Annotated in this window: 53 protein-coding genes and 1 pseudogene (1 of these 54 only partly in view); 13 read left to right on the top strand and 41 right to left on the bottom strand. The window is 70.5% G+C overall.

Annotated elements, in window-relative coordinates; all coding sequences use genetic code 11:
- Window positions 1-71 carry the beginning of a PadR family transcriptional regulator gene (locus tag Aple_RS00290; protein ID WP_155342368.1) on the bottom strand. It extends 457 nt beyond the left edge of the window, so 71 of the gene's 528 nt are visible here — the first part of the coding sequence; it begins with the start codon at window positions 69-71; its stop codon lies off the left edge, out of view.
- A gap of 246 nt (window positions 72-317) precedes the next feature.
- Here Aple_RS00290 and Aple_RS00285 point away from each other — a divergent pair, with 246 nt between their 5' ends.
- From Aple_RS00285 to Aple_RS00265, 5 genes are all read left to right on the top strand, one after another.
- A complete protein-coding gene (locus Aple_RS00285; RefSeq protein WP_155342367.1) occupies window positions 318-1,019 on the top strand; it encodes a CBS domain-containing protein in 702 nt (233 codons plus the stop codon).
- Between the two features lie 63 nt (window positions 1,020-1,082).
- Window positions 1,083-1,754, top strand: a complete 672-nt coding sequence (locus Aple_RS00280; RefSeq protein WP_155342366.1) for a CBS domain-containing protein — start codon at window positions 1,083-1,085, stop codon at window positions 1,752-1,754.
- Between the two features lie 82 nt (window positions 1,755-1,836).
- Window positions 1,837-2,583, top strand: a complete 747-nt coding sequence (locus tag Aple_RS00275; RefSeq protein WP_155342365.1) for an HAD family hydrolase — start codon at window positions 1,837-1,839, stop codon at window positions 2,581-2,583.
- Window positions 2,580-4,967, top strand: coding sequence for a glycoside hydrolase family 65 protein (locus Aple_RS00270; RefSeq protein WP_155342364.1), 2,388 nt, complete (start codon window positions 2,580-2,582; stop codon window positions 4,965-4,967). Before Aple_RS00275 ends, Aple_RS00270 begins: the two co-directional genes overlap by 4 nt.
- A 194-nt stretch (window positions 4,968-5,161) precedes the next feature.
- Window positions 5,162-5,509 carry a spore germination protein GerW family protein gene (locus tag Aple_RS00265; protein WP_155342363.1) on the top strand — a complete coding sequence of 116 codons (348 nt, stop codon included), beginning with the start codon at window positions 5,162-5,164 and terminating at the stop codon, window positions 5,507-5,509.
- 110 nt (window positions 5,510-5,619) lie between these two features.
- Here the strand turns inward: Aple_RS00265 and Aple_RS00260 are convergent, their stop codons facing one another.
- From Aple_RS00260 to Aple_RS00225, 8 genes are all read right to left on the bottom strand, one after another.
- Entirely contained in the window at window positions 5,620-6,336 is a 717-nt protein-coding gene (locus tag Aple_RS00260) for a CBS domain-containing protein (protein WP_170321202.1), read from the bottom strand.
- A 152-nt stretch (window positions 6,337-6,488) separates the two neighbouring features.
- Window positions 6,489-7,634, bottom strand: coding sequence for a site-2 protease family protein (locus Aple_RS00255; protein ID WP_155342361.1), 1,146 nt, complete (start codon window positions 7,632-7,634; stop codon window positions 6,489-6,491).
- A gap of 190 nt (window positions 7,635-7,824) precedes the next feature.
- Window positions 7,825-8,493: a CBS domain-containing protein gene (locus Aple_RS00250; RefSeq protein ID WP_155342360.1), complete on the bottom strand. Its 669-nt coding sequence runs from the start codon at window positions 8,491-8,493 to the stop codon at window positions 7,825-7,827.
- Between the two features lie 27 nt (window positions 8,494-8,520).
- Window positions 8,521-9,378, bottom strand: a complete 858-nt coding sequence (locus Aple_RS00245; protein ID WP_155342359.1) for a universal stress protein — start codon at window positions 9,376-9,378, stop codon at window positions 8,521-8,523.
- Between the two features lie 166 nt (window positions 9,379-9,544).
- The gene (locus Aple_RS00240; RefSeq protein WP_155342358.1) at window positions 9,545-11,443 is read right to left on the bottom strand and encodes a multicopper oxidase family protein; all 1,899 of its coding nucleotides are present in this window, start codon (window positions 11,441-11,443) and stop codon (window positions 9,545-9,547) included.
- Window positions 11,444-11,576: 133 nt separating this feature from the next.
- Complete coding sequence (locus Aple_RS00235) at window positions 11,577-11,801, bottom strand: PLDc N-terminal domain-containing protein (RefSeq protein ID WP_155342357.1); 225 nt, start codon at window positions 11,799-11,801, stop codon at window positions 11,577-11,579.
- 12 nt (window positions 11,802-11,813) lie between these two features.
- Complete coding sequence (locus Aple_RS00230; protein WP_155342830.1) at window positions 11,814-12,527, bottom strand: sigma-70 family RNA polymerase sigma factor; 714 nt, start codon at window positions 12,525-12,527, stop codon at window positions 11,814-11,816.
- A gap of 15 nt (window positions 12,528-12,542) precedes the next feature.
- Complete coding sequence (locus tag Aple_RS00225; protein WP_155342356.1) at window positions 12,543-13,124, bottom strand: hypothetical protein; 582 nt, start codon at window positions 13,122-13,124, stop codon at window positions 12,543-12,545.
- Window positions 13,125-13,337: 213 nt separating this feature from the next.
- Here Aple_RS00225 and Aple_RS55975 point away from each other — a divergent pair, with 213 nt between their 5' ends.
- Both Aple_RS55975 and Aple_RS00215 read left to right on the top strand, forming a co-directional pair.
- Window positions 13,338-14,714 carry a DUF4389 domain-containing protein gene (locus tag Aple_RS55975; protein WP_155342355.1) on the top strand — a complete coding sequence of 459 codons (1,377 nt, stop codon included), beginning with the start codon at window positions 13,338-13,340 and terminating at the stop codon, window positions 14,712-14,714.
- Between the two features lie 165 nt (window positions 14,715-14,879).
- Window positions 14,880-15,437 (top strand): DoxX family protein, encoded by a 558-nt coding sequence (locus Aple_RS00215; RefSeq protein ID WP_155342354.1) that lies wholly within the window; start codon window positions 14,880-14,882, stop codon window positions 15,435-15,437.
- 85 nt (window positions 15,438-15,522) lie between these two features.
- Here the strand turns inward: Aple_RS00215 and Aple_RS00210 are convergent, their stop codons facing one another.
- On the bottom strand, window positions 15,523-15,666 hold the full coding sequence (locus Aple_RS00210; RefSeq protein ID WP_155342353.1) for a hypothetical protein: 144 nt from the start codon (window positions 15,664-15,666) through the stop codon (window positions 15,523-15,525).
- 47 nt (window positions 15,667-15,713) lie between these two features.
- On the opposite strand from Aple_RS00210, the pseudogene Aple_RS54095 reads away from it, so the two are divergent.
- Window positions 15,714-15,872, top strand: a pseudogene (locus Aple_RS54095) (TetR family transcriptional regulator); the annotation flags it as partial.
- Between the two features lie 263 nt (window positions 15,873-16,135).
- On the opposite strand, the gene mgtA reads toward Aple_RS54095, so the two are convergent.
- Both mgtA and Aple_RS00195 read right to left on the bottom strand, forming a co-directional pair.
- On the bottom strand, window positions 16,136-18,805 hold the full coding sequence (mgtA, locus tag Aple_RS00200) for a magnesium-translocating P-type ATPase (RefSeq protein WP_155342351.1): 2,670 nt from the start codon (window positions 18,803-18,805) through the stop codon (window positions 16,136-16,138).
- 105 nt (window positions 18,806-18,910) lie between these two features.
- Window positions 18,911-20,080: a glycoside hydrolase family 43 protein gene (locus tag Aple_RS00195; RefSeq protein WP_218038025.1), complete on the bottom strand. Its 1,170-nt coding sequence runs from the start codon at window positions 20,078-20,080 to the stop codon at window positions 18,911-18,913.
- Window positions 20,081-20,325: 245 nt separating this feature from the next.
- Here Aple_RS00195 and Aple_RS00190 point away from each other — a divergent pair, with 245 nt between their 5' ends.
- Window positions 20,326-20,862, top strand: coding sequence for a TetR/AcrR family transcriptional regulator (locus Aple_RS00190; protein WP_155342350.1), 537 nt, complete (start codon window positions 20,326-20,328; stop codon window positions 20,860-20,862).
- Window positions 20,863-20,884: 22 nt separating this feature from the next.
- Window positions 20,885-23,035, top strand: coding sequence for an MMPL family transporter (locus Aple_RS00185; protein WP_155342349.1), 2,151 nt, complete (start codon window positions 20,885-20,887; stop codon window positions 23,033-23,035).
- 8 nt (window positions 23,036-23,043) lie between these two features.
- Here the strand turns inward: Aple_RS00185 and acnA are convergent, their stop codons facing one another.
- The 10 genes from acnA to Aple_RS00135 are packed head-to-tail and all read right to left on the bottom strand — an operon-like array spanning window position 23,044 to window position 34,548.
- The gene (gene acnA, locus Aple_RS00180) at window positions 23,044-25,662 is read right to left on the bottom strand and encodes an aconitate hydratase AcnA (protein WP_155342348.1); all 2,619 of its coding nucleotides are present in this window, start codon (window positions 25,660-25,662) and stop codon (window positions 23,044-23,046) included.
- The gene (locus Aple_RS00175) at window positions 25,659-25,964 is read right to left on the bottom strand and encodes a putative quinol monooxygenase (RefSeq protein ID WP_155342347.1); all 306 of its coding nucleotides are present in this window, start codon (window positions 25,962-25,964) and stop codon (window positions 25,659-25,661) included. Before Aple_RS00175 ends, acnA begins: the two co-directional genes overlap by 4 nt.
- Window positions 25,952-27,010, bottom strand: coding sequence for an Ldh family oxidoreductase (locus Aple_RS00170; RefSeq protein ID WP_155342346.1), 1,059 nt, complete (start codon window positions 27,008-27,010; stop codon window positions 25,952-25,954). The genes Aple_RS00175 and Aple_RS00170 overlap by 13 nt, the downstream gene beginning before the upstream one ends.
- A complete protein-coding gene (gene otnC, locus Aple_RS00165; RefSeq protein ID WP_155342345.1) occupies window positions 27,007-27,618 on the bottom strand; it encodes a 3-oxo-tetronate 4-phosphate decarboxylase in 612 nt (203 codons plus the stop codon). Before otnC ends, Aple_RS00170 begins: the two co-directional genes overlap by 4 nt.
- On the bottom strand, window positions 27,615-28,832 hold the full coding sequence (otnK, locus tag Aple_RS00160; RefSeq protein ID WP_155342344.1) for a 3-oxo-tetronate kinase: 1,218 nt from the start codon (window positions 28,830-28,832) through the stop codon (window positions 27,615-27,617). Before otnK ends, otnC begins: the two co-directional genes overlap by 4 nt.
- Window positions 28,829-29,473: an aspartate/glutamate racemase family protein gene (locus tag Aple_RS00155; protein WP_155342343.1), complete on the bottom strand. Its 645-nt coding sequence runs from the start codon at window positions 29,471-29,473 to the stop codon at window positions 28,829-28,831. Before Aple_RS00155 ends, otnK begins: the two co-directional genes overlap by 4 nt.
- Window positions 29,470-30,546 (bottom strand): isocitrate/isopropylmalate dehydrogenase family protein, encoded by a 1,077-nt coding sequence (locus Aple_RS00150; RefSeq protein ID WP_155342342.1) that lies wholly within the window; start codon window positions 30,544-30,546, stop codon window positions 29,470-29,472. The genes Aple_RS00155 and Aple_RS00150 overlap by 4 nt, the downstream gene beginning before the upstream one ends.
- An 8-nt stretch (window positions 30,547-30,554) precedes the next feature.
- The gene (locus Aple_RS00145) at window positions 30,555-31,664 is read right to left on the bottom strand and encodes an ABC transporter ATP-binding protein (RefSeq protein WP_155342341.1); all 1,110 of its coding nucleotides are present in this window, start codon (window positions 31,662-31,664) and stop codon (window positions 30,555-30,557) included.
- On the bottom strand, window positions 31,657-33,405 hold the full coding sequence (locus Aple_RS00140) for an ABC transporter permease (protein WP_155342340.1): 1,749 nt from the start codon (window positions 33,403-33,405) through the stop codon (window positions 31,657-31,659). The genes Aple_RS00145 and Aple_RS00140 overlap by 8 nt, the downstream gene beginning before the upstream one ends.
- A 21-nt stretch (window positions 33,406-33,426) precedes the next feature.
- Window positions 33,427-34,548, bottom strand: a complete 1,122-nt coding sequence (locus tag Aple_RS00135; protein ID WP_155342339.1) for an ABC transporter substrate-binding protein — start codon at window positions 34,546-34,548, stop codon at window positions 33,427-33,429.
- A 239-nt stretch (window positions 34,549-34,787) separates the two neighbouring features.
- Between Aple_RS00135 and Aple_RS00130 the strand changes: the two genes are divergently transcribed.
- Genes Aple_RS00130 through rraA form a run of 3 tightly spaced genes read left to right on the top strand, consistent with a single transcriptional unit; the run spans window position 34,788 to window position 37,124 of the window.
- On the top strand, window positions 34,788-35,486 hold the full coding sequence (locus tag Aple_RS00130) for a GntR family transcriptional regulator (protein ID WP_155342338.1): 699 nt from the start codon (window positions 34,788-34,790) through the stop codon (window positions 35,484-35,486).
- Window positions 35,479-36,636: an MFS transporter gene (locus tag Aple_RS00125; protein WP_155342337.1), complete on the top strand. Its 1,158-nt coding sequence runs from the start codon at window positions 35,479-35,481 to the stop codon at window positions 36,634-36,636. The genes Aple_RS00130 and Aple_RS00125 overlap by 8 nt, the downstream gene beginning before the upstream one ends.
- 11 nt (window positions 36,637-36,647) lie before the next feature.
- A complete protein-coding gene (rraA, locus tag Aple_RS00120; RefSeq protein ID WP_155342336.1) occupies window positions 36,648-37,124 on the top strand; it encodes a ribonuclease E activity regulator RraA in 477 nt (158 codons plus the stop codon).
- A gap of 6 nt (window positions 37,125-37,130) precedes the next feature.
- Here the strand turns inward: rraA and panD are convergent, their stop codons facing one another.
- The 19 genes from panD to Aple_RS00025 form a co-directional block, all read right to left on the bottom strand.
- A complete protein-coding gene (panD, locus tag Aple_RS00115) occupies window positions 37,131-37,553 on the bottom strand; it encodes an aspartate 1-decarboxylase (protein ID WP_155342828.1) in 423 nt (140 codons plus the stop codon).
- A gap of 131 nt (window positions 37,554-37,684) precedes the next feature.
- Complete coding sequence (locus Aple_RS00110) at window positions 37,685-38,857, bottom strand: MFS transporter (RefSeq protein ID WP_155342335.1); 1,173 nt, start codon at window positions 38,855-38,857, stop codon at window positions 37,685-37,687.
- On the bottom strand, window positions 38,857-39,816 hold the full coding sequence (locus Aple_RS00105) for an electron transfer flavoprotein subunit alpha/FixB family protein (protein WP_155342334.1): 960 nt from the start codon (window positions 39,814-39,816) through the stop codon (window positions 38,857-38,859). Before Aple_RS00105 ends, Aple_RS00110 begins: the two co-directional genes overlap by 1 nt.
- A 13-nt stretch (window positions 39,817-39,829) precedes the next feature.
- Window positions 39,830-40,609, bottom strand: coding sequence for an electron transfer flavoprotein subunit beta/FixA family protein (locus Aple_RS00100; RefSeq protein ID WP_155342333.1), 780 nt, complete (start codon window positions 40,607-40,609; stop codon window positions 39,830-39,832).
- Window positions 40,610-40,612: 3 nt separating this feature from the next.
- Window positions 40,613-41,416, bottom strand: coding sequence for an enoyl-CoA hydratase/isomerase family protein (locus Aple_RS00095; RefSeq protein WP_155342332.1), 804 nt, complete (start codon window positions 41,414-41,416; stop codon window positions 40,613-40,615).
- Window positions 41,413-42,183: an enoyl-CoA hydratase/isomerase family protein gene (locus Aple_RS00090; RefSeq protein ID WP_155342331.1), complete on the bottom strand. Its 771-nt coding sequence runs from the start codon at window positions 42,181-42,183 to the stop codon at window positions 41,413-41,415. Before Aple_RS00090 ends, Aple_RS00095 begins: the two co-directional genes overlap by 4 nt.
- Window positions 42,180-43,346 (bottom strand): acetyl-CoA acetyltransferase, encoded by a 1,167-nt coding sequence (locus Aple_RS00085; protein ID WP_155342330.1) that lies wholly within the window; start codon window positions 43,344-43,346, stop codon window positions 42,180-42,182. The genes Aple_RS00090 and Aple_RS00085 overlap by 4 nt, the downstream gene beginning before the upstream one ends.
- The gene (locus Aple_RS00080; protein WP_155342329.1) at window positions 43,343-43,711 is read right to left on the bottom strand and encodes a Zn-ribbon domain-containing OB-fold protein; all 369 of its coding nucleotides are present in this window, start codon (window positions 43,709-43,711) and stop codon (window positions 43,343-43,345) included. Before Aple_RS00080 ends, Aple_RS00085 begins: the two co-directional genes overlap by 4 nt.
- On the bottom strand, window positions 43,708-44,178 hold the full coding sequence (locus Aple_RS00075; RefSeq protein ID WP_218038024.1) for a MaoC/PaaZ C-terminal domain-containing protein: 471 nt from the start codon (window positions 44,176-44,178) through the stop codon (window positions 43,708-43,710). The genes Aple_RS00080 and Aple_RS00075 overlap by 4 nt, the downstream gene beginning before the upstream one ends.
- Window positions 44,175-44,618 carry an FAS1-like dehydratase domain-containing protein gene (locus Aple_RS00070; RefSeq protein ID WP_155342328.1) on the bottom strand — a complete coding sequence of 148 codons (444 nt, stop codon included), beginning with the start codon at window positions 44,616-44,618 and terminating at the stop codon, window positions 44,175-44,177. Before Aple_RS00070 ends, Aple_RS00075 begins: the two co-directional genes overlap by 4 nt.
- Window positions 44,611-46,707, bottom strand: coding sequence for an acetate--CoA ligase family protein (locus tag Aple_RS00065; protein ID WP_155342327.1), 2,097 nt, complete (start codon window positions 46,705-46,707; stop codon window positions 44,611-44,613). The genes Aple_RS00070 and Aple_RS00065 overlap by 8 nt, the downstream gene beginning before the upstream one ends.
- A gap of 1 nt (window position 46,708) precedes the next feature.
- The gene (locus Aple_RS00060) at window positions 46,709-47,851 is read right to left on the bottom strand and encodes a CaiB/BaiF CoA transferase family protein (RefSeq protein ID WP_155342326.1); all 1,143 of its coding nucleotides are present in this window, start codon (window positions 47,849-47,851) and stop codon (window positions 46,709-46,711) included.
- A gap of 1 nt (window position 47,852) precedes the next feature.
- Entirely contained in the window at window positions 47,853-48,593 is a 741-nt protein-coding gene (locus Aple_RS00055; RefSeq protein ID WP_218038023.1) for an SDR family NAD(P)-dependent oxidoreductase, read from the bottom strand.
- Window positions 48,594-48,613: 20 nt separating this feature from the next.
- Window positions 48,614-49,363: an ABC transporter ATP-binding protein gene (locus Aple_RS00050; RefSeq protein WP_155342324.1), complete on the bottom strand. Its 750-nt coding sequence runs from the start codon at window positions 49,361-49,363 to the stop codon at window positions 48,614-48,616.
- Entirely contained in the window at window positions 49,363-51,195 is a 1,833-nt protein-coding gene (locus tag Aple_RS00045; RefSeq protein ID WP_155342323.1) for a branched-chain amino acid ABC transporter ATP-binding protein/permease, read from the bottom strand. Before Aple_RS00045 ends, Aple_RS00050 begins: the two co-directional genes overlap by 1 nt.
- A 2-nt stretch (window positions 51,196-51,197) precedes the next feature.
- Window positions 51,198-52,064 (bottom strand): branched-chain amino acid ABC transporter permease, encoded by an 867-nt coding sequence (locus Aple_RS00040; protein WP_155342322.1) that lies wholly within the window; start codon window positions 52,062-52,064, stop codon window positions 51,198-51,200.
- A gap of 7 nt (window positions 52,065-52,071) precedes the next feature.
- On the bottom strand, window positions 52,072-53,292 hold the full coding sequence (locus Aple_RS00035) for an ABC transporter substrate-binding protein (protein ID WP_155342321.1): 1,221 nt from the start codon (window positions 53,290-53,292) through the stop codon (window positions 52,072-52,074).
- A gap of 141 nt (window positions 53,293-53,433) precedes the next feature.
- The gene (locus Aple_RS00030) at window positions 53,434-54,561 is read right to left on the bottom strand and encodes an acyl-CoA dehydrogenase family protein (protein WP_155342320.1); all 1,128 of its coding nucleotides are present in this window, start codon (window positions 54,559-54,561) and stop codon (window positions 53,434-53,436) included.
- A 2-nt stretch (window positions 54,562-54,563) separates the two neighbouring features.
- Window positions 54,564-55,613 carry an acyl-CoA dehydrogenase family protein gene (locus tag Aple_RS00025; protein ID WP_155342319.1) on the bottom strand — a complete coding sequence of 350 codons (1,050 nt, stop codon included), beginning with the start codon at window positions 55,611-55,613 and terminating at the stop codon, window positions 54,564-54,566.
- Between the last annotated feature and the right edge of the window lie 319 nt (window positions 55,614-55,932).

The raw sequence follows: 55,932 nt of genomic DNA, 5'->3' as shown, positions 1-55,932 counted from the left end.
AGCCGCGCGCGCAGCTCGTAGCCGTACGAGGGCTCCTTCGCCAGCATCGCCAGCACGACTTCCTGCTGCATTGGGCCCCCTATAACCGTTAGCCTCCATACCTAACGGTTAGCCCAATCGCTGTCAAGCCTTCGCGACTGCGAGAGAGATGGGATAAACGGGTATGAACAGCCTAAAGACGTATAGAAGTGTCACGTCGGCAGGCGTCAGGTCTCTCACCCGACCTGTTCGCCATCGTGTGCGGCGGAGGAGAAGAAGGTTCAAGGCCGGGTCCGTTTCAGGATAGGCGGGCACCATACGCGCTGAAGGAGATTGTGATGCGTGTCAAGGTTCAGGACGTCATGACCCCGGAGGCGGTGTCGGTGAACGGCGGCGTCCCGTTCAAGGATGTGGCCGAAGTCCTGATCGCTCACGGGGTGAGCGCTGTTCCCGTGGTCGACGGCGAAGGCCACGTCCTCGGCGTGGTGTCCGAGGCGGACCTGCTGGTCAGGGAGGAGTTCAAGGAGCAGTACTACGGCGAGGGCTACCAGCCGCCGCTGCGCGCCCGGCTGCGGCGGCGCCTGAGCAAAGGGGGCGCCAGGGGCGAAGAAAGGGCCCATGGCGACACTGCGGCAGGACTGATGACGGCCCCTGCGGTCACGGTTCGGTCGCACGCCTCGGTGGCGGCGGCGATGCGGCTCATGGCCGCGCACGGCGTCAAGCGACTGCCCGTGGTCGACGAGGAAGGCTGCCTGATGGGCATCGTCAGCCGCAGTGACCTGCTGAAAGTGTTCCTGCGCTCCGACGCCGACATCGCCCGGGAAGTCCGCGAGGACATCCTGGGGCATTCCCTGTGGGCCGCGACCTCCGACGTACAGGCCGCCGCGGAGCAGGGCGTGGTGACGCTGACCGGGACGATGGAACGGCGCAGCTACGCCCAGATCGCGGTCTGCATGACCGAACGGGTCAACGGCGTGGTCGGCGTGGTCGACCACATCACCTGGAAAGTGAACGACATCCCTGTCTGGAAGGGCCGCTGAACCACAGCACGGAAGCCCATATCGGCCGGCTCGTGCCGTATACGGGCGCATCAGGAGGCAAAGATGCGTCATGTCACCGTCAAGGACGTGATGACCTGGCCGGTGATCTCTGTTGTGGAGAACACCTGTTTCAAGGACATCGCCGGGATGCTCCTTACTCACGCGGTGAGCGCCCTACCGGTCCTGGATGACGACGGCCATGTCGTGGGTGTCGTCTCCGAGGCCGATCTGTTGCGCAAGGAGGAATTCCGGGAGCGGTTCCCCGGCGAGCGATACCGGCCCCCGACCCCGTCCGGCCAGGATCTCGGTACGGGCAAGGCCCGGGGCGTGGTGGCTCGGCAGCTGATGAGCACCCCCGCGGTCACCGTTGGAGAGGAGGTATCGGTGATTTCCGCCTGCCGCCTGATGCAGAGCCGTGGCGTCAAACGCCTCCCCGTCATCGACGAGCACGGCCGCCTGGCGGGCATCGTCAGCCGCTGTGACCTGATGAAGGTGTTCATCCGCTCGGACCGCGACATCCAACGTGATATTCGAGAACATGTTCTAGTGGAATCGTTGTGGATGGACACCTCGTGCGTTCAGGTCACCGTCAAGGACGGGGTGGTGACGCTGAGCGGGCGGATGCTCCTGCGGAGAGACGCCCAGATCGCGCTGTGGATGACCAGGGAGGTCAACGGCGTCGTCGACGTGGTCGACGAGCTCGCCTGGGAACGCGACGACACGTGTCGCATCTGACGCGGCAACCGTTGGAGCGGGAACCAGCGTGACGGACCACGCCGGACCTCGGCGTAACCTCACGAAGGAGGGGGTGCTGTCCGTGCCCACCATTGACTTGACCAGGATCAACACGGTCATATTCGACACCGATGGGGTCGTCACCGACACCGCGAGAATGCACGCGGCCGCTTGGAAACACGTGTTCGACACCTTCATGAAAGGCCGCTCGGAGCCGTTCGACATCCGCGCGGACTACCAGGCCTGCGTTGATGGCAGGCCGCGGCTGGACGGGGTGCGTACCTTTCTCGCCTCCCGGGGGATCACGCTGCCGGAGGGAGGACCGTCGGATACGCCGGGCGCGCCGACCGTGCACGGCCTGGGCATGGCCAAGGATCAGCTCTACATCCTGCAGGTGGAGCGGGACGGCGTGGCCGCGTTCCCGTCGACCGTGACGCTGCTGCACGAGTTGCGGCGTCGCGGATGCCGTACCGGGGTGGTGTCGGCCAGCCGGCATTGCCGGAAGGTGGTGCTGGCGGCGGGCCTGGTTCACCTGTTCGATGTGCTGGTCGACGGTAACGACATGGCTCGGCTCGGTCTGCCCGGCAAGCCCGATCCGGCGCTCTTCCTGGAAGCGGCGGCACGCCTCGGTGTTCCTCCGGGCAGGACCGCGATCGTCGAGGACGCGCTGCCCGGTGTCGAGGCGGGGCGACGCGGCGGGTTCGGTTTGATCATCGCGGTCGACCGCGCGGGGCAGGCCGCCGCCCTCGCGGAGCGCGGAGCGGACATCCTCGTCACCGACCTGGACGAGCTCGCGGTGAGCGGCCGAGTCCCGGTCGGTGCGGGGTGAACTCCTGGGAGCTCGTCTTCGACGGGTTCGACCCGGCCCAAGAGGGACTTCGTGAGGCCCTGTGCGCGCTGGGCAACGGTTACTTCGCCACCCGCGCCGCCGCGCCGGAAGCCAGAGCTGACGGCGTGCACTATCCCGGTACCTACATCGCCGGCTGTTACAACCGCCTGACCTCGACGGTCGCCGGCCTGGACGTCACCAACGAGGAACTCGTCAACGCGCCGGACTGGCTGCCGCTGGCCTTCGCCACGCCGGAATCCGACTGGTTCTCCGCGCGGGAGAGCGACCTGCTCGGCTATCGGCAGGAGCTCGACATGCGCCATGGGGTGCTTCATCGGAAGCTCCGGTTCCGCGACGGGCACGGCCGGGTCACCTCGGTCCGTCAGCGTCGCCTGGTCTCCATGTCCGACCCCCACCTCGCCGCGCTGGAGGCCACCTTCACGGCGGAGAACTGGTCGGGGCCGCTTCGCGTGAGTTCCGCCCTCGACGGGCGGGTGACGAATCGAGGTGTCAAGCGCTATCGCGACCTGCGCGGCGATCACCTGACCGATCACTCCACCGGGCAGGATGGCGATCTGACCTGGCTTCGCGCCCGCACCCGCTCCTCCGAGATCACGATCGCGCTCGCCGCCCGGGTGGAATCGGACGACGGCCGGAGCGAGTTCCTCCAGGAGGCGGAGTGGATCTCCGAGGAGCACGTCCTGGACCTCAGGCAGGGATCTCCCGCGACCGTCACCAAGACCGTCGCGCTGGCGACCTCCCGTGATCACGCCGTTGCCGACGCACGCTCGGCCGCGCTGAGATGGGTACGGCTCGCGCCCTGCTTCGACACCCTGCTGTCGCGGCACCGGCACGCCTGGGATCGGCTGTGGACGCGCGCCCGGCTCGACCTGGACGATCCCGAGGATGCCAGGAACCTCCGCCTGCACACCTTTCACGTGCTGCAGACCCTCTCGCCGCACACCACCGACCTCGACGTCGGCATGCCTGCCCGAGGCCTCCACGGGGAGGCCTACCGGGGACACGTGTTCTGGGATGAACTGTTCGTCATTCCCTGGCTGAACGTGCGGTTCCCCGAGATCTCCCGCACGCTGCTGCGCTACCGCCATCGCCGGCTGCCCGAGGCGCGGAACGCCGCGAGCGCCCTCGGCCTGCCCGGCGCGATGTTCCCCTGGCAGAGCGGCAGCGACGGGCAGGAGGAGACCCCGTTTCTGCACCTCAATCCACGCTCCGGTCATTGGCTGCCGGACAATTCCCGGCTGCAGCGACATGTCGGGCTCGCGATCGCGTACAACGTGTGGCAACACTACGCGGCCACTGGCGACGTGGAATTCCTCGCCGGCTCCGGCGCGGAGCTGCTGATCGAGATCGCCAGATTCTTCGGCGCGCTGGCGAGGTTCGAACCCGCGTCGGGCCGGTACGAGATTCGCGGCGTCATGGGCCCGGACGAGTACCACGAGGCCTATCCCGGAGCGGACTCCCCCGGCCTGGACAACAACGCCTACACCAACATCATGACCGTGTGGCTGCTGCTTCGCGCGCGGGAGACGCTTCGGCTCCTCCCCCGGCGTGAGCGCGGCGAACTGACCGTACGCCTCGCGCTCACCGAGGAGGAGCTCGACCGCTGGGAGGAGATCACGCATCGCATGCGGGTGGACTTCCACGACGGGGTGATCAGCCAGTTCACCGGTTACACCGACCTGCTCGAACTGGACTGGGACCGCTACCAGGGCGTGCGCCGGCTGGATCGGGCACTGGAAGCCGACGGCGAAAGCCCCAATCGCTACCAGGTCTCCAAACAAGCCGACGTACTGATGCTGTTCTACCTGCTCACCGCGGAAGAGTTGCGGGAGATCCTCGATCGCCTCGGTTACCCCGTCAAACCAGACATGGTCCAGCGCACCATCCGCTACTACCTTGAGCGGACATGCCACGGTTCCACGCTGAGCGCCGTCGTGCACGCCTGGGTGCTCGCCAGATCCGACCGCTCCAGATCATGGCGCTTCCGTACGGAGGCGCTGGGCAGCGACCTTAACGATGTCCAGGGAGGCACCACCGCCGAGGGCATCCATCTGGGTGCGATGGCCGGCACCCTGGACCTGATGCAGCGCTGCTACCTCGGCCTCGAGGTCCATCACGGCAGCCTGTATCTGAACCCGCTCCTGCCCGACCGGCTGGCCACCCTCTCGCTGCCGATCCGTGTTCACGGCGCCTCCCTGTCCATCGAGGTCGATCGCGGCCAGGCGCGGATCACCCGCGCCGACGACGGCCCCGCGCATCTGAGAGTCACCGTGCGGGGCCAGTCGGCCATACTCGGGCGCGGTGCGGGCCACACCTTCCCAGTCAGTAGACCGGACGTGATGTCGGGGGACGCCGAGCGGTAGAAGGTGTGCCTTCCGGCCTTCCACTGACGAGCCAACAGCCCTGGGAGCCGGAGACGGTAGGTGCGAGGCTCTACATATGGGCATCCAAGGAGTTGATATGTGGCCCCCGATGTTCGATGCCCAAACCCGCGGTCAAGACGACAAATGATCCGGTCGTGGCCGTGTGACGCAAACGTCGTAGTAGGAGGACAGACATGGATATCATGGAAATGCTCGAAAAAGCACGGGATGCCGCCACAGTCCGGCGTGCTTTCGGCGAGCCGATCACCTGCGACGGCGTGACGGTCATTCCCGCGGCCCGCGTCGGCGGGGGCGGCGGGGGCGGCAGCGGCCACGCGGAGGGCGAGCAGTCCGGCGAGGGCTCGGGCGGCGGCTTCGGGGTGGGAGCCACGCCGACCGGCGTATTCGTCATCAGGGACGGTGACGTCCGCTGGCACCCGGCGATCGACTACAACCGGATCATCCTGGGTGGTCAGGTCGTGGCCGTCGTCGCGCTTCTCACCGTACGCGCCATCGTGCGCCGACGCGCCCGGCGGTCATGACATCGGCCGCCACCACGCGTTCAAGGCCGGAGAACAACTCAGCGCCCATCCCCGTCCCCGGGGTGGGCGCTGAGCCGTCTTTGACGTACGTGAGGCGGCATCGGCGACGATCAACGACGTGGCCGCACCGGGCGAGCCGACAGCGGATCAGGCGTGGGGATGGAATCGTCCCGGGCATAGGTGAGGCGGTTGTCGACGTCCACGACACCGTCGACCGCGGCGACGATACGCCCGGTGAAGGAGATCATGCTCTTGAGTTCGATCTGACCCGTCAGGGTCACTCTGCCGTTCTCGACCTCGATCGACACGGTGGACGGGGCCTCCCACAGGACTCGGACGATCACATCGTCGATGATCTCCCTTCGGATGGTCTCGTCCGGGCGCAGGAAGACCTTCAGCAGGTCGGATCGGCTGACGATGCCCACGAGGCGGCCCGAGGAGTCGACCACCGGCAGCCGTTTGACGGACCGCTCGGCCATCAGCCGGGCGGCGGCCGGAATCGAGATGTCCGGATCCACGGTCGTGACCGGGGTGGTCATGAGCTGGACGGCCTTCTCCCCTTCGGACTTCACCCGCGCCAGCCGGTCGCGGGGGGTCTCGAAAAATGGGCGCCGGTCCTCGTAGACGGTCTTGAACTCCTCCTTGCGAAGGAGGTCCGACTCGGTGACGATGCCGATGACCTGATCTTTGGCGTCGACGACGGGTGCGCCGCTCACTCCTCGGGAGGCCAGAGCCGCCACGATGTCCCGGAAGCCGGTGTCCTCGGTGATGCTGAGCACGCCTTTGGTCATGACGTCGGCGACGGTCGGCCGATGGTGCTTTCTCATCGCTGGCTCCCCTCTTTTCATCGGTTCCATGGCCAGTGAAGGGCTTCGCCGACGACCGGAGCAGAGGCGAAGGTCCTGCGGCCGAGGGCCGTGTGGATCTCAGGGGGCAGCCGGCGGACGAACGGCCGGAGGCCCTCATGATCTTGTTCCGTTCAGGATGACTTTGTCGGCGGGCCCGAAACGCCCGGCCGGCGCAGGCCGATGAGCTGGATCATCCGGGCGAGATCGGCACCGGTCACCGTGCCCACGATCCGGCCGTCCTCGACGACCACCGCGAGCGCGTCCCCGGTCAGGGGCGGATCCAGGAGGACGCTCGCCTCCTGTTCCGGCGACAGGACTCGGCCGGGCGGGAGCCGGCGTGCGAGAGAGTCCACTCGGGTCTCGCCACGCCGGGCGGGCGGGACGTCTTGGAACGCCTGCAGCCGCAGGTAGCCGATGGGGGCGCCGGAGGTGTCGACAACGGGGAACGCCGTCTGGTGGCTTCGACTGGCCACGCTGGAGACGAAGCGATCGATGTCGATCCAGCCTGGGGCCACCGCGGGGTCGGGTGTCATGACATCCCGGACCCGCATGCCGGCCAAGGCGTCGCGCATTTGCTGCTGAAGCAGCTGGGTGTGGGCCGCAACTGCCAGGAACACTCCGATGATGATCGTCCACAGGCCGCCCGTGGCCGGCCAGAGGAGGAGTTGCGCGGCGCCGAGGGACACCAGCAGCCCGCCGAGGATCTTGCCGGCTCCGGCGGCCCGGCGATCGGCCTGGGCCCGGTCGCGCGTACGGTGCCAGATGAGCGCGTGCAGGACGCGCCCGCCGTCCAGCGGCGCGCCGGGCAGCAGGTTGAAGGCCCCGAGCAGCAGGTTCATGGTGGCCAGCCAGATCATGGCCGTCCGCGCGACGGGCACCCCCCGCAGTGGCGTGACCAGCAGAAAACCGACGGCCGAAACCGCGAAGCTGGCCAGCGGGCCCGCCACCGCGATCGCCAGTTCCGCGCGCGGCGTGCGCGCCTCGCCTTTGAGCTCGGTCACTCCGCCCAGCAGCCAGAGGGTGACCGAGGTCGCGCCCACCCCGGTGCGCCGCGCCACCAGCAGATGCGCGATCTCGTGGGCGAGCAGAGAGGCCAGGAACAGCAGCGCCGTCAGGACGGCCACGCTCCCGTAAACCAACGCGCTGTCCCCGCCGCCCGCGGCCGGCAGGACCGAGGTGCCCAAGACGGCGACCAGCAGGATGAGTATCAGCAGGACAGACCAGTGAACCCCGATGGGAACCTTGGCGATGGTGCCCAGCCGCACATTCGGTCTCATAACTCCACGCTGTGCCCCTCAACGGTCCAATGACAGAGCATCTCGGCCCTGCGATAAGGGACGTTGGTCGTAAATTCGCCGGACTGCGTGCCCGCCTCAGGGGCCGGGTCAACGGCGTGGTCGATGTGATCAGCGAACTGGCGTGGGCAACCGGCCTGACGGAGATCGTCAGGCCGGTTGGCTTTTCGGTTCAGTACGCCGGTGGGAAGACCGGATCGACGGCGGCCGCCTGAGTGTCGATCTCGGAGTCGACCGCCACGATTCCGTCCACCTGCCGGACCGCTTCCAGGAGCCTGCGCACCGCGCCGGCCGGGGCCTTTCCCCCGATGGTCACCACGCCGCCGCTGATGTCGAAGGTCAGCGCCGCCGGGTCCAGCCCGACCTCATCTCGGACGACGGCGGAGATCTCCTCGCGTAGTTCGCCGACCGGCCGCTCGAAGACGCGCAGCAGGTCGGACTGGTGCAGCGTGCCGCACACCCGGCCGGTGATCGGGTCGATGACCGGGAGCTGCTTGACGCGGTTCTCGTGCATCAGGCGCGCCGCCTCCCGTACCGGGGTGCCGGGGGTGACGACGATCGCCGGCGAGGTCATCAGCCGGTGCGCGGTCACGGCGGCCGCCTTGACCTGGGCCGCGCGCCGGGCCGCGCTCAGCGAGCCCAGACCGTGGCGGGGCGGCTCGCTCTCCTTCAGCAGCAGGTCGTCCTCCGACACCACGCCCACCGGACGGCGATCCTGGTCGATGACGGTGACGGCGCCCACCTTGAACCGCCGCATGGCGGAGACGATCTCGGCGAATTCCGCATTCTGGGAGACGGCGATCGCGACGCGCCCCATGACCTGCCTGACTTCCATGGACATCTTCAACTCCTCCTTCTCAGACCGGTCTCAGTCCCGCGGGCGGACGACGGCGACCGGGCAGTGAGCGTGGTGCAGCACGCCGCGGCTGACCGACCCGAGCACAGCCGATCCGAGGGCGCCGCGGCCGTGGGAGCCCACCACGAGCAGGTCCGCGCCGCCGGAGGCGTCGACGAGCACCTGGACCGGATGCGCGCAGTGCACGTCCTCGATCACCTTGACGTCGGGATATTGCTCCCGCCACTCCTCGAGCTGGCGGGACGCGAGGGCGTGCTGGACGGCCCGGATCTCGCCCATGTCGTAGCTGATCTCCGGCGCGAAGTCGTGCGCGGGCAGCTGCCAGGCGTGCAGGGCGCGCACCGTGGCATCGCGGAGCCGGGCCTGCTCGAAGGCGTAGGCCAGTGCCGGCCGGCAGGCGGGTGAACCGTCGAGCCCAACCACGACCTCTCCCCGCGGCGGCTCGCTCAGCCGTCGTACGACGACCACCGGGCCGGGCGCGTGACCCGCCACGTGCATGCTGACCGAGCCCACGACGGCCCCGGCGAAGCCGCCCATACCACGGGTGCCGACCACCAGCTCGGCCGCGCCGTCCGCCTGCTCGCGCAGCGCCTCGGCGGGCCTGCCCTCGACGACCTCCGTGGTGACGGCGATGTCCGGGTGGCGGGCGCGGGCCGTCTCCTCGGCCTTGTCCAGGATGCGCGCGGCGCTGCGGGCCAGCTGGTCGCCCAGGTCGGGGTTGGGGAACATGGTGATCTCGTACGGGTAGCGGTCCAGAACGAACACGATGCGCAGCGCCGCGCGGGTGCGGACCGCGTCATCAGCGGCCCACTCGACAGCCGCGAGCGAGGCGGGCGAACCGTCCACGCCAACGACGATGACATCCTTCATGGCTCCTCCTTCTTCCCCTCCATCACAGCGCGCGGCGGCCTCGCCACCCAGAGCCGAAGGTCCCCCAGGGCCGGGCCTATCGGTGGTGTCGCGGCGGAGCACCGCTCGCCAGACTCAAGCCAGGACCGGCCCGGCTCCATCGACCGGGAGCCCGGCGTCTGAGCCGTCAGGCCGGCCCGATGCGGTAGGGACGCATCATCTCGTTGTCCTCGTGCTCGAGAATGTGGCAGTGCCACACGAACAGCCCGGGGTGTTCGAACCTCGCCTTGATCGTGGTGATCCCCCCCGGGTACGCGATCACCGTGTCCTTGTACCCCGACTCCCCGCGTTCCGGGCCCCGGGCGGCGCCTTTGAACGGTTGCCGGCCGACGAGCTGGAACTGAACCTCGTGGATGTGGATGGGGTGCGCGTCCACGGTGAAGTTGTGGATCTCCCATGTCTCGGTGGCCCCCACCGGAGGGTTCTCGGTGATGGGATCGGACCACATCAAGGGCTTGCGCCCTGGGACGGTGCCGAGCAGGGTCGCCGCAGGTCCCGCTCCGGGAATGGCCGAGGACGTGTGTTCCAGCAGGCCGACCTTGCGTGTCGTCGACGCCCGGCCCAGCGGGACGAACGAGGGCAGGGTGAGCTGGGCCGGCGGAACGCTGATGTCGCGGCCCACGAGTGACCCCACCGTGAACTTCATCACCTGCCCTGTCGTCTCGGGATTCGCCGGCGGCGACTTGCCGTCGCCCTGAAACGGCCCGTCAGGGCCTTCATTGATCAGGAACAGCTCGGTGCCGGCGGGAATGCCGGTGAAGTCGACGATCACGTCCATCCGCTCGGCGGGGGCCACCAGCAGGGCAGCGAGTTCCACCGGCGCGGGCAGGAAGCCCCCGTCCGACCCGATCTGCCAGAAGGGCACCGCCGAGGCTGCCGGCCGCGTCGCCCGCGGGTTGGTGACGATCTTGAGTATCAGGACCCGGGTATTGCACCCGTTGAGAATCCGGAAGCGGAACCGGCGCGGCCGCACCGCCAGGACCGGCCAGGTCCGGCCGTTGACCACCATGGTGTCGCCGAAGAATTCCGGGTTCCAGATAGGCGACATGTCGCTGCCGGGAATGTACGGCCCGGCGAACCCGTCGAAGTACGTGCGGCTCCCCGGGTAGAACAGCGAGCCGTCGGCGGCGAACGACCGGTCCTGGATGGCCAGCGGAATCTCGTGATACGACGGACGCCCGGAGTCGCCGAGCGCGGGAGCCGGCCCCGGGAGAACACCCGGGGGAAGGTCGGCCGATCCCCCGCGCAGAAGATAGAACGCGGCCAGGCCGGCATAGACGTTGAGTCTGGTGAGTCCCAGCGTGTGATCGTGATACCACAGGGTGCTGGGCGGTTGGTCGTTGGTGTACTGGAACACCGCCGACCCCGGCTCCCACGAGATGCCCTCGCGGGCGGCGAAGCTCGCCCCGAAGGGCGCGTACTGGGAGCCCACCCGCGCGTAACCCTCCCCCAGGTTCCGCGCGGCCGGAAGGTACCACGCCTCGGGATACCCGTCGCTGTCCTGGTCGTTGCGCCCGCCGTGCAAGTGAGTGACGATCGGCACCGGCCCCCGGTAGCGCCCTGGCGTCGAGGCGAACCTCGGCCTCGAGTCCCGCCCGAAGACTCCGCCGGGCGGGTTGGCCCAGTGCAGCGTCGGGTCCACCGGCAGCAGGTGCGGCAGATAGTCCCCGTCTCCATCCATCAGCGCGTTCACCCAGGTGACCCGCACCGGACGGCCGACTCGCGCTTCGATGGTGTGACCCGGGGTCTGGAAGCCGCGCGGATGCCGCTGCGGGCCGTACCCCCACACGGTGGTCGCCGGGCTGCCAGGAGGCAGGATCTGCTGCCGAAACCGCCGCACGCCGATCACGTAGTGGTCCAGGCCGTTCGCCGTGGAGACGGGCGGCATCACCGGCGGTACCGCCAACGGAGTGACGTACTTGGGCACCGCCGCCGGATCCACCCCGCCACCCCATCCGGCACGGCCGGAGACGAGCAGGACACCCCCAGCCGTGCCGGCCTGAAGAAACTGCCGCCGCGTGATCATTTGTGTCGCGTCCCCCAGCCGCCGTATGGGAGGGACATCACCGTGGACACGCTCCCGCAGACATGGCATGCCGAATAATCACGCAATGCGGGCCGCCCAATGGTGTGTCGGACCGGCGAGCAGGACCCGCGTCTCAGTGGCGGGGGCGCCGCCGTCCCGCCGACAGGTAGGCGATCGGCCCGACAGGCTGGATGAACAGGGCCGGCCACCACAGCGCCTTCGGTCCTCGGACGGCCTCCTTGGGCCGGAACCACAGATCCACGGCCGCGGTGGCCGTGAGGGCCAGTTCGATCGAGGCCAGCACGGCGATGGCCGTCCGCTGCCGGTCCGTCAGCTGGTTCCAGGTCTGGTGGGTCATCTGCGTTCCTCCTCAGAGCATTGTGAGCAGTTCACGCGTATCCTTCCTGGCGCGCAACCGCGCCAGGGATCGGTTCTCCAGGAGCCGTACCCAGGTGCCGGGCATGCCCAGCCGGCGCCCGACCTGCCCGATGGTGTAGGTCCGGCCATCGGTCAGGCCGTATTTGAGGCTCAGCACCTGCGCCTCCCGAGCGTCCAGGTCGCCCAGCATGGCCCGCACTCCGGCCAGCAGTTCGGCGCTCTCCATGACGGCTTCGGGCTGGTGGTCGCTCGGGTCGGGCGCCTCGACGGCCGGTACGGAAATCGGCCAGGGCTCCCCGGCGAGGGCCTGCGCGATCGTTTTGCGGATCCACCATGTCGCGTACGTCGAGAATTTGGCGCCCCGCCGGTAGTCGAAGCGGTCGACGGCTTTGATCAAGCCGATGTCGCCCTCCTGGATGAGGTCCATCAGGGCCATCCCGCGATGGGTGTAGCGGCGGGCGACGGTGACCACGAGCCGGAGATTGGCCTCGATCATGCGGGTGCGGGCCTGGCGCCCTTCTCCGGCGATCGCCTGGAGCTCCGATCTGGGGACAGCCGATACGCCTGGAGGCTCGGCCAGGAGGTGCCCGGCGTAGAGCCCGGCCTCCATCCGCTTGGCGAGTTCGACCTCCTGGTCGGCGGTCAGCAGGGTGATGCGGCCGATCTGGGCCAGGTAGCCGCCGAGTTCGTCGGTGTCGGTCCACATGGTGATCCCCTGGGTTCAGGTCTGGCGGGGCCTGCGCCAGCGCGCCTCCGCCACGGTCCAGGCCGCGCTCCACTGAGCGTACCGGCCGCGATTGAGGAGGTGGCGGGCGGTTACGCAGGCGAGGAACGCCAGGAAGACCACGCCGAGTTCCAGCCCCAAGGCGGCGAACCCGGTCGCCATGATCGTCTCGGCGCGGGTGCGTGGCGGGGTGGTCACCGCGTTGCGGCCGTCGATCCACACCTGGTACGTGGCGCCGACCACCACCTGCGGGAGGGTGGTCACGCGGCCCGTCACGCGCCTTCCGTCGCCGGTCTGCCACTCCTGGGCTCCCGCGGGGGTCCGCACCAGCGTCACGACCGCCGCCGCGCGCGCTCCCGGCCCGGACAGCTCCGCCCGTAGGCCGTCGCGGTAGACGGCGGCGCTGATCAGGGTCGCCGGCCAGATCGACAGCAGTGTGAAACTGATCGCGAGCGCCACGACCAGCGCCTCCCACCGATCCGACGATCGGCGCAGCGGATTTCTGTCGGGGCGGTAGAGGCGCACCCGCCTCACGGCCCAGTCGGTCGCGGCTCCCATGACGTACCTCTCACATGTCACCTGCTTCGGTCTTCCTTCACGATCGATGCCGGCGGCGCGCCGGAGCAGTGCCGTCCGGCACGCCGAGCCGGGACCTTCGTCCTTGCTCTCACGCGGTCACCGGAACGGGTCCATCAGCGGCCGGCCCAGGGCCTTTCGCGCCTACGCGGCCCCGGCCCGCCGGTGATGCGCTGCAAGGTGGCAGGTTTCGCCGACGCCAGGAGGTTCCCGGTCATGAATCGCTATCCCGTGCACGTGGAGGGCCGGCTCGACACGCCGCTGAGTCGTGGGCTCTGGCTCGTCAAGTGGCTGCTGGCCCTGCCGCACTACCTCCTGCTCATCCCGCTGTGGTCGGCCTTCGCCCTGCTGACCGTGGTCGCCTTCGTCGCGATCCTGGTCACCGGCCGCTATCCGCGAGCCGTCTTCGACTTCAACGTCGGCGTGCTGCGCTGGACGTGGCGGGTCGCCTACTACAGCTACGGCGCCCTGGGGACCGACCGATACCCGCCGTTCACGCTCGGACCTGATCCCGGATATCCGGCGGCGTTCGACGTCGACTACCCCGAGCGCCTCTCGCGCGGGCTGGTCCTGGTCAAGTGGTGGTTGCTGGCCCTCCCGCACTACCTCCTGGTCGCGTTGTTCACCAGCGGCGCCCTGCTGATCGGTGACCGCTACGCGGGGTTCTGGCAGTTCAACCTGGGCGGCCTCATCGGCGTTCTGGTACTGATCGCCGCTGTCGCGCTGCTGTTCACCGGCCGCTACCCGCGCGGCATCTTCGACATCGTGCTCGGCATGAACCGCTGGGTGCTGCGGGTGGCCGCCTACGCCGCGCTCATGACCGACGTCTACCCTCCGTTCCGCCTGGAGGTTGGTGGGCTCGAGCCGTCCCCCGAGGGCGCCCCGCCGGCGGAGTCGCCGCACGCGCCCGCGCACCGCTGGACCAGCGGCGCGGTCGCGGCTGTCGCCTGCGGTTCGGTGCTGGTGTCGGTGGGCCTGGCCTTCGCCGGTATCGGCGCCGCCACGCTCACCCTGGACCGCGACGCGGACGGCTTCGTGGGGGCGGCGGCCGTGCCGGTGCGCACGAGCACGTACGCGATCACCACCGGCGAGGTGCGGCTCACCGCGCCCGGCGTGCGGGTGCTGCGCGACTTCGTCGGCCAGGTCCGGGTCGAGGCGGATTCCGCGGGCCCGCCGGTCTTCGTGGGCATCGCCCCCGCCGCCGCGGCCGACCGGTACCTGAAAGACGTCGCCCACGACCAGCTGGCGCGGTTCGGCCAGGGCGCGCACTACGCCCGGCACGAAGGCTCCCAGCCCCCTGCGCCGCCGCTTGGGCAGCATTTCTGGGCGGCGCTCTCGCAGGACTCCGCGCTGACCTGGGAGGCCGCGCCCGGTGACTGGACACTCGTGATCATGAACGCCGACGCCTCGCCCGGCGTCACCGCCGACCTGCGCGTGGCGGCGAGCGTGCCCGCGCTCGGCGGCGTCATCGTCGGGTCGCTGACCGCCTTCGTGGTGCTCGCGCTCGGCGGGACCGGCCTCATCCTGCTGGGCCTGCGACTGTCGGCCCCGCCACGCGCCCAGACCCCTCGACCGGTCACGACCGGTTCGTGACCCCCTCCGTTCGCGGGTGGTTGCAGTCCAGGGCCGAAAGTCACACAGAGAACAGGCCTTGCGCGCTCGCCTCGCGAGCCCTCCAGCCCTAAGCGCGAACCCGGCGAAGGAGTGTCATTGAGGTGCGAGAACAAAGACGATAACCCGCTTTGAAAGGGGCCGACGATGGCCACCACCGAACGACGCCACAGCGTCCACACCCCCCACGTGTTCAGCTCGCAGGCGCCGTCGACCGCGGCGCGCACGGTGGACTACATCTGGGCCGTCGCGCGTATCGCCCTCGGCTGGACATTCCTGTGGGCCTTCCTCGACAAGACCTTCGGCTGGGGCTTCGCGACCCCGTCGGCGAAGGCCTGGATCAACGGCGGCAGCCCCACCACCGGGTTCCTGAAGGGCACCGGCGAGAACGCGCTCGGCGGGTTCTTCTCCAGCCTGGCCGGACAGGCCTGGGTCGACTGGCTGTTCATGGCCGGCCTGCTCGGCATCGGCGCCGCCCTCGTCCTGGGCGCCGGCCTGCGGATCGCCGCGGCGGCCGGGACCGTGCTGCTGGTCTTCATGTGGGCGGCCGAACTCCCCCTGCCCAACAACCCCTTCATGGACGAACACCTCATCTACGCCATCGTCCTCATCGGCCTCGCCCTCGCCTCCGCCGGCAACACCCTCGGCATCGGCGCCTGGTGGTCCCGCACCGCGATCGTCGCCAAGTACCCGATCCTGAAGTAGCCGTCCACGTCAAAACGCTCATCCATCCGGATGGGCGTTTTGGCGTTTTGGCGCAAGATGTCCCCACGACCCCCCGGGGAGGGGGTCAAGCGGCGGTCGAGCGTCGGCGCAGGTGCGACACGGTGAGTGCGGACGGGCGGTAGCCCATCTGGAGCTGGCCGATCTCGGTGCCGGGCGGGACGACCTCGTCATCGTAACCCCACGTAGCAATGCGAAACGGGGAGATCATCCGTTTAGGCCAGAAGGCATGTGGGCGCACCGTCACAGGGGCGCACGATGCGTGTCGACGCGCGCCGCAACTACGAGCACGTCGTCGCGACCGCCCGCGAGGCGTTCACCGAGCTGGGCCCGGACGTCCCCTGGGACGTCCTCGCGCGGCGCGCCAACGTCGGGTCCGCGACCCTGTACCGGCACTTCCCCACCCGTGAAGCGCTCATCGAGGCCGTCTACCGGACCGACGCCGCCGACCTGGCCGACTGCGCCCTCGATCTCGCCGGGCGACACGCTCCACGCGAGGCACTGGAGCGCTGGGTGCGCGAGCATCTCGCGCAAGAAGAGCACGGTGTCGCGTCCATGCTGAAAGACGCTCTGGCCAGGGCTCCCGAGGTCTTCTCGCAGAGCAAAGAGCAGTTCACCGACGCCGCGGACAAGCTCTCGACGGGCTGCGCCCCATCTGACCAGCCTGGCCACCGCCGCTGTCAGCCGTGGCCCGGATCACTCGCCCGTGATCGCCGGCGGATCCGATGGACGGTGGTGAACGGTCCGGCCCTGCGGTGGGTGCGATGGCCGGCTGAGCGCTCGCGCCCCGCCGGTACGGCTGGGAGAGCGCGGTAGAACCATTGCTTGCCGACCTCGATCAGACCGAGATAGAAGACCACCATCAGGGCCAGTGCGAGGAAGTACGGGCCGGGAAGCGGAACGAAACCCAGGATCCGCGCCACGGGGGTGGCCGGCAGCGCCACCCCGATCAGAACGACCCCGAGGGTGGTGGCTACCAGCGGAAGGCTGGGATGGCTGCGGAAGAACGGGCTGCGCCGGGTCCGGATCGCGAAGATCACGAGTGTCTGGGTGGCGAGGGATTCGACGAACCAGCCGGTACGGAACAGGGGCGGGCCGGCGTGGAAGATCCCCAGCATGACGGCGAAGGTGGCGAAGTCGAACAAGGAACTGAGCGGCCCGAAGAACAGCATGAAGCGCTGGATGAGCTTCATGCTCCAGCGGGCCGGTCGGGCCACCTGCTCGCGGTCGACGTTGTCGGTGGGAATCGCGAGCTGGCTCGCGTCGTACAGCAGGTTGTTGAGCAGGATCTGGGAGGGCAGCATGGGCAGGAAGCCCAGGACCAGGGCGGCCCCGGCGGCGCTGAACATGTTGCCGAAGTTGCTAGAGGTGCCCATCAGGACGTATTTCATGGTGTTGGCGAAGATGCGGCGGCCCTCCATGACCCCGTCGGCGAGCACGTTGAGGTCTTTCTCCAGCAGCAGCACGTCGGCGGCGTCCTTGGCGACGTCGGTCGCGGTCTCGACCGAGACGCCCACGTCGGCGGCGTGCAGCGCGAGGGCGTCGTTGACGCCGTCGCCGAGGAAGGCGACGTCCAGTCCGCCGCCCCGCTGGACTCGGACGATGCGGGCCTTCTGTTCTGGCGTGACCCGGGCGAACACGGTGGACCGGTCGATGAGAGCGGCCAAGCCGTCGTCATCGGCGGCCGCGACGTCCTGACCGGTCGCGACGCGTCCACCGGGCAGTCCGAGGTCGGCGCAGAGCCGCGCGGCGACGGCGGGGTTGTCGCCGGTGAGAACCTTCACGGTGATGCCGAGACCGGCGAGTCGTTCGAGTGCGTGGGAGGCGCTGGCCTTGGGTGGGTCCAGGAAGACCAGCAGGCCGCGCAGGACGAGGTCGCACTCGTCGGCGAACGTGATCTGGAGCGATTCCGGGGCTGGACGGTCGGCCACCGCGACCACGCGGTTGCCTGCGGCGAACTCGGCCGCCAGCGTGGCGGTCATCTCGGGCGGAACACCGACGCAGCGTGAAAGGACGGCTTCCGGCGCGCCCTTGGTGATGAGAGTCCTGCGACCCTCGTGTTCGACCACGACCGACACGATCCGGCGTTCATGGTCGAAGGGAAGCACGGCCAGCCGCCGATAGGGGGTCAGCGCGGCGCCGAGAGCCGCTGCGGCCGGAGCCTGCCAGAGCGCGACGTCCAGCGGGTTGCCGCCCGCCACCCGCCCGGCGGCGACCACGGCTTCGTTGCAGAGCAGGCCGAGCTTCAGGGGTTCATCGGCAGGGGTGCCGTCCGGACCGAGGGAACGCACCAGGCTGATGCTGCCCTCGGTGAGGGTGCCGGTCTTGTCGGTGAACAGCACCTCGATATCGCCTAAGTCCTCGATGCAGACCAGGCGTTTGACCAGCACTTTGCGCTGGGCCAGGCGCCTTGTCCCCGCGGCCAGGCTGGTGGAGACGACGGCGGGCAGCAGTTGCGGGGAGATCCCCACGGCGATCGCCAGCGAGAACAGCAGGGCGTCGATGACCGGGCGGTGCAGGAGCAGGTTGATGACGAAGATCGTGACGGTCAGCACAGCGGCGACTCTGACCAGCAGCATGGAGAACCTGCTCAGCCCGACCTGGAACTCCGTGTCGGGGTGACGTTGACCCAGGCCGAGCGCGATCTTTCCGAATTCGGCGCGTCCGCCGGTGGCCACCGCGACCGCGGTGCCGGAGCCGGCGTGCACGACGGAGCCCATGAGCGCGCAACTGCTCAGTTCGGCCAGCGGGGCGCCCGGCCGGACCGGTGCGATCGACTTGGCCACCGGCATCGACTCCCCGGTGAGCACAGATTCCTCGCACTCCAGCCCTACGGCGGAGACCAGGCGCAGATCCGCGGGCACTACCTGGCCGAGCCCGAGTTCGACGATGTCGCCGGGTACGACGTCGGTCACGTTCACCGGCCGTGGCAGGCCGTCCCGCCGGACCACGCAGGTGTGCCTGATCTGGGAGTGCAGCGCCTGCGCGGATTTCTCCGCCCGGTATTCGTTGAAGAACCCGAGGCCGACCGACGCCGTCAGGATCGCTCCGATGATCAGGGCGTCGGTCGGTTCGCCGAGAAAGTAGGACGCGATCGCCGTCAGAGCCAGCAGGATCAGCAGCGGGGATCGTAACTGCCGCGCCAGCACCGCAAGGCGCCGAGTCCGATGTGTGCGTATCGCGTTCGGGCCAACCGCCTGAAGCCGTTCTCGCGCCTGGGCTTCGCTCAGGCCCGCACTGCTGATCTCCAACCGGGCCAGCACCGTCTCGACGTCCAGGGTCGCGGCGGTGGTGACATCCAGCTCCGCCCATGCATCGTGTCGTGTCGACAGCACGGTTTCAGCGCTCATCGTTCACCTCCCGTGCCTGTGAGCCTGAACCGTCCTCCTTTGCTCGCTGTAGAGGCCTAAGTCCTCATGGCCCGGCATGGGTCCCCGTCAGGTGTCGCGGGTGTGTTATTCGAAGAACTTGAGGCTGTAGCCGACGTTGGTGTTGGCGCCGGGGACGTTCGCGCGCTGGTAGGTGGTCTTGCTCCACCAGACGGCCGTGCCGGTGTACCAGTACCGGTTGGACCATGAGTACGGCGTGCCCTTGGCGACCGCGTGGTACATGGTCGGGAACCGGTTGCCGGACGGCGGGCTGGTGGCGATGTCGCCGCGCTCCAGCACGAACGTGTGGTGGCCGGGGCCGTCCACGTGCAGCGTCGGGTCCCAGCCGTTCATCATGTACGCCGCGTACGAGCCGAACAGGCAGCCGTTGCTCTTGTACCAGTCCCACACGTACGTCGGGTCGCCGCCGGAGCGCAGCCGCAGATCGGCGAGGCAGTACTTGCTGCTCCAGCTGCCGTTCGCGGAGTACACGATGTGCAACTGCCCGTTCGGGTCGAGGATCGGCTCGGGGGCCTCGTTGATGAACGGGTTGCCGACGACCCGCTCCCACGACTCCCGCGGCTGGGAGATGACGTAACGGCCGCCGGTGGTCGTGGTCGGGCTGCTCATCCGGGCGATGTAGAGGTTCTGCTCGACGTTGGTGTCGCCCGACCAGCCGGACCACACGAACCAGCGCTGGCCGTTGAAGGTGAACGGCACGCCGTCGATGGCCCACTTGTCGCCGGGCAGGGCGACCTTCGTCGCGGCGGAGTAGCCGGAGTCGGCGGTGGTGGAGCTGATGTGGTACATCCGGTGGGCGGCGCCGGTGCCCGCCGCGAAGTAAATGCGGTAGCGGCCGTTGTGGTACACGATCTCGGGCGCCCACACCTCACCGAGGTTGCCGGTGTCGTTCCACACCTGGCGCCGGGGCGCGGCGGCGATGCCCTCGAGAGTGGTCGCCGTCCGTACCGCGATGCCGCCGTTCACCGACTTGGCCGCGACGTAGAGGTTGCCGACCCGGATGACGCTGGGGTCGGCGCCACCCAGGGTGGTACGGCCGAGGGCCACGGACTGCTTCGCCGTGCCCGCGTCAGCGGGTTCGGCAGTGGTCAGCGCGGGCCCGGCGCTGAGGGCGATGGCGAGGACGGCGGCTCCGGCGATCCGGCGGGCGCGCGGCATCGGACGGCGCCGCTCTCGTGAGCCGCGTCCCGTGGTAGCGCTGGACATCGTCGCGGGGACATGACGCTTCTTCTTCATGGGCACCTTCCGTGCGTGAGGGGCGCACTTCGCGGACGTGCGTCTCAAATCGGTGGTGTACGGGGACGCTCGTACCCATGCCGGCTCCAGATATTTGTAAAGAAACTTTATAGATCGGCCTGAGCTTAGTCAATCACCTTTACTTATCCTCGGCTGCGCTACAGCGGCTGAACGTAACGTGTGATTTCGGTTACCTTCTGACCGATCGGACAGAGTCTGTCCGATCGGTCAGTTACGTTGGGGCCATGACCTCGATGCGAGCGGAGATCCTGGAGTCGGCGGGCCGCCTGTTCGCCGCCCACGGCTTCCGTGGCACGTCCCTCCAGGACATCGCGTCCGACGTCGGCTGCTCCAAAGCATCACTGCTCTACCACTTCACCAGCAAAGACGCGATCCTGAGTGAGCTGTTCGCGCCGGTCGGGCGGGACCTGGAGGCCATCCAGGAGAAACTCGCCCCACTCGACGGGGAACAGGCCGCGCGGGAGGCCGTCGCCGGGCTGGTGGAACTCGCGCTGCGTTTCCGCCGCCAGGTCAAGATCCTCATCGTGGACGTCGACGACCTGCTCTGCCACCCCGAACTGCCCGACGTCGAAACCGCCACCGAGAGCCTGGTGGACGCCCTGGTCGGCCGTGCCCCCGGACAGGAGTGCCGGGTGGCCGGCTGGATGACCCTGGTCGGCATCTTCCTGACCTGCGCCCGCGGCATCGACCTCCCCGACGAGGTCATGCGCGTGGAACTGACCCGTGGCGCGCTGCGCACCCTCGGCCGCCCAACCGACTGATCACTGGGAGAGACCCCTACTCATGGCGACCCTGCTGTACCGGCTCGGCCGGTTCTCCTTCCGCAACCGGGGGCGAGTCGCCGCCGTCTGGTTGTTACTGCTCGCGCTCGTGGGCGTGGCCGCCGTCATGTTCCTCGGCCCGTCCAGTGACAAGTTCTCCATGCCCGGCACCGAGTCCCAACGTGCCCTCGACTCGCTCGCGCGGGAGTTCCCGCAGGCCAGCGGCGCCGTCGGCACCATCGTGATCGCCGCCCCCGAAGGCGGGAAGCTGGACCCGGCGGTCGTCGCGCCGGTGGTGAAGGAAGCCGCCGCCGTGCCCGGCGTGGTGGCCGCGATCGACCCCTTCCAGGCCCGCGCCCTCTCCCCCGACGGCCGGTACGCGCTGGTCCAGGTCCAGTTCAAGGACAACGTCGACGACATCACCGACGCGCAGCGCGAGGCGTACCTGAAGGCCGGGGCCGCCGCCACCGGCATCCAGGTGGAGCACGGCGGTGAGGTGCTGCGAGCCGCGCCGGAGGTCGGCGGGTCCGAGGCGATCGGCGTGCTGATCGCCGCGATCGTGCTGATCGTCACCTTCGGGTCGCTGGTCGCGGCCGGGATGACGCTGCTCAACGCGCTGGTCGGCGTCGGGGTCGGCATGGCCGGTCTGTACGCGCTCAGCGGCGTCGTCGAGCTGACCTCGGTGACCCCGGTGCTCGCGCTGATGCTGGGCCTGGCCGTGGGCATCGACTACTCGTTGTTCATCACCTCGCGCTACCGCCAGTTCCTGGCCGAAGGGCTGGAGCGGGAGGAGGCCGCCGGGCGGGCCACCGGGACCGCCGGGTCCGCCGTGGTGTTCGCCGGGGCGACCGTGGTGATCGCGCTGGCCGGGTTGTTCGTCGCCGGCATCCCGTTCCTGACCGTCATGGGCCTGGCCGCCGCCGGGACCGTCGCCGTCGCGGTGCTCGTGGCGGTGACGCTGCTGCCGGCGATCCTCGCGTACGCCGGGCCGCGGGTCCTGCCCCGCAAGCAGCGCGTCGGGCAGGGCGTCGCCAAGGAGGGCTTCGGTTACACGTGGGGGCGGCTGGTCAGCCGGCTGCGGGTGCCGATCCTGCTGGTCGGCATCGTCGGCCTCGGGGTGCTCGCGCTGCCCGTACAGGATCTGCGGCTGGCGCTGCCCGACGCGGGCACGGCCGCGCCCGGCACCCCGGCGCGCGCCGCCTACGACCTCACCAGCGAGGGCTTCGGCGAGGGCTTCAACGCGCGGCTGATCGCCGTCGTCTCGGCCGAGGACGCCGCCGCCGTGAACGCCGCCGCCGGGCAGGCGGCCGGGCTGATCCAGCAGGTGCCGGGCGTGCTGGCGGTCGCGCCGCCGCAGCCCAACGCCACCGGCACGACCGCGCTGCTGGCGATCATCCCCAAGGAGGGGCCGACCGCCGCCTCGACCGAGGCCGCGGTGCAGGCCATCCGGGACAAGGTCGCCACCATCGCGGGCGCGGAGATCTCCGTCACCGGCGCGACCGCCGTCGGCATCGACGTGTCGGACAAGCTGGCCGAGGCGATGCCCGTCTACCTGCTGCTCGTCGTCGGGCTTTCGGTGTTGCTGCTGATGCTGGTCTTCCGGTCGATCCTGGTGCCGTTGAAGGCGGCGCTCGGCTTCCTGCTGACCATCGGGTCGACGTTCGGCATCACCGTGGCGATCTTCCAGCAGGGGCACCTGGCCGGGTTGTTCGGCGTCGAGGTGCCGGGGCCGCTGGTCAGTTTCCTGCCGATCCTGCTCATCGGCATCCTGTTCGGCCTGGCCATGGACTACGAGGTGTTCCTCGTGTCGCGCATGCGCGAGGACTTCGTGCATGGCGACACCGCCCGGCAGGCCACGATCAACGGCATGGGGCACAACGCCCGGGTGGTCACCGCCGCCGCGCTCATCATGACCTCGGTGTTCGGCGGCTTCGTCTTCATGGACGACCCGATCATCAAGTCGATGGGCTTCGCGCTGGCGCTCGGCGTGCTGGTCGACGCGTTCGTGGTGCGCATGACGCTGGTCCCGGCCGTGATGGCGATGCTCGGCAGGGCGGCCTGGTGGTTGCCGAAGGTCCTGGACCGGGTGCTGCCCGACCTCGACGTCGAGGGTGAGAAGCTCACCCACCACCTCGCCGTGTCGGCCGCACCCGTGCCGGAGCGCATCGGCTAGCGAGGGCCTCAGCCGGTGGCCTGGTCGGCCACCGGCGATGGCGTCAGCAGGTCGCGCAGGACATAGGGCAGGATGCCGCCGTGCCGGTAGTAGTCCGCCTCGCGCTGGGTGTCGAGGCGGACGCGGGCCTGGAACGTGATGTCGTCGGCGGTGACCGCGAGCGTCGGCGGAAGCCGCCTGCCCGCGTGCGAGGCGAGGCCGCGGACGGCGAAGACTTCCCGGCCGGTGAGGCCGAGCTCGTCGGGACCCTGACCGGGCAGGAACTGCAGCGGAAGGATGCCCATGCCGACCAGGTTCGAGCGGTGGATACGTTCGAACGACTTCGCGATGATGGCCTTCACCCCCAGCAGCGCGGGTCCCTTGGCGGCCCAGTCACGGGAGGACCCGGCGCCGTAGCCTTCTCCGGCGATCACCATGGCCGGGACCGAGGCGGCGTGATAGGCGCGAGCGGCGTCGTAGACGCTCGTGAGCCTGCCGCCGTCGAGGAAGTTCGGGGTGAGGCCGCCCTCGGTTCCCGGGGCGAGCTGGTTGCGCAGGCGGACGTTGGCGAAGGTTCCGCGCATCATGACCTCGTGGTTGCCGCGCCGGGAGGCGTAGGTGTTCAGCTGGGGGCGTGGCACGCCGAGCTCGGTGAGGTAACGGCCGGCGGGACTGCCCGGCAGGATGGCCCCGGCCGGTGATATGTGGTCGGTAGTGATGAAGTCGCCCAGCTTGACCAGCACGCGGGCGCCGGTGATGTCGGCAGGGGGCGAAAGGTGCGGCGAGATGCCGTCGAGATAGGGGGGCCTGCGCACGTAGGCGGAGCCGGGATCCCAGGGGTAGGTGGCCGAGCTGGCGACGTCCAGGCCCTGCCATCGTTCGTCTCCGTCGAGGACGTCGGCGTACGCGCGGGTGAACATCCGCGGCCGGATCACCTTCTCGATGACGTCGCGCACCTCCTCCGCCGCGGGCCACAGATCGCGCAGATAGACGGGCCGGCCGGTGGTGTCGGTGCCGAGGGGCTCGGTGGTGAGGTCGATGTCCATCGTGCCGGCGATGGCGTACGCGACGACGAGCGGGGGCGAGGCCAGGTAGTTGGAGCGGACTTCGGGCTGGATGCGGCCCTCGAAGTTGCGGTTGCCGGACAGGACCGCGGCGACGTCGAGATCGTGTTCGCCTACGGCCCGCGACACCTCGTCGATGAGCGGTCCGGAGGCTCCGATGCAGGTCATGCAGCCGAAGCCGGCCAGGGTGAAGCCGAGCCGCTCCAGGTAGGGGGTGAGGCCCGCTTCGGTGTAGTAGTCCATGACGACCCGCGAGCCGGGTGACAGGGTCGTCTTCACCCATGGTTTGGCACGTAGCCCGCGTTCGGCTGCCTTTTTGGCGAGCAGCCCGGCCGCGATCATGACGGAGGGGTTGGAGGTGTTGGTGCAGGAGGTGATGGCGGCGATGGCGACGGCGCCGTGCCCGATCTCCTGGCCGCTGTCCGCGAGCCGCGCCCGCGCGGGCGGGTGGGCCTGGGCGCGGAAGGCTGACTTGGCGGCGTCGAGGGGGATGCGGTCCTGCGGCCTGCGAGGGCCGGCGATGGACGGGACGACGCCGGCCAGGTCGAGGTCGAGGTCGGCGGTGTAGGCGGGCGACCGCTCGGGATCATGCCAGAGACCTTGCTCTTTGGCGTAGGCCTCGACCAGGTCGGCATGGTGCGTCTCGCGGCCGGTGAAGCGCAGGTATCGGATGGTTTCCGCGTCGATGGGAAACAGCGCGGCGGTGGAGCCGAACTCGGGGCTCATGTTGGCGATCGTGACCCGATCGGTGACCGGAAGCGCGGTGACGCCGGGCCCGTGGAACTCCACGATCATGCCGACCACGCCGTGCCGGCGCAGCAGCTCGGTCAGGGTCAGCACCAGGTCGGTCGCCGTCGCGGCGACGGGCAGTTCGCCGTGCAGGCGAACCCCCACGACGTCGGGCACGGGGATGGAGACCGACTGGCCGAGCATCACCGCCTCGGCCTCGATGCCGCCGATGCCCCAGCCGAGCGTGCCCAGACCGTTGACCATGGTGGTGTGGGAGTCGGTGCCCAGGCACAGGTCCGGGTACGCCTCGTCGCCGTGCCGCATGACCACGCGGGCCAGGTGCTCGACGTTGATCTGGTGCATGATGCCCTTGCCCGGCGGCACCACGGTGAAGCCGCGCATGGACGCCTGCCCCCAGCGCAGGAAGCGGTAGCGTTCGGCGTTGCGCTCGTGCTCGAGCTCGGCGTTGCGGGCCAGGGCGTCAGGGCGGCCGAAGACGTCGGCGATGATGGAATGGTCGACGACCAGCTCGGCGGGGATGGCGGGGTTGACGCGGCCGGGGTCGCCGCCGAGCGCGGCCATGGCGTCCCGCATGGCGGCCAGGTCGGCGAGCGCGGGCACGCCGTTGGTGTCGTGCAGGAACACCCGGGCGGGGTGCAGGTCGACGGCGGCGGTTCGTTCGGCGCGCGGCTCCCATCCGGCCACGGCCCGCACCTGCTCGGCGGGCGCGCCGTGGCGCAGCAGGTTCTCCAGCATGATGCGCAGGCTGTAGGGCAGCCGGGCCACAGAATCAACGCGGTGGTCAACACGATGGATGCGGTAGCGGCGGGATCCCACCGTGAGGAAATCGGTCATGTGATCTGCCCTTGCAGCGAGACGGGACGGCAGAAGGTGTTGCGATGATCCTCGACGCATGCCTCGGCCACCCGGCGCCAGCCGGCGTAGTGCGGTGTGGAGCGGTGCTCGGTGTAGAAGGCCGCTTCGTCCCGGTAGATCTCGTACAGCAGGAACCGGTGCGGGTCTTCGTCGCTGCGCAGCACGTCGAAGCGCAGGCAGCCGGGCTCCTGGCGGCTGGCCCGGGCGTTGGCCTGGATGCCGTCGAGGAAGGCATCCAGCCGGTCGGGCCGCACCTGGAGGTTGACGATCACGACGAACATGCGGCCCCCGTCCACTCGGGCCGGGCGACTCCGCACCCGTCGGCCAGTCGTTCGAGGGCGCGCAGGGTCCGGTCGGGCAGCCGCACCCCGGCGGCGGCCGCAGTGGCCGCGTTGCGGTCCTCGATCTCCCCGGGGTAGAAGATCTCGTCGAAGCCCGGCGCGAGTGGCACGGCTTTGACGCGGTCGATGAGGTCGTCGAGCCGCCGCGTGTAGCCGCCGGGGTCGGCCACGGCGTCGAGGCGGAGGGCGAGCAGCAGATGGCCGCAGCCGCTGCGGCGGTCGGGCACGTACGGACCGGCCACGTCGGTGGCGTAGGAGCTGCCGGTGAGCACCCCGGACAGCATGTCCATCATGAGGGATATGCCGTATCCCTTGTGTCCGGCCATGGGCAGGATGAGCCCGTCGATCGCCTGCCGCGGGTCGGTGGTGGAGGCGCCGTCCGCCGCCTGTGCCCAGCCTTCGGGAATCGGCTGCTCCCGCTCCAGCGCGGCGTAGATCTTGCCGCGGGCCACCGTGGTGTTGGCGATGTCCAGCACGACCGGGCCGCGCCGGCCGCCGGGGACCGCGACGGACCACGGGTTGGCGCCCACGGCCTTCTCCCGGCCGCCCCAGGGAGCCATGGCGGGACTGCCGTTGGTGGTCAGGACGGCGACGCACCCCTGTGCGGCGATCATGCGGGTGAAGTAGGCGGCGGTCCCGAAGTGGTTGCTGTTGCGGACCGCCACCACGCCGACGCCGTGCTCTCCCGCCCGCCGTACGGCGTCGCGGGCCGCGTGCGCGGTCACGACCTGGCCGACGCCGTCCTGGCCGTCCAGTACGGCGACCGCGCCGCCGTCGATCACGGTGGCCACGTCGGTCACCGCGCGCATGGCGCCGGAGCGCAGCCGGGCGGCGTACCACTCAAGGCGCAGCATGCCATGCGAGGGATGTCCCCACATGTCGGCCGTGACCAGGCTGTCGGCCACGAGTCCCGCGTCCTGCTCCGGGACACCGAGCGAGGTCAGGACCGCGGTCCCGAAAGCGATCAGCTCGGGCGGATGGATCATGTGAGGCTCCTGACCTGTTCTGGCGTGAGTGGACGGATGGGACGCTCGCGCAGGAGCAGCCACAGGCGCGCCGTCTCCTCGAGCTCCTCCACCGCGTCGGCGGCGGAGCCCAGGTCACCGCCCGCGACGATCGGCCCGTGGTTGGCCAGCAGCAGGGCGTGTGCCGTACGGGCGGCTCGCTCGGCGATCGGACCCAGTGCCGGGTCGCCCGGCGCGTGATAGGGAAGCAGCGGCAGCCGCCCGACGCGCATCACGTAGTAGGCGGTCAGCGGCGGCAGCGCGTCGTCCGGGTCCAGTCCGTCGTGGCAGGACACGGCGACCGAGTAGGTGCTGTGCAGGTGGACCACCGCGCCCGCGGCAGGGCGGGCCCGGTAGAGGGCGGCGTGCAGGAACGCCTCCTTGGACGGGCGCGGCCCGCTCAGGTGCTCCCCCGCCAGGCTGACGAACGACAGCCCATCGGGCGACAGGTCACCTAGCGACCCGCCGGTGGGTGTGATCAGGAGGCCGTCCCCGGAGCGGGCGCTGATGTTGCCCGTACGGCCGTGCGTCAGCCGCCGGTGGAACAGGGACGCCCCCAGGTCCGCGATCTGCTGGGATATCTCGGTCATGGTGCTTCCACGGCTTGGACGAGCAGGTCGGGGCGGCCGAAGTTGCCGGACTTCAGCAGCAGCGCGAGCGGCGGGCGGCCGGTGGTGAGCAGCCAGGGCACGCCCCGGTCCGCCTCGCCGCCCACCACCGCCCCGGTCACCCCGAGCGCGTTGACCACGGCGCCGGAGGTCTCACCGCCGGCGACGACGATGCGGCGGGCGCCGAGCTGAGCGGCGCGGGCGGCGACGGCGGCCAGCGCCCGCTCCAGCAGCGCGGCCGAGCCGGGCGCGCGTTCTTCCGGCGGAGCCGACGAATAGACCATGACCGGGCCGCCCCCGGCGAGGTGCTCCTCCAGCCAGCTCGTGGCCGTCCCGATCAGGTCGCCGCCGCCGGGGTCGAGCCGGTGCGCGGGCATGCGTTCCCTGGCCAGCGCCACCTGTTCCAGCGTGGCGGCCGAACAGCTGCCGGCGAGCACCACCCCCGGCCCCGGCGGGAGAACGGGCAGGCCGTCGCCGCCGGACGTATCCCAGCGGCTTCCCTCCAGAGCCCCGGCCGCGCGGGCCAGCCCCGCCGCTCCGGTGATGACGGGAAGGTGCGCGGCGGCGCGGGCGACAGTGTCGAGATCGCTGTCGCCGACGGCGTCGGTCACGGCGTAACGGACGCCCCGCGCCTCCAGTGCTTCCAGGGCGGCCCGCACCGCGTCCGGGCCACGCTGGATCGTCTGGTGCGCGACCAGCGCGACGCCGTGCGGGGTCTGCGCGCCGAGCACGCGGACCAGATCGGAATCGGTCATGGGCGTGAGCGGGTGATGCCGCATCGGGGACTCCGACAGCAGCCGGTCGCCGACGAACAGGTGGCCCTGGTAGACGGTCCTGCCGTGTTCCGGCGAGGCCGGGCAGACGACGGTCAGCCGCCCCCCGGCCGCGTCGGTCAGCGCGTCGGCGACCGGGCCGATATTGCCCTCGCCGGTGGAGTCGAAGGTGGAACAGTACTTGAAATAGATCCGCCGGACGCCCAGCTCGGCGAGCCGCTCTCGCGCCGCCAGCGACGCGGCCACGGCCTCCGGCGCGGGTATCGAGCGGGTCTTGAGCGCGACGACGACGGCGTCGCAGTCCGGTATGTCCGCCCCAGTGCCGAACAGCAGCACCGTGCGCAGTCCCGAACGGCGCAGGGCGGCCGCCACGTCGGTGCCGCCGGTGTAGTCGTCGGCGACGCAGCCGAGCCAGGCGCTCATGCCAGCGCCTCACGCAGCGCCCGCGCCGCCATGTGCGGCGGGCTGAGGACCGGCACGCCGAGCCGCTCGGCGAGCGCGGCGTGCCCGGGACTGATCGAGTACTGCGCGAGCAGGACCAGGTCCACGCCGCCGAGGCGAGGCCCGGCGGCCCGCGCCAGCGCGTCGGTCAGCTCCGGCCAGTCGCGGGCGGACGCCGCGGCGGCGGCCCCCGTCGCCGCGACCGCGCTCACCTCGACGTCCACCACATCCTTCAGCCGCCGGGCGGAGTCCTCCGCCGCGGACTCGAGCGAGCCGACCAGGAGAACCCGGCCGGGACGGCGCCGGGCGACCTCGGCGAACATCGCCTCGTCCGAGCCGGTGACCGGCACGTCGTGCAGCCGGCGGGCGATCCCGGCCACCGGGCCGTACATCGAGCAGGTCAGCAGCACGGCGTCGGCGCCGCCGCGCACCGCGTAGTCGACGAGGGCGAGCATCCGTCGCCGCAGGGCGGGGGTCATGCCGCCCGCGGCGTCGGCCTCCGTCACCAGGCGGTCGTCCAGCAGGTGCCAGGCCGCGGCCTCCGGGAACGCCTCGCCGAGCCCGTCGGCGGCGGGCTGGAGGGAGGCCGGCGTGGCATTGATCAACGCGACCGTGGGCCTCATCGCGCCTTCTTGACGCCGGCCGCCACGGCCTCGGCGAACGCGCGGGTCCCCGTCGTGCCGCCCATGTCCCTGGTGCGGGTGCCGGCGCCGACCGTGGTGGCGACCGCCGCGTCGATCAGCGCGGCGGCCTGGGTCAGGGCGGGGTCCTGGCGGCGGGTGCCGAGCCAGTCGAGCAGCATGGCGCTGGAGAGGATCATCGCGATGGGGTTGGCCACGTCCTGCCCGGCGATGTCCGGGGCGGAGCCGTGCGCGGCCTGGGCCATCGCGCGCTCGTGGGAGGCGTTGATGGACGGGGCGATGCCGAGCGACCCGGCGATCTCGCCCGCCAGGTCGGACAGGATGTCGCCGAACATGTTCTCGGTGACGATCACGTCGAAGTCGTTCGCCCGCCGCACCAGGTGCACGGTCATGGCGTCGATGTGGAAGTCGTCCACGGCCACGTCCGGGTAGCGGGCGGCGACCTCGCGGCAGACGTCGCGGAACATGCCGGTGGTCAGCTTCAGCACGTTCGCCTTGTGCACGATGGTGAGCTTTCCGCGCCGGCGGGAGGCCAGCTCGAACGCCTCCACGGCGATCCGCTCGACCGCGGGGCGGGTGATGATGCCCATGGCGATGGCCACGTCCGGGCTGGGCATGAACTCGCCGCTGCCCCGATAGGTGCTGCGGTCGGCGTAGAAGCCCTGGGTGTTCTCCCGGACGATGACCAGGTCGGTGCGCGGGACGATCGCGTACGCGCCCTCGAGGGACTTGGCCGGCCGGATGTTGGCGAACAGGTCGAAGTGCTTGCGGATGGTGCCGCTGGGGTTGAGCTTGCCGCGGTGCGGCTCGGGGTAAGCGGCGCTGTCGTGCGGTCCGAGCAGCCAGGCGTCCAGCTCGGCGAGCGCGGCAAGGGTCGACGCGGGCACCGCGTCGCCGTGGGTGTCGATGGCCGAGGCGCCCAGCGGCAGCTCCACCCAGTCCACTGGTGGCGCGCCCGCCGCGGCGAGCGCGGCGTCCAGGACCAGTACGGCCGCGGGGACGATCTCGGGGCCGATGCCGTCACCTTCGAGTACGCCAAGACGGTAGGAAGTCACGGGGGTCCTTAGTGAGAGACGGTGATGAGCGCTTCGGCGTCCTTCGGCAGGACGTCGGTGGTGGGATAGACGAGGCAGGCGGCCGGGTCGGCGAGCAGGGTGACCTCCCCCGCCAGGCCGGCCCGGCCGCTCTCCACCTGGATGACGTGGTCGCCCAGGCGGAGGTCGTACTCGTAGCGGGAGCCGATGTAGGAACTGGTGAGCACCTGGGCGGTCAGCACGTTCACGCCGGAGGGGGCGGCGCGGTCGGCCGAAAGGATCTCCAGCCGTTCGGGGCGGATGGCGACGCTGACCCGCCGGCCGATGTCGGCCGTTCCGGGAAGAACGGCCCAGGTCTGACCGGTGCAGTCCAGCCGCACCTCCGCCTGGCCGGTCATCGTGCCGGTGAGGAAGTTGCACCGGCCGACGAAGGCGGCCACCCGCGCGGTCGCGGGCGTCTCGTAGATCTCCTTCGGGGTGCCGATCTGCACCATGTCGCCCTCGGACATCACCGCGATGCGGTCGCTCAGGGCCAGCGCCTCCTCCTGGTCGTGGGTGACGTACACGGTGGTGATGCCGAGTTCCGCCTGCAGCCGCTTGAGCCAGGCCCGGGCCTGCTCGCGCAGCTGCGCGTCCAGGTTGGACAGCGGCTCGTCCAGCAGCAGGACGCTGGGCGAGTAGACCAGCGCGCGGGCGAGCGCGACGCGCTGCTGCTGGCCGCCGGACAGCTGGTGGGGGTAGCGGTCCTTCAGCTCGGCCAGGCCCACCTTGCCCAGCGCCTCGGCGATGAGCTCGTCCTGCCGGCGCCGCTCGACTTTGCGGATCTTGAGCGGCATGGCGAGGTTCTGGGCGACCGTCATGTGCGGCCACAGCGCGTACGACTGGAACACCATGCCGAGGTTGCGGCCCTCCGGCGGCACGAACGTGCCGGAGTCGACGAAGGTGGCCGGGCCGACCGCGATGCTTCCGCTGGTCGGCCGCTCCAGCCCGGCGATGCACGCCAGTGTGGTGGACTTGCCGCAGCCGCTGGGGCCCAGCAGGGTGAAGAACTCGCCGTCGGCGATGGTGAAGGTGATGTCATGCAGTACGGCGTTGCCGCCGAACCGCTTGGACAGGCGGGAAACCTTGACCTCAGGCATCGTTGCGTCCCTTGAGAAGTAGTCCGGCGAGTCCGACGAAGGCGGCCGTGATGGCGATCTGCAGGCTGGCCAGCGCGGCCACCGAGCCCGTGTTGCCCTGGACCCACAGTTCGAGCATCGTGGTGCCGATGATGTTGGAGTCCGCCGAACCCAGGAACACCGCCGGCGAGTACTCCTTGAGCAGCGTCACGAAGGTCAGAATCAGCGCGCCGGCGAAGGCGGGCCGGAGCAGCGCCGCCAGGAGCCGGGTGAACGTGCGGACCCAGTCCGCGCCCGAGACCCGGGCCGCGTTGTCGAGTTCCGCGCCGATCTGCATGATCGACGGCGAGATGGAGCCGAACCCGCTGGGCAGCGCGCGCAGCCCGAAGCCGATGATCAACGCCCACAGCGTGCCCTGGATCAGGGTGCCCAGCCCGAAGGGGGCGAAGGCCAGCGCCCAGAACAGGCCGATGCCGACGATGATGCCGGGCATCGCCTGCGGGGCGAGCGCCAGGTACTCCACCGCGCGGGCGAAGCGGAAACTCGACCGCCTGGCCACCATCACCGCCAGCAACGACAGCCCGCTGACCAGCACGGCGCCGATGGCGGCCACCAGGAGGCTGTTGACGATGGACTGCACGTACACCGGATAGGTGAAGATCCGCTCATAGTTCGCGCCGGTCAGGGTTTTGAACGGCGACTGCAGGGGGGTGAACACCAGCGTGAAGGAGCGGAACACGAGCCCGCCGATGGGCACCAGGGCGCCCATCACCACGTAGCCGGCGATGAGGACGGCGCTCAGCCACTTCAGCCAGCCCAGGTCCAGGCGTCGCGGCCGGGTGGCCTTGCCCCGCACGGACACGAACCGCTGGGCGTTCTTCAGCAGCTTGGCCTGCAGCGCGACCAGGCTGACCGTGACCAGCAGGATGATCGCCGACGCCGCGCCCAGCACGCCGTAGTCCGGATTGATGGACTGCAGCCCGTTGCGATACAGGAACGTGGAGAACACGTCGATGCCGACCGGCTGTCCGAACAGCAGCGGCACGCTCAGCGTCTCGACCGACATGCTGATCACCAGGATCGAGCTGTAGACGATGGGCGGGCGCAGCATCGGCAGGATCACCGAGCCCAGGATGCGCATCGGGCCCGCCCCGCACACCTGCGCGGCGGCCTCCAGGGAGGCGTCGCTCTGGCGCAGCGCGTTGGCGCAGAAGGTGTAGACGATCGGGGACAGCGCCACGGCCTCCGTGACCGCCATGCCGGGAATGGAGTACAGGTTCCACGGGAGGAAGCCGAGGATCTGGCGCACCTCGACGCTGACGAAGCCGGCCGGGCCGTACATGGTGATCCAGCCGAAGCCGAGGATGAGCGAGGAGATGAAGAACGGCCACTGCATGGCGGCGGCGAAGACGCGGCCGCCGGGCAGCTTGGTGCGCACCACGACCATGGCCATGGGGACTGCGATGAGCAGGCTGAGGACGGTGGTGAGCCCGGCGAACAGCGCGGTGTTGAGCACGACGCGGCCGAAACCCGCCTCGGTGAACAGCCGCACGTAGTTGTCCACGCCCAGGACGCCGCCCGCCTCGTACAGCGGGCGGTCGAGGAAGGACTGGTACAACGTCGGGACGACCGGCGCCAGCACCAGGACGGCCAGCAGGAGCAGCACGCTGTACTGCAGCCAACTCTCCCGGGAAAGCCCGAGGGGCCGGCGATAGCGCGGCGGGGGATGCACCGCCGGACGGGGCGGGGACACGGTGGTCATCTCGATCCTTTCGCTGCTCGGTCAGCGACCAAGCAGGCCGTTCCACTTGTCGGTGAAGGATTTGACCTCGTCGTCGGGGACCTTGGCGTACTTCGCGAGGATGATGTTGGCCTCGCCCACGGATGTGACGAGTTCCTGGTAGGTGTGCCGTCCGCCCTCGGCCGCGATTCCCTCGCGGTAGGAGGTGAGCCCGCCCTCGGCCACCGCCGCCTGGCCCTCCTGCGACAGGACGAAGTCGACGAACAACTTCGAGGTGGCCGGATGCGGAGCCTTGGCGGCCAGGCCGATGCCGCGCGGCAGCGCGACGGTGCCGTCGTCGATGAAGGAGATCTCCAGCAGGCCGCCGCTCTTGGCCACCGCCGGGTAGGCCGGGGCGGCGCTGACGAAGAACCCGGCCACGTACTCCCCCGAGGTGATCTTCTCCAACTGGGTGCCGGACGAGGTCTCCGGCCTGGCCAGGGGCAGAACCGACTGCAGCGACGTCCAGGACTCCGGGCGGGCGGCGGCGAAGGCGTGGGAGACGGTGAAGCCGAACGCGCCGCTGACATCCCGTGTGGTGATCTTGCTCTGGTACTGGGCGGGGTCCTTGGCCAGGATCGCCGCCAGGCTCTTCAATCCGGTCGGCTTCTCCGGGAGCAGCGAGGTGTTGTACGCGATGGACATCGGGTCGATCGACATCGCGTACACGTTCGGCAGCAGTTCGGCGAAGTCCGGCAGCTTGTCCTTCTCCGGGGAGGCGTACGCCATGAGCGTGCCCGGCCTGGCGGCGAAGTCGGCCCACGCCTGAGCGGCGTTCGACACGATCAGGTCGGCCGGAGAGTTGCCCGTGGCCTGCTCGCTCAGCACGCGCTGGAACACTTCGTCGCTGTCGAGGTTGTTGGCCGCGATCTTCGTCACCCAGGGGTACTTCTTCTGGAAGTCCCGGAAGATCGGCGCCCAGTTCTCCTGGTCGGTGTTGGAGTAGATGGTGAGCGTGCCGCCTTCCTGCTCGGAGGCCTCGATCAGCCGCGGGTAGTCACCCGGGTAGTACGACGGCGCCTGCCCGGTGGCGATCGGGTCGGCCGGCGGTTCCGGCGCCGCCTCGCCGCAGGATGTGATCAGGCAGAGCGCGAGTACGGCGGTGCCGAGGCGAAGTGTGGTCATGTGCTGTCCTCCTAGACCAGGCGAGGCTGGCCGCCGTCGCCTGCGATGGCGCACACTCTGCTTCGTTATAACCTATGACGTCAACCCTTCGTTTCCAGAATGTAACGCGATGAACATCCTGGATGCCTTATAGGGACGCTGGCCAGCCCTACCGGACATCCAGCGCTAATGGCAGGCACTTGCCGACAGGGCGGGCCATCGGTGTAGGTTATAACCGCCCCTCATGAGACAGGACTGCGATGAGCGAACCAGCGGCCGAGCCCTACACGACCAAGGCGGACTACGCCTACGTCCGGGTCAAGGAGCTGATCCTTTCCGGGGAGCTGATTCCAGGCTCGGTCATCGCCCAGGCCCAGCTGGCGCGCGGGATCGGCATCAGCACCACCCCCCTGCGCGAGGCCCTGCGCCGGCTCAAGAGCGAAGGACTGGTGGAACTCGACGCCCACCGCGACGCCCGCGTCGCGCCCCTGGCCGCGGAGGAAGCCCGCGACCTGCTCGAAATGCGCCGCTCCCTGGACCCGCTGGCCGTCGCGCTGGCCGCGGAACGCCGCACCAAATCCGACATCGCCGAGATACGCGCCACCGTCGAGGGCCTCAAGCCACTACCCGGCAACCCCGCCTACGAGCAGCTCGTCGCCCACCGCAAGTTCCACGCCGCCCTCTACTTCGCCTCGCACAACGATCTGCTCATCCAGGTGCTCGACAGCCTGTGGGACAAAGCCGACCGCTACCGCCGATTCGCCCTGCAGGTCGAGCGCAGCCAGGAGGCCCGCGACCGCAAGGCCGCCGAACACGAGGCCCTGGTGGAATACGTGATCGCGGGCGACGCCGAGTCCGCCGCCGCCGTCATGCGCGAGCACATCGACACCAGTCTCGGCGCCCAGGCGGCCTGGCGCCTGCGTAAGTACCAGCCCGACCAGGGCGAGGGAGATGCCTGAGCGCCGGCATCGGCTCGCCGCCCTGCTGGCCCACGCGGTCGGCACCCAGATGATCACCTTCGTGCTGCGACCCAGCCTGTCCTACCGCGCCATCGAGCTCGACGTGCCGGCGGCCTGGCTCGGCGTGCTCGGCGCCAGCTTCGCCGTCGCGCCGCTCCTGCTCGCCCTGCCCGCCGGGCACGCCACCGACCGCTACGGCGAACGCCGCGTCGCCGTAGCGGGGGCGCTCCTGCTCACCGCGGCCGCGGTCGCCTTCGTCGCGCTCAGCGACACGGTCGCCGGGCTGGTGCTGGCGGGGATCCTGCTCGGCACCGGCCATCTGGGCAGCGTCATCGCCCAGCAGGCCCTGGTCGCCAACACCACCGAGCGCGGCCGCCACGACACCGCCTTCGGCCACTACACCTTCGCCGCCTCGCTCGGCCAAGCCGCGGGCCCGCTACTGATCGCCGCGTTCGGCGGTGAGGGCGCCATCCCCGACACCGGCCGCATCTTCGCCTGGTCGTGCGTGCTGGCCCTCGTCCTGCTCGTTCTGTCGGCGCTGCTCCCGCCCCGGCGCCCCTCGGCACGCACCCACGCCGACGGCGGCGATCTGCGGACGCTGCTGCGCCTGCCCGGTCTGGCGCACGCGCTGCTGACCAGCTGCGTGGTGCTGGCGGCCATCGACATCACCCTGGTCTACCTGCCCGCGCTCGGCACCGAGTACGGCCTGACCGCGAGCGCCGTGGGCCTCCTGCTGACCATCCGGGGCCTGGCCTCCATGGCCTCGCGCTTCTTCCTCGGCCGCCTCGCGCGCGCGGCCGGCCGGCGCAGGCTGCTGGTCGCCAGCACCCTGGCCGCGTCCCTGGCCATGCTGCTCACCCCCGTGCCCATGCCGCTGTGGCTGCTGGCCGCCCTGCTCCTGATCGTCGGCTTCGGCCTCGGCGTCGGCCAGCCGCTGACCATGTCCTGGCTCGCCGAGTCCGCCCCCGCGGGGATGCGCGGCAGGGCCATGTCGCTGCGCCTGGTCGGCAACCGCACCGGCCAGGTCCTCATCCCCGGCGCCGCCGGCCTCATGGCGGCCGGCCTCGGCGCCGGCGGCGTCCTGTTCGTGACCGCGCTCAGCCTCGGCTGGGCCGGCGTGGCCGCACGACGGCTTCCCGTCGACCCCTGAAAGGTTCCGCCATGACCATTGTCACCGCTGATCTGTACGACGAGCGCGGCGACCAACTCGACTCCTGCGACCTGCAGCTGCGCCAGTACGGCGGCTGCCACTCCTTCGCCGGCTCGATCGCGACCGTCCGCTGCCACCAGGACAACGCCCTGCTGAAGTCCATCCTGTCCGAGCCCGGCCAGGGCCGCGTGCTCGTGGTGGACGGCGGCGGCTCCCTGCACACCGCCCTGATGGGTGACGTCATCGCCGACCTGGCGATCGCCAGCGGCTGGGCCGGCGTGGTGATCAATGGCGCGGTACGCGACGTCTCCGCCCTGCGCGAGCTGAACCTGGGCATCAAGGCACTGGGCTCCAACCCGCGCAAGAGCGGCAAGCAGGGCACCGGCCAGCGCGACGTCCCGGTCAGCTTCGGCGGCGTCACCTTCCACCCCGGGGCGGAACTGTTCAGCGATGACGACGGCATCCTGGTGACGCGCCAGATCCCGTGAGCTGATTCAGCGCGTCCCGGGAGCCAGGTCGCCCCGGACCAGGCCCGCGCCCTCCGGCACGGCCGCCGGATCGCTGCCGAGGTGGACCGGCCGGTTGTCCTGGTCGACGAAGACGACGCTCGGCTTCAGCGCACCGATCTCTTCCTCGGCCACCAGCGCGTACGCGATGATGATCACGAGGTCGCCCACGTCGATGAGCCGGGCCGCGGCCCCGTTGATCCCGATCACTCCGGAGCCCGCCGGGCCCTCGATCACGTACGTGGACAGGCGGTTGCCGTTGTCGATGTCGACGATGTCGACCTTCTCGCCCTCGACCAGGTCAGCCGCGGCCATCAGGTCCGCGCTGATCGTCACCGACCCGACGTAGTGCAGTTCCGCGTGCGTGACGGTGGCGCGGTGGATCTTCGACTTCATCAGCGTACGGAACATCATCCCCCACAGGGTCTGCGTGGTCCCTCCTGGTGGGCCCCAATAGCGCCTCGATGGTACGTCACCACCAAGGGGTCGCCACCATCCGGGGGCGACCCCTGGTACCGCGGTACCAGCAGGCCGCCGAAGAGTCAGCGTGACGGCATCGCCACCGCCATCACCAGGCCGGACAACACCACGGCGGCCGTCGCGGCGAAAGCCGTCTCATAGGAGAACGAGGACGCCAGCTGCCCGGCCACCAGCGGGCCGACGGCCATACCGAGATCAGCGGTCATCTGGTAGGCGGCCACGACGGTGCCGCCACGCCCCTGGCTGACATCGCCCACGGTGGCCGCTCCGCCGGTGGTGCAGAAGGCGGTGCCCAAGCCCATCAGGGCGAAGGCCGTCAGATAGCCCGCCAGCGTCTGCCAGGTGATGACCATGACGAAGCTGCCGAACACCAGAGTCTGGCCCAGGAGCAGCGAGGACCGGCGGCCCCACATGTCGGCTGCCATCCCGGCGAGGGGCAACGCGATGGCCTGCAGCACCGCGCCCACGGCCAAGCCCACCCCGACCCACACCGCGCTCGCCTTGACCACGAACAGCAGGAACAGCGGCAGCACGGAGACGCGGACCCCGAAGACCGCCCAGCCGAGGCCGAAGTTCGTGGTCAGCACCGCCCGGTAGGACTGGTCCCGGAGCGCCGCGATCACCGTCAGGCGCCCGTCCGGGGCGGCCGCGGGTTTTTCGGAGTCGCGGAGCAGGGCGGCGCGGGCCAGCGCCACGGTGGCGATCGTGCCCGCGATGGCGACGGCGGCGCCGTACACGAAGAACGGCAGCCGGGCCGAGAACCCGAGCAGTCCCCCGCCCAGCACCGGCCCGGTCACGGTGCCGAGGTAGTAGCCCCCTTGGAAGTAGCCGGTCGCCCGCCCGCGGTGCGAGTCGGGAGTCACGCGCAGGAGCAGGTTCATCGCCGACACGGTGTACAGCGCCGAACCGACCCCGCACGCGCCACGGAAGAACAGCAGCAGCGGGTAGTTCCAGGACAGCCCGGCGAGGATGCTGGTGACCGCGAGCAGCGCCATGCCGGTGGTGAGCACCGTACGCTCTCCGAAGCGGTCGACCAGCCTGCCGCCGGGCAGCCCGGTGGCCAGGCGCATGATCGCGAAGGCCGACACCACCGCGCCGACCGCCGCGCTGCCGACGCCGAACTCGCTGGCGAAGACCGGGATCGCCGGAGACTGGATGCCGAACCCCACCGCGACGGTGAACGCGACGACGGCCAGGATCTTGACCTCTCGCGGCAGCTCCCGGAAACCGGACACTAAACCCGCCGCCTGGCGATCTCATCCAGGAGTTGCGGCACCACCTGGAACAGGTCGCCGACCACGCCGTAGTCGGCCAGTTCGAAGATGGGCGCCTCGCCGTCCTTGTTCACCGCCACGATCGTCTTGCTGGTCTGCATCCCCGCGCGGTGCTGGATCGCGCCCGAAATGCCGACGGCCAGGTAGAGCTGGGGTGACACGGTGGCGCCTGTCTGCCCCACCTGGTGGGCGTGCGAGTACCAGCCCGCGTCCACGGCCGCCCGGGACGCGCCGACCGCGCCGCCGAGGGCGTCGGCGAGGCGTTCGATCAGCGTGAAGTGCTCGGCTGCGGCCAGCCCCCGGCCGCCCGACACCACGATCTCGGCCTCGGTCAGCCCGGGCCGGCCCGTGCTCTCCCGGACCGTACGCGACACGATCCTGGTGCGCCGGGACGCCTCGTCCGGCACCAGGCGCGCCCGGGTGAGGGACGGCTCGGCCGGGGCGGGCTCGGGTGCGACGGCGTTGGGTTTGACCGCGATGATCGGCACCCCCCGGGCCACCCGGGAGGTGACGGTGAAACCGGCGGCGAAGGCCCACTGGGTGACGACGGGTCCGTCCGGACCCGGTCGCACGTCCCCGGCGTCGGTGAGCACGCCGCCGCCCAGGCGTACCGCTAGCCGGGCGGCGATCTCCCTGCCGTCGGGTGTGGACTCCGTCAGTACGGCCCGCGGTGGCGTGTCCGCGGCGAGTTCGGCGAGGGCCTGCACCCAGCCGATCGGATACTCCTCGATGTTCTCCGACTCGATCAGGTGCACCCGTTCGGCGCCGTACCGACCAAGTGTCTCCAGCGTCTCGGCGTCGCCCGCGCCGGCGCACACGGCGATCGGCGGGCCGAGCCGGCGGGCGAGCGTGAGCAGTTCCAGACTTGGCTTCCCGACCTGTCCCGCGACGGGCCCGACCAGCACGAAAACCCCTGCCACAACGATCCCTTCCTCAGATGAACTTCTTCGCGGCCAGGAACTCGGCGAGGTACCGCCCGCCCTCGCCCTCGTCCGGCACGGCGGTCCCGGCGACCCGGGGCGGGCGGGGCGTGATCTCGTCCACCACCGTGCGAGCGGCGCCCGCCCCGACCTGGTCGGCGGGCATCCCGAGGTCGGCGAGGGTCCATGTCTCCAGGGACTTCTTCTTCGCCGCCATGATCCCTTTGAAGGACGGATACCGAGGATCGCCGATGCGGTCGGTCACCGAGACCAGCGCGGGCAGGGCCGCCTCCAGGTGTTCGGTCGCCTTCGCGCCCTCACGCCGGATGCTCACGGTGTCCGGCGTCACGGTCACCTCGTTGGCGAAGGTGAGCTGCGGCAGTTCCAGGTGCTCGGCGAGCATGGCCGGCACCAGCGAGGTGCCGCCGTCGGTGGAGGCCATCGCGCACAGCACGAGATCCGGCTCCAGGCGGCGCAGCGCCGTGGCGAGGACCAGGGCGGTGGCCGCCGCGTCCGACCCGGCGATCGCGTCGTCGCTGACGTGCACCGCCGCGTGCCCGCCCATCGCCAGCGCCTTGCGGAGCGCCTCCGCCGCCGGGGCCGGCCCGACGGTCAGATGGGTGACGTGGGTGTCCGGCGCCGCGTCCGCGACCCGGAGCGCCTGCTCGACCGCGTACTCGTCCAGTTCGGAGAGGCGGCCGGGAACGCCTTCGCGGTCGACCGTGTGCCCGGCGGTGAACCGGGGCTGGGAGACGGGGTCGGGAACGTACTTGACGCACACAACGATCTTCATGGGTCACCGGCCCCGGAAGACGGGCTCGCGCTTCTCCACGAACGCGGCGGCCGCCTCCTTGTGGTCCTCGCTGACGAAGGTGCCGCCCTCCAGCACGAGCCCGAGGTCGAGCAGCAGGTTCAGGCGCTCCCTTACGATCTTGTTGACGGTCGCCTTGGTGCCCTGAACGGCCAGCGGGGCGGCGTCGGCCAGCCGCCGCGCGACCGTGGTCGCCTCGGCCAGCAGGTCGGCGGCCGGCACCGCGCGCAGCGCCAGCCCCAGCCGGGCGGCCTCGGTCCCGCTGAGCCGGTCACCGGTCATCAGGTAGTACCGTGCCGCCCCGAGCGGCATCGCCAGCGGCCACGCCACCGCTCCGCCGTCGCCCGCCACCAGGCCGACCGAGACGTGGGTGTCGGCGAACTGGGCGTCCCTGGCCGCGATCACCACGTCGCAGAACAGCGCGATCGTCGCGCCCAGCCCCATCGCGTACCCGTGCACGGCCGCGACGATGGGCTGGGGCACCGAGAGGATGGCCTCCAGGATGTCGCGGCCGTGCAGGAGTTGGTACACCTGCTGGCCCGCGCTCGGCCCGACCTCGTCGGCGGCGCGCCCGGCCATGTCCTTGACGTCGCCCCCGGCGCAGAAGGCCCGCCCTTCGCCCCGCAGCAGCACCGCCCGCACCGACGAATCCGCCGCCACCTCGGCCAGCGCGCGGCCCAGCTCGGCCTCCAGCCCACCGCCGATCGCGTTCAGCCGCTCGGGCCGGTTCAACGCGATGGTGGCCAGACCGTCATCGACGTTCACCAGCAGGGTCTTGTAATCGCTCATTGGTCCTCCTCGGTACCGGAAAGTCGGCGTACCACCTGGGCGCGGGCCTGCTGCCGCCCGGGCGCCGCGACGGCCAGCGCCTGCAGGCGCGCTTCTTCGTCCAGCAGTTCGGCCAGCCCGTGGTTGAGGCCGTAGTCGAGCAGCCGCTTGGTGAGGCCCACCGCGACGCCCGGGGTCTCGGTCATCTGGTGGGCGAGCCGCAGGGTGTGCGGCAGTAGGTCGTCGGCGGGCACCACTTCGGAGACGAGTCCCCAGTCGAGCGCCTGCGCGGCGGTGAGCGGCCGGCCGGTGACCAGCCACTGGTAGGCGCGGGCGTACCCGAGCAGACGCGGCAGGAAGTAGGCGCCGCCCGCGTCGGGCACCAGGCCCACCGCGGTGAAGGCCGGGACGAATGTGGCCGTGTCGGCGGCGATTCGCAGGTCGGCCGCGGCGGCGAGGGACAGTCCCGCGCCCGCGGCCGGTCCGTTCACCGCCGCGATCACGGGTTTCTCCAGCGCCGCCATGGCGAGCACGTGCGGGTGATAGGTGTGCCGCAGGCCGCTGCTCCCCGGCCGCGCGGGCGCCTGTGCCGCGCGCAGGTCGGCGCCCGCGCAGAAACCACGGCCGTTGCCGGTGACGACGACCGCCTCGACCTCTGGGTCGGCCGCCTCGTGCCAGGCGTCGGCGAGCGCGTACAAGGTGTCCGCGTCCAGCGCGTTGAGCTTCTCCGGGCGGTTCAACGTCACGATCAGCACGGCGCCGTCCCGCTCCGTCAGGACGGTGGTCACAGGCTCTCCTCCGATCCGAGGATCGCGGTCGCCTGGTTGGAGAGCTGGCCGCCGTTGCCGTGGGCGATGGCGATCGTCGCCCCGGGTTGCTGCCGCTCGCCCGCCTCGCCGCGGATCTGGCGGGTCGCCTCGATGATGGTGAAGATGCCGTACATGCCGGGATGGCAGTAGGAGAGGCCGCCGCCGTTGGTGTTGACGGGAAGCGCCCCGCCGGGCGCGATCCGTCCGCCGGAGACGAAGTCGCCGCCCTCCCCCTTCGCGCAGAAGCCCAGGTCCTCCAGGAACAGGATGGTGTTGATGGTGAAGGCGTCGTACAGCTGCACCACATCCACGTCGCCCGGTCCGAGCTTGGCCATCGCGTAGGCGCGGGACGCGGATTCGGTGGCCGCGGTGACGGTGAGGTCGGGCATCTGCGCGATGGTGCGATGCCAGTGCGCCTCCCCCGCGCCGAGCAGGTAGACCGGCGGGCGGGGCAGGTCCCTGGCGCGGTCGGCCCTGGTCACCACGACCGCCCCGCCGCCGTCGGTGACCAGACAGCAGTCCAGCGCCGACAGCGGGCTGGAGATGACGCGGCTGGTGAGCACGTCCTCGATGGTGAGCGGGTCGCGGGCGAACGCCTTCGGGTTGAGCATGGCCCATCGGCGGGCGGCGACCGCGACCTCGGCGAGCTGGGCGCGGGTGGTGCCGTACTGGTGCATGTGGCGGGCCGCGGCCAGGGCGTACCCGGTGATCGGCATGCGCGGCCGGTAGGGCGCCTCGTAGGAGGGCAGCTCCGGCGGCCCGCCGGGCAGCCGGCCGCGCCCGCTGTCGGAGCGGGCGGTGCTGCCGTAGACGATCAGGGCGATCTCGCACGCGCCCGTCGCGATGGCCAGGGCGGCGTGGTGCAGGTGGGAGACGAACGAACTGCCGCCCACCATCGTGCCGTCGGTGTACCGGGGCCGCACGCCCAGGTATTCGGCGACGTCGAGCGGCGCCATTCCCCGCCCGGCGATGGCGCAGAACAGCCCGTCCACGTCCCGGACGGACAGTCCCGCCTCGGCGAGCGCCGCGCTCGCCGCCTGAGCGGCGAGTTCGATGGCGTATCTGTCCTGACCGACCTCCCCGAGGTCGGATTCGGCGACTCCCACGATCGCGGCGGCGCCGCGCAGATCGGGCCCGCTCATGAACGTCCCTCCAGGACGGTGAACTCGACTCGAGGGCCGGTCTGGTCGACCCTGGCGCGCACCCGCATCCCGATTCGGACGTCCTCGGCGGGAATCCCCACGACCGTGCTCATCATGCGGAACCCCTCGTCCAGGTCCACCAGCGCGACCGGGTAGGGCAGGGCGTCACGCGGGGACAGGACGCTGACCGAGTAGACCGTGCCGAGTCCGGCGCTGGGGCACCAGTTCAGCCGCGTGGAGCCGCACTGGGGGCAGAGGATGCGAGGGAAGAACACCGCGGCCTGGCACGCCGTACACCGCTGGAAGGGCACCTCGCCCGCGGCGAGGCGGTCGATGTACTCGCGGTGCGGGGCGATCGCGGTCATGGCCGCGCTCCCGCCGGTGCGGAGGCATAGACGGCGGTCGCGCCGCCGCGGAGCACCAGCCTCGGCTGGCGTCCTTCGGCTTCGCTGTGCACCAGGAGCCCCACCTCGACCTCGGTGCCGCCGTCCGGGGCGCTCTGGCAGCCGAGTACCTCGCCGCTGAGCACGAGGGTGTCGCCCGGCCAGACCTGATCCACGTAGCGCACGCTGAAACGGCGCAGGTTCCGCCGCCCCAGCCAGGACGCGGCGTAGCCGCCGAGGATTCCCGCCGTGAGCAGCCCGTGCCCGAACACCGCAGGGTATCCGGCGGCCCGCGCGAAGGTCTCGTCGTGGTGGATCGGATTGAAGTCCCCCCCGGCACCGGCGTAGCGCACGAAGTCGGTGCGCGTCAGCGGGCCGACACGGTGGACCGAGGCGGGCGGCACGGGGTGACCCGGCGCCATCCGCGCCGCGGTCTCCGGCTTGGTCATGTCTCCCCCAGTTCGATTGCTGTGCTTCGGAGCCGCAACACGGTCTCCGCCTGCTGATTGACGAAGTCGTGCTCGGTGACGATCAGCGTCATCGGGCCGCGGCTTCCGTTCTTCTCCTGGACGTCGGCGACGCGCGACCGCACGGTCAGTACGTCACCGGCGACGATTTCGCCCAGGTACTCCCACTCGGCCCCGCCCGCCAGGACCCGGCGCAGGTCCAGGCCGAGCACGTCCTGCCGGGCGGCCCAGTGGGAGGTCACGGCGGAGAAGGTCGGCGGCACGGGAAGGCTCCGGTATCCGGCGGCGTGCGCCTCTTCCAGGTCGCGGTAGGCCGGGTCGGCGTCCTTGACGGCGAGGGCGAACTCGCGCACCTTGCCGTGCTCCACCGGCAGCGTGTACGGCGGGTAGGTGTGGCCGATCAGGTCGCGGCGGTCAGCCATGCCGCACCACGATCAACGCGTCGGCGGCGAGCACGGCGCCGCCGGCGACGCGCAGCGGGTTCACGTCGACCTCGCTCACCTCGTCCAGTTCCAGCGCCAGTTCACCGAGGGCGACCATCACCCGGGCCGTGACCGCACGCTCGTCCTCGGCCAGGCCACGCCGTCCCGTCACCAGGCGCCCGCCGAGCAGCTCGCCCAGCGCCTCCGTGGCGGTGCCGGCGTCGAACGGCGGGCGCAGCAGGACGGCCTCGCTGAGCACCTCCACCAGCACGCCGCCGAGCCCGACCGCGACCATCGGCCCGAAGACAGGGTCGCGCCGCATCCCACAGGTCAGCTCCAGCCGCGCGGGCGCCATCCGCTGGACCAGCACGCCCTCCACCACTGCCTCCGGCGCCCGGACGGAGACCTCGGCGAGCATGTCCTGGTACGCCTCCCGGACCGCGTCCTGTCCGTGCAGGCCGAGCCGGATCGCGCCCGCGTCGGACTTGTGCGGCAGCTGGTAGGACATCACCTTCAGCACCACCGGCCCGCCGATGCGCTCGGCCGCCGCGACGGCGCCGTCCACGTCGGCCGCCATCTCCTCGCGGGTCACCGGCACGCCGTACCGGGCCAGGATGCTCTTTCCGGTCGACTCCAGCAGCGTGGTCTGACCGTCGGCGGCGGCGATCAGCTCCCGCGCCGCCCGCGCTCGTTCCGCGTCGGCGGTGAATCGCGCGGAGCCGGGCGGGCGGCGGCCGGACTGCCGGACGAGCGCGGCCAGCGCGATCATCGCCCGCCGGGGATCGGTGTAGGTGGGCACTCCGGCCTGCTGGAACTGCTCGCTCCACGCGGTGGACAGGATCGCCACCGGCTTGTCCGTACTCTGGTACATCTCCACAATGGCGTCGTTGGCCGGCCCCGGCCGCGCCCAGGTGACCGCGCTCACCAGGTCGGCGGACGCGCTGCGGGCGACCGAGAAGAGCACCTTCCGGTAGGCGCCGGGCATCGCGGTGGTCTGGGCGGTGGTGTCCACCGGGTTGGCGGCGCTGCCGTAGAACGGCACGGGCATGTCGGCGATCAGCGCCTGCTGCTCCTCCTCGGGGAGCACGGGCACCGAAAGCCCCGCCTGCCCCGCCTCGTCGGCGAGCAGCACTCCGGCGCCTCCGGAGGAGGTCATCACGATCACCCGGTTCCCGCGGGCACGCCGGCCGTTCTGGAAGATCGTGCCGAGGTCGAGCAGTTCCTCCATGGTCGAGGCGACGAAGACGCCGTACTGACGGCAGACCGCATCCAGAACCTGGGCGGAACCCACGATCGAGGCGGTGTGACTGAGCGCCGCCCGCGCCGCCTCCTCGGAACGGCCGGCCTTCAGGAGGATCAGCGGCTTGTCCAGTTCGGCGGCGCGGCGTGCGGTGTCGATGAAGACCTCGGGGTCGCGCAGGGTCTCCATGAACGACAGAAGCACCCCCACCTCCGGACGCTCCACCAGATGGCGTAGCACGCCGGTTACGTTCACGTCGGCCTCGTTGCCGGTGGAGACGAACCAGCCCAGCCGCAGCCCGGCCAGCACCGCCTTGTTGGTGATGTAGGAGCCGAATCCGCCGCTCTGGGAGACGAGCGCGACCGGCCCTGGCCGCGGCAGCGGCTCATCCACCGTGACCATGAAGTTGGCCATCACCCCGTCGTGGGCGTTCATGTATCCGATGCAGTTGGGTCCGATGACGCGGATGCCCGTCTCCCGCGACACCTGGGTGAGCCGGTCCTGCAGGGCGCGGCCTTCCGGCCCGGCCTCGGCGAACCCCGAGGTGATGATCGTCGCGCCGCCGACGCCCCTGGCCGCGCACTCGGCGACCACGTCGACCACGGCGGCCGCGGGTACCGCGATCACCGCCAGGTCCACCGGTTCCGGGAGCTCGCCGACGGTGCGGAAGGCCGGACGGCCCTGGACCACCTGGTCCTTGGGGTGGACGGGGTGGACGTCGCCGGGGAAGGCGCGGAGCAGATTGGCGAAGACGGTGCCGCCGATGCGGGTCGGGCTGTTGGACGCGCCCACCATCGCGATCGAACGGGGCGTGAGGAGCCGATCGAGTGGTGGCCGGGATGCGGTCATGTCAGTTGCCTCCTCGGGATGCGGACGGCGCGTCCAACTCGTGCAGGATCGAAGCGGTGTGCTCGCCCAGGAGCGGAGCGGGATCGGGATCGGGCGCGGGGTAGGCGCTCAGGCGCAGGGGCTGCCGCACGTACCGCCGCGGCGAGGGGCCCGCGAGCGGCCGGATCACCTCACGTGCCGCGAGGTGCGGATCGCCGAGTGCCTCGTCGAGTCGGTGCACCGGCCCCGCCGGCACCCCGGCCCGGTCGAACCTTTCCTGCCACTCGGCGCGGGTGCGGGTGGCCAGCACCCGGGCCAGTTCTCCGGTCAGGGCATCGCCGCGGGCCAGGCGTTCCCGCTGGCGCAGCCGCGTGTGCCCCGCCAGTCCGGTCTCCTGGCACAGCAGCTCCCAGAAATGGTCCTCGAAGCCGATGCCCAGCGCGATCAGCAGTCCGTCCGCGCAGCGGTAGACCCCGTATCCGGGTTCCCGGCCCGGTGGCGCGGCGGATCCGCCCGGCTCGTTGAGCACCTGCTCAACGTGGATGGCCATGATGGCCACCAACGCCTCGTGGGTGGACAGGTCGACGTGGGTGCCGTGCCCGGTGGCGGTCCGGCCGACCAGGCCGACCAGTGCCCCCAGCGCCGCGTAGAGGGCGCCGACGATCGCGCCCACCTCCAGGTCAGGGGCAGGGAGCACCGCTTCCGGCCGGTCGCAGAGCCGGCTGAGCAGGCCGGCCGCCGCCTGGTACATCAGGTCGTGCCCTGCTCTGTCGCGGTACGGACCGTCCTGCCCGAAGCCGGAGACCGACACGTAAACCAGCCGGGGGTGGACGGCGCTCAACTCCGCGTACCCGAGACCGAACCGCGCCATCGTGCCCGGCCGGTACGCCTCGAACAGCACGTCCGCGGTGCCCGCGAGCCGGCGCGCCCGCTCCTGGTCGGCCGGTTGTTTGAGATCCAGGGTCACGGAACGTTTGCCGCGGTTCAGCGCGTCGAAGATGGCGCCCTGGGCGCGGGCCAGGTCCCCGGTCCGGGGCCGCTCGACGATGATCACGTCCGCGCCGAGGTCGGCGAGCAGCATCGTCGCGTACGGGCCCTGGTACATCTGGGCGAACGTCACCACGCGTACACCGTCGAGTGGACGCCGCCCCAGGCTCGCCGTCACCTCAGCGCACCATCATTCCGCCGCCGTCCACCGAGATCACCTGTCCGGTGACGTAGCTGGACGCCTCCGAGGCGAGATAGACGAAGGTCGGCGCGATCTCCTCGGGCTCCGCGTGTCTGCGCAGCGGAAGGCGCTTGACCGCGTCGGCGAAGCGCGGGTCGGTGCGGACCTTCAACGTCATGCCGGTCGCGGCGGCCGGGGCCACCGCGTTGACCAGGATGTTGTAACGGCCGAGCTCGCGTGCCGCGCTGCGGACCATGCCGAGCATCCCGGATTTGGCCGCGGCGTAGTTGATCTGCCCGATGGACCCGTTCTGGGCGGTCGAGGAGGAGGTGAAGATGATCCGCCCGCTCTCCTGCTCGATCATGTCGCGGACCACCGCCTGCAACCAGTAGAACGATCCGGAGAGGTGGACCGCGATGACCCGATCCCACTCCTCGTCGGTCATCTTGTGCAGCATCGCCGGGCGGATGATGCCCGCGTTGTTCACCAGCACGTCAACCGTCCCGTAGACCTCCTTGACGCGCTCCGCCGCCTGGTTCACCTCCGGGCGGCTCGACACGTCGCAGGGCACGGCGAGCGCTTCCCGGCCGGCGTCGCGAATCCCGGCGGCCACCTCCTCGGCGGCCTCCGCCCACACGTCCACCACGGCGACCCGCGCGCCCTCCCGGGCGTAGGCCTCGGCGATCGCCCGGCCGATGCCCTGCGCGGCCCCGGTGACCACGGCAACCTTGTCCTTCAACAGCATTCCTGTATTTCCTTTCACCGGTTGCCCGTGTTCATCTGCTCGCCCGTCCGGCCCAGGTAGACCTCGCGGATCAGCGAGCCGTCGTCGAATTCGGCCTTGGGGCCGGCGGCGACGATCCGCCCGTTCTCCATCACCGCGACGTCGTCGGCTATCGCCAGCGCGTGCTCCACGCGCTGCTCGACCAGGAGGATGGACAGCCCTTCCGCCCGTAGCGCGGCCACCATCCCGAGGACTTCGTTGACGATGGAGGGCGCCAGACCGGCTGACGGCTCGTCGAGCATGAGCAGCTTGGGGCCGGGCATCAACGCCTGGCCGATCGCGAGCATCTGCTGCTGTCCGCCCGACAGGCTCCCGGCCGGGACGCGGCGGCGCTCCCCCAGCATCGGAAACCGCCGGTAGGCCTGTTCCAGTGCCTCGCGTCGAGCTGCGGCGCGCAGCCCGCGGCCCGGCAGCGTGTACCCGCCCAGCAGCAGGTTCTCCTCCACCGACCTGGCACGGAAGACCCGCTTGTTCTCCTGGACCAGCCCGAGCCCGGCGCGGATCCGCCGGTGCGCGCGGGTCCCGGTGAGGTCCTGCCCGGCCAGCTCCACCCGGCCCTCGCTGACCGTGGGCAGCAGCCCGGCGATCGCGCTGAGCAGCGAGGTCTTCCCCGCTCCGTTGCGGCCGAGCACCACAGTGATCTTCCCGGCGCCGACCCGCACATCCACGCCCCACAACACGCGCAGGTCTCCATAACCACCGATGATCCCGGAGACTCTCAGCATCACTGCGCTCCCCTCGTGGTGGCGGTCTCCTGCTCGGGTTGCTCGTCGGTCGCGCCGGTGTACTCGGCGAGCACCCGGCGGTCGGCCTGGATCTGCGCCGGGGTGCCGGAGGCGATGAGCTGTCCCTGGCTCAGCACGTGGATGCGGTCGGCCAGCTTGAGTACCAGGGGGAAGTTGTGCTCGACCAGGATCACGGTGCCGCCGGCCCGCCGGATCGCGCCGATCGCGCTTTCCAGCACCATCAGGTCGCTCTCGTCGAGCCCCGATCCCACCTCGTCGAACAGGAAGACCCTCGGCCCGGACGCGAGCGCCCGCGCCACCTCGACCAGCCGCCGAGTGCCCAGCGCCAGCGAGTCGACCTGCTGGCCGGCCAGGTCCTGGATGCCCAGCCAGCGCAGCAGCCGCAGCGCCTCGGCGTTGTCGGCCGCGTACCCGCGCCGGAACGCGGGCAGCCGGAGCACCGCGGCCGGGATGCCCACGCGGTGGCTGGTGTAGCGGCCGGTGGCGACGAACGCCAGGGTGGTCATGTCCTTGGGGATCAGCGGGGTCTGGAAGGTGCGGGTGACGCCGAGCCGGGCGATCCGGTACGGCGCGCGCCCGGCGATGTGGTCCTCGTCCAGCCGGAGCGAGCCGCCCGACGGCTTGTAGAAGCCGCAGATCAGGTTGAGCAGGGTGGTCTTGCCGGAGCCGTTGGGCCCGATCAGCGCGGTCACCTCGCCGGGCCTGGCCTCGATCGACACCTCCCGCAGCGCCGCGTTCCCGCCGAAGGACTTGCTCAGCTTCTCGGTACGGAGCACCGCGCCGTTCAGCCGGTCAAGTTCCGGTCCGGCCTCGCCAGGTTCAGCCAAGGCCGCCGCGGCCGGCCGGGTGGGGATCAGTCCCCGCCGGCGGGCCGCGGCCAGCGCGTCGTGGGCGAGCCCGGCCAGGCCCCGGTTGAACAGCACGCCGGCCACCAGCAGGAACGCTCCGTAGATGACCAGCTGCCAGTCCTGGAACTGGGTGAAGGTCTGCTGGCCGATCTGCAGCACCGCCGCGCCGACGATGGCGCCGTACACGGAGGTCGCGCCGCCCACCACCGAGGCGGCGAGCACGCTCAGCGCCAGCGCGAAGGTGAAGGTCTCCGGGGCGATGAACCCGTCGATCATCGAGAACAGCGCCCCGGCGACGGCCGCCGGGATCGCGCCGATCACATAGGCGAGCAGTTTCAGCCGGTACACCGACACGCCGAGCGTGGAGGCCAGGATCGGGCTCTGCCGCAGGACGAGGAACACGTTGCCGTGCCGCGACAGCAGCAGGTTGCGGGCGATCGCGAACCACACCGCGGTGACCGCGAGGATGAACACGTACAACCGGGTGCCGGTGATCTCCATCCCGAACAGCGTCGGGATCGCGGCCGCCAGGCCGAGCGTGCCGCCGGTGAACACGTGCAGCACGTCGATCGTGTTCGGGACCAGGATGACCAGGAAGAACGTCACCATCGCCAGCGACCAGCCGCCCAGCCGCAGCCCGGGTATCCCGGTCACCAGCCCGACCACGACGGCGGCGAGGGTGGCCGCCGCCAGCGCCAGCAGCACGTTGGTCGCCCCGAACCGGACCCCGAGGTAACCGGCCACGTACGCGCCCACCGCGTACAGCGCGACCTGCCCCATCGCCAGCTCCCCGGCGTAGCCGAGCACCACGTTCAGGCCGCTGACCAGCAGGCTCAGGATCGCGATCAGCATGACCGTGCGGGACCAGTAGGAGTTGATCAGGCCCAGCCCCGGGGCGGCCATGAGCAGCGCCACGGCCAGCAGGGCGCCCAGCGGGCGGAACCGGAAGAAAAGGGCGGTCATGGTCACACCCGCCGTTCGAGCGCGGTGCCGAAGAGCCCGCGCGGTCGCAGGAACAGGATCAGCAGGAATACCCCGAAGACCACCAGCTGCGGGTACGCCTCACCGACGTAGCGCGCGGCGAAGGCGTAGATGAGCCCGGTGGCGAACCCGCCGATCAGCCCGCCGAGCTGGCTGCCGGCGCCGCCGATCGCGATCGCCACGAAGCCGAACAGCGCCAGCGCGTGGCCCAGGTTGAACACCGCGTAGGTTCGGGCCCCGACCAGCAGCCCGAACGCTCCGGCGATCAGACCGGCCACGACGAACGCCCCGACACCGAGCAGCCGGACGTTGATGCCCCGCGCCGACGCGGCGTCCCGGTCCTCAGCCGACGCCAGCGAGGCCAGGCCGACCAGCGAGTGGCGCGACCACAGGTGCAGCCCGACGCCGATCAGCAAGGTGAACGCGATCAGCACCAGATCGACCGGCCGGACCGTGCCGCCGAGAAGTTCCAGCGGGCGATCCGGCAGGCCGGACGGCACCGTCAGCGGCTGGCGGCCCCAGATGGCCGCCGCCAGCCCGTCCAGGATCGTCGCCGCGCCGACCGTCGTGATCAGGGCCCCGTGCGCATCGGAACGGCCCAGCAGCGGCCGGATCGCGATCCGCTCCTCCAGCAGCGCGACCGCCGCCACGCCCACCGCGGCCAGCAGGATGGTGGGCACGACCGGAAGGCCGAAGGTGACCGCGCCCGCGTAGGCCAGGAAGGTTCCGACCATCACCAGCTGCGCGTGCGCGAAGTTGAACGTGCCGGAGGCGAGGAGCACCACGTTGTATCCGATGGCGACCAGGGAGTAGATGGCTCCCGTCGCCAGCCCGGCCCATACCGTCGTCATCGCCGTCTCACGCCTTGCCGGAGGTGTAGAAGCCCTCGCCGCTGTAGCCGCCGGGCGGCACGTACTGGAAGGTGGCGTCGCTGGTGGTCGGGAAGTGGTTCGTCGAGGAGTAGCTGAAGGTCACCAGGTCCCCCTTGGGGCCGGCGTAGAACCACGGGGGCGTACCGGTCGGCTTGGGCAGGCTTTCCATCGCCGCCTTGATCTTGTCGGGGTCGATGGACTTGGCCTGCTGGGCCGCGTACGCGGCGAGGGCGAGCGAATCGTGACCGGTGGCGAACAGGCCCCAGCCTGTCGTGGTGATCCCGGCGGCCGCCGGGCCCGCCTTGATCTTCGCGATGAAGGCGTCAAGACCGGGGTGCCGCTCGCTGGTGGCCAGCGTCACCGTGGAGACGACCACTTCGACGTTCTTGAGCTCCTCCTCCTTCAGGTTCTTGAGGTACGGGAAACCCGAGGAGAGCTGGTCGCAGTAGGTCGGCACGTCCCACCCGATCTGCGCCCGGCTGCGCATGGCGTACAGCGCGGCGGTGCCGTACCCGTTGACCACCAGCGCGTCCGGGCTCTGCGCCCTGAGCTGGTTGAGCTGGGAGGTCATGTCGAGCGCGGTGGCCTCGTACCGCGCCTCGACGAACTCCATCCCCGCGGCCTCGATCGCGCCCTTGTAGATCTGCGCCGAGCTCTGGCCGGTCGCGTCGTTGGCGTAGAGCATGCCGATCTTCTTGTATCCCTTGGCCTGCGCGAGCCGGATCAGCGCCGGGGCGTAGTCCTTGCCCGGCGAGGAGATGCCGAAGTGGTAGGGGAACTTGACCGGGTCGTTCAGCAGGTTGCTCACCGTGCCGCCGATCGAAATGATCTTCTGCCTGGTCAGGATCGGCAGCAGCGACAGCGAGACCGCGCTGGAACTGCCCGGGTAGACCAGGTCGGGCTTGACCCCCTGCGACAGGCGCTGCTGGAGAAGGCTCACCGCCTTGGTCGGATCGTTCTGGTCGTTGGCGGTCTCGACCACGATCTTCCGGCCTTCGATGCCGCCGGCGGCGTTGAGTTCCTCGGCGGCGAGCTTGATGCCCGCGTCGATGCTCGCGTTGTTGGCCGAGACCGCACCGGAGTAGTCGCCGGTGAAGTAGACGATGAACGAGGAGCCGGAAGCGGTTTCCTCGGCTGCCCCGCAGGCGGCGAGGGGAAGGACCAGAAGGGCGCTGATCATGGCGAGACGGATGGGACGTGAACGCATTGCAGCCTCCTCAGCCGGGGGTGACCCTGCGACTGAATGTGGTTTAGGAGGTTTTGTGGGGGGTGCGGACGCGCCGACGTGAGAGGGGCGCGATGACCGCGAAACGGTCTGTGACCGGGTGTCGTCTGCTGGAATCCGCGCTCAGCGCGGCAGGTCGAGCATGCGGGCGATGATGTTCTTCTGGATCTGCGCGGACCCGCCGTACACGCTGACCGGGCGGGAGGTGAAGTACGAGCTGAGCCATCCCTCGGCGGCACCGGTCAGCTCGTCGGCGCCGAGGATGTCCATGGCCAGATGCTGCAGGGACTGTTCGGCTTCGGCCCAGAGCAGCTTGGCCACCGAACCCTCCGGACCGGGCGGTCGCCCGGAGACCCGTAGCGACAGCTGTTCCATGCAGTTGAGGCGTAGCACCTCGCCGCGCACGTACGCGCGGGCCAGCCGCTTGCGCGTCTCCGGCTCGGCGAGCAGTCCGCGCTCGGCCGCGAGGCGTTCCACCTTACGTAGCGTGCGCCGGTAGGCGGCGATGAAGCCGATGTCGGCCGGTCCGCGCTCGTAGGCGACCGTCGTCATCGCGATGCGCCAGCCCTCACCGGGCGCGCCGAGCCGCTGCTCCGCCGGGATCCGGACGTCGTCCCAGAAGACCTCGGCGGTTTCCGCCTCCCCGCTGGCGATCATGATGGGGCGAACCGTGACACCCGGTTCGGTCATCGAGACCAGGAAGGCCGAGATGCCCTTGTGCTTGGGAACGTCAGGGTCGGTGCGAGCCAGCAGCAAGCACCAGTCGGCGTACTGGCCGCCGCTGGTCCACATCTTCTGGCCGTTCACCACGTAGTGATCGCCGTCGAGCCGGGCGGCGGTGCGCAGCGAGGCGAGGTCGGAGCCCGCCTCCGGCTCGCTGAAGCCCTGGCACCACTGCGCGTCGCCGGAGAGCAGGGGAGGCAGGAAGCGTTTCTTCTGCTCCTCTGAGGCGTAGGTGAAGATGGCTCTGCCGATGTAGCCGACCGAGGGCAGGGGCGGCGCGTTCAGGTTGCCCGCTTCCTCGTTGAGGATCGCGTCGTAGACCGGGCTCAGCCCGCGACCGCCGTACTCCTCGGGCCAGCTCATGCCGACGTACCCGGCCTGGTAGAGGGTGCGGTGCCAGGCCTTGCGGAGCCGGACCGCCTCCTCCGGGTCCTCGATCTTGTCCCAGCCGGCTGGTATGCGCTCGGCCAGCCACTGGCGCAGGTCCGCGCGGAACTCCGCCTCTTCGGGGGTGTCGCGATAGTCCATGGTCACTCTCCCGTCAGCCGGACGTCGGCGATCCGCAGCAGTTGGGTGCTCTCGTCGCCGAAGACCTGGCGGTCCATCAGCGCGCGGCGGGTGTGCACGTGGGCGATGTGCTCATAGGTCTGGCCGATGCCGCCGAACACCTGCATGACCGTCTCGGTCACCTCACGCGCGACGGCGGCGCACTGCGACTTCGCGGTCCACGCGGCCAGCAGCGCCTCGGCGGGTTCGAGCGCGTCCACCGCCCACGCGGCGTAGCCGGTGGCGCTCGCGGCCGCCTCCGCGCTCACGTACGCCTCCGCGCACATGTGCTGGACCGCCTGGAAGGAACCGATGGGGACGCCGTACTGCACCCGTTCCTTGGCATAGTCGACGGCTCGTGCCACCGCCGAGCGCATGACACCCACCACGTCGGCGCAGACCGCGGCGAGCGCGAGCGCCTCCCATCGGAGGAGGTCCTCGGGCCCCAGCGGGCGTCCCACCGTGGTCAGGCGTCCTGGGTCGACCGGTCCGTCGGAGCGGACCAGGCCGCGGGTGAGATCGGCGCCGGCCAGCGGGAGGAAACCGGCGTCCAGCGACACCCGGACCAGCCGGAGCCCTTCGGCGGAGTCGGCCAGGGCCAGGGCCTCCTCCGCCCCGTCGACGTCCCAGCCGTACGCCAGACCGTCCGACGGGAACCTGGCCAGCCCGGACAGGTCGCGGTTGAGCAGCACCCCGGCCCGTGCGGCTCCCGTGGCCAGCCTGTCGGCGTCGTCATGGGCGCCCGCCAGGGCCAGCAGCTCCGTCGCGAGAACAGCGGAACCGAGATAGGGAACGGGCACGAGGCCGGCGCCCAGGGCCTCGGCGACCACCGCGACCTCGACTCCGGATCCGACCGGGCTTCCGTCCTCGTCCCGCGTCCGCAGCGCCAGCAGGCCCGCCTGGGCCAGGGACTGCCAGGCCGCGGCCCGATCTCGGCTGGTCAGATCGCTGGGGTTCGCCAAACCTGACGAGCCTGCGATCTTACCGGCCACCTCGTGGAGCATCTGCTGCTCGTCAGTGAGCAACGTGAGCACAACGGCACCTCCTGTGCCTCTACCGAACCTGGAATCAGATCCTGTAACTGAATCTCATTCAGCCCCTGTCTAACACGGACGCAAGATGTGCGTCAACGGACACAGCGGCGTCACATTGGCGCAACAGGGCCGCTGGATGCAGTGCCTTCTGTTGACCATGCTTCCAGCAGCGTGTTTAGCTGAGGTCCGCCCGTTAGGTCCACATGCGCCTCGCGCATCGGTGACGAACCAACTGCTGAATGTTATTCAGATGCTCACTACGCTCTCCAGGAGGACCCGTGCTCTGGGTAGCGACAAGCACGCTCATCGGGACCGTCGC

It is taken from the genome of Acrocarpospora pleiomorpha (assembly GCF_009687885.1).
Classification (GTDB): Bacteria; Actinomycetota; Actinomycetes; order Streptosporangiales; family Streptosporangiaceae; genus Acrocarpospora; species Acrocarpospora pleiomorpha.
This window is presented reverse-complemented; position numbering and strand designations above follow the sequence as displayed.

What these genes read in the sequence shown, in the direction of transcription:
- Aple_RS00285 (WP_155342367.1), top strand. Translation starts at nt 318, where the DNA reads ATGCGTGTCAAGGTTCAGGACGTCATGACCCCGGAGGCGGTGTCGGTG.
- Aple_RS00100 (WP_155342333.1), bottom strand. Translation starts at nt 40,609, where the DNA reads ATGAAGATCGTTGTGTGCGTCAAGTACGTTCCCGACCCCGTCTCCCAG.
- Aple_RS00135 (WP_155342339.1), bottom strand. Translation starts at nt 34,548, where the DNA reads ATGACCACACTTCGCCTCGGCACCGCCGTACTCGCGCTCTGCCTGATC.
- Aple_RS00255 (WP_155342361.1), bottom strand. Translation starts at nt 7,634, where the DNA reads ATGAGACCGAATGTGCGGCTGGGCACCATCGCCAAGGTTCCCATCGGG.
- Aple_RS00095 (WP_155342332.1), bottom strand. Translation starts at nt 41,416, where the DNA reads ATGAGCGATTACAAGACCCTGCTGGTGAACGTCGATGACGGTCTGGCC.
- Aple_RS00240 (WP_155342358.1), bottom strand. Translation starts at nt 11,443, where the DNA reads ATGATCACGCGGCGGCAGTTTCTTCAGGCCGGCACGGCTGGGGGTGTC.
- Aple_RS00035 (WP_155342321.1), bottom strand. Translation starts at nt 53,292, where the DNA reads ATGCGTTCACGTCCCATCCGTCTCGCCATGATCAGCGCCCTTCTGGTC.
- rraA (WP_155342336.1), top strand. Translation starts at nt 36,648, where the DNA reads ATGACCATTGTCACCGCTGATCTGTACGACGAGCGCGGCGACCAACTC.
- Aple_RS00130 (WP_155342338.1), top strand. Translation starts at nt 34,788, where the DNA reads ATGAGCGAACCAGCGGCCGAGCCCTACACGACCAAGGCGGACTACGCC.
- Aple_RS00190 (WP_155342350.1), top strand. Translation starts at nt 20,326, where the DNA reads ATGACCTCGATGCGAGCGGAGATCCTGGAGTCGGCGGGCCGCCTGTTC.
- panD (WP_155342828.1), bottom strand. Translation starts at nt 37,553, where the DNA reads ATGTTCCGTACGCTGATGAAGTCGAAGATCCACCGCGCCACCGTCACG.
- Aple_RS55975 (WP_155342355.1), top strand. Translation starts at nt 13,338, where the DNA reads ATGAATCGCTATCCCGTGCACGTGGAGGGCCGGCTCGACACGCCGCTG.
- Aple_RS00245 (WP_155342359.1), bottom strand. Translation starts at nt 9,378, where the DNA reads ATGAAGGATGTCATCGTCGTTGGCGTGGACGGTTCGCCCGCCTCGCTC.
- otnC (WP_155342345.1), bottom strand. Translation starts at nt 27,618, where the DNA reads ATGACCGAGATATCCCAGCAGATCGCGGACCTGGGGGCGTCCCTGTTC.
- Aple_RS00080 (WP_155342329.1), bottom strand. Translation starts at nt 43,711, where the DNA reads ATGACCGCGATCGCCCCGCACCGCGAGTACATCGACCGCCTCGCCGCG.
- Aple_RS00235 (WP_155342357.1), bottom strand. Translation starts at nt 11,801, where the DNA reads ATGACCCACCAGACCTGGAACCAGCTGACGGACCGGCAGCGGACGGCC.
- Aple_RS00280 (WP_155342366.1), top strand. Translation starts at nt 1,083, where the DNA reads ATGCGTCATGTCACCGTCAAGGACGTGATGACCTGGCCGGTGATCTCT.
- Aple_RS00230 (WP_155342830.1), bottom strand. Translation starts at nt 12,527, where the DNA reads ATGTGGACCGACACCGACGAACTCGGCGGCTACCTGGCCCAGATCGGC.
- Aple_RS00195 (WP_218038025.1), bottom strand. Translation starts at nt 20,080, where the DNA reads ATGAAGAAGAAGCGTCATGTCCCCGCGACGATGTCCAGCGCTACCACG.
- Aple_RS00155 (WP_155342343.1), bottom strand. Translation starts at nt 29,473, where the DNA reads ATGAGGCCCACGGTCGCGTTGATCAATGCCACGCCGGCCTCCCTCCAG.
- Aple_RS00250 (WP_155342360.1), bottom strand. Translation starts at nt 8,493, where the DNA reads ATGTCCATGGAAGTCAGGCAGGTCATGGGGCGCGTCGCGATCGCCGTC.
- mgtA (WP_155342351.1), bottom strand. Translation starts at nt 18,805, where the DNA reads ATGAGCGCTGAAACCGTGCTGTCGACACGACACGATGCATGGGCGGAG.
- Aple_RS00145 (WP_155342341.1), bottom strand. Translation starts at nt 31,664, where the DNA reads ATGCCTGAGGTCAAGGTTTCCCGCCTGTCCAAGCGGTTCGGCGGCAAC.
- Aple_RS00050 (WP_155342324.1), bottom strand. Translation starts at nt 49,363, where the DNA reads ATGCTGAGAGTCTCCGGGATCATCGGTGGTTATGGAGACCTGCGCGTG.
- Aple_RS00170 (WP_155342346.1), bottom strand. Translation starts at nt 27,010, where the DNA reads ATGATCCATCCGCCCGAGCTGATCGCTTTCGGGACCGCGGTCCTGACC.
- Aple_RS00075 (WP_218038024.1), bottom strand. Translation starts at nt 44,178, where the DNA reads ATGACCAAGCCGGAGACCGCGGCGCGGATGGCGCCGGGTCACCCCGTG.
- Aple_RS00125 (WP_155342337.1), top strand. Translation starts at nt 35,479, where the DNA reads ATGCCTGAGCGCCGGCATCGGCTCGCCGCCCTGCTGGCCCACGCGGTC.
- Aple_RS00065 (WP_155342327.1), bottom strand. Translation starts at nt 46,707, where the DNA reads ATGACCGCATCCCGGCCACCACTCGATCGGCTCCTCACGCCCCGTTCG.
- Aple_RS00185 (WP_155342349.1), top strand. Translation starts at nt 20,885, where the DNA reads ATGGCGACCCTGCTGTACCGGCTCGGCCGGTTCTCCTTCCGCAACCGG.
- acnA (WP_155342348.1), bottom strand. Translation starts at nt 25,662, where the DNA reads ATGACCGATTTCCTCACGGTGGGATCCCGCCGCTACCGCATCCATCGT.
- Aple_RS00175 (WP_155342347.1), bottom strand. Translation starts at nt 25,964, where the DNA reads ATGTTCGTCGTGATCGTCAACCTCCAGGTGCGGCCCGACCGGCTGGAT.
- Aple_RS00215 (WP_155342354.1), top strand. Translation starts at nt 14,880, where the DNA reads ATGGCCACCACCGAACGACGCCACAGCGTCCACACCCCCCACGTGTTC.
- Aple_RS00265 (WP_155342363.1), top strand. Translation starts at nt 5,162, where the DNA reads ATGGATATCATGGAAATGCTCGAAAAAGCACGGGATGCCGCCACAGTC.
- Aple_RS00070 (WP_155342328.1), bottom strand. Translation starts at nt 44,618, where the DNA reads ATGGCTGACCGCCGCGACCTGATCGGCCACACCTACCCGCCGTACACG.
- Aple_RS00030 (WP_155342320.1), bottom strand. Translation starts at nt 54,561, where the DNA reads ATGGACTATCGCGACACCCCCGAAGAGGCGGAGTTCCGCGCGGACCTG.
- Aple_RS00210 (WP_155342353.1), bottom strand. Translation starts at nt 15,666, where the DNA reads ATGATCTCCCCGTTTCGCATTGCTACGTGGGGTTACGATGACGAGGTC.
- Aple_RS00260 (WP_170321202.1), bottom strand. Translation starts at nt 6,336, where the DNA reads ATGAGAAAGCACCATCGGCCGACCGTCGCCGACGTCATGACCAAAGGC.
- Aple_RS00085 (WP_155342330.1), bottom strand. Translation starts at nt 43,346, where the DNA reads ATGAGCGGGCCCGATCTGCGCGGCGCCGCCGCGATCGTGGGAGTCGCC.
- Aple_RS00045 (WP_155342323.1), bottom strand. Translation starts at nt 51,195, where the DNA reads ATGACCGCCCTTTTCTTCCGGTTCCGCCCGCTGGGCGCCCTGCTGGCC.
- Aple_RS00040 (WP_155342322.1), bottom strand. Translation starts at nt 52,064, where the DNA reads ATGACGACGGTATGGGCCGGGCTGGCGACGGGAGCCATCTACTCCCTG.
- Aple_RS00140 (WP_155342340.1), bottom strand. Translation starts at nt 33,405, where the DNA reads ATGACCACCGTGTCCCCGCCCCGTCCGGCGGTGCATCCCCCGCCGCGC.
- otnK (WP_155342344.1), bottom strand. Translation starts at nt 28,832, where the DNA reads ATGAGCGCCTGGCTCGGCTGCGTCGCCGACGACTACACCGGCGGCACC.